The 47241-nt window shown below is 52.0% G+C and carries 38 protein-coding genes and 1 pseudogene (1 of these 39 running past the window's edge); 14 read left to right on the forward strand and 25 right to left on the reverse strand.

Annotated features, from left to right (window positions below; all coding sequences use genetic code 11):
* The 8 genes from ilvD to Q3O12_RS07110 all read right to left on the reverse strand — a co-directional run.
* Window positions 1-248: the 5' portion of a dihydroxy-acid dehydratase gene (gene ilvD / locus Q3O12_RS07075; protein WP_301669850.1), read on the reverse strand. It extends 1612 nt beyond the left edge of the window; 248 of the gene's 1860 nt are visible here — the first part of the coding sequence; its start codon is at window positions 246-248; the stop codon falls past the left edge of the window.
* A gap of 171 nt (window positions 249-419) precedes the next feature.
* Window positions 420-2189, reverse strand: coding sequence for an assimilatory sulfite reductase (NADPH) hemoprotein subunit (gene cysI / locus Q3O12_RS07080; protein WP_301669851.1), 1770 nt, complete (start codon window positions 2187-2189; stop codon window positions 420-422).
* Window positions 2190-2215: 26 nt separating this feature from the next.
* Window positions 2216-4030: an assimilatory sulfite reductase (NADPH) flavoprotein subunit gene (locus Q3O12_RS07085; RefSeq protein WP_301669852.1), complete on the reverse strand. Its 1815-nt coding sequence runs from the start codon at window positions 4028-4030 to the stop codon at window positions 2216-2218.
* A complete protein-coding gene (locus tag Q3O12_RS07090) occupies window positions 4027-5313 on the reverse strand; it encodes a sulfate adenylyltransferase subunit 1 (protein WP_115118861.1) in 1287 nt (428 codons plus the stop codon). Before Q3O12_RS07090 ends, Q3O12_RS07085 begins: the two co-directional genes overlap by 4 nt.
* Before the next feature lie 38 nt (window positions 5314-5351).
* On the reverse strand, window positions 5352-6275 hold the full coding sequence (gene cysD, locus Q3O12_RS07095) for a sulfate adenylyltransferase subunit CysD (protein WP_002219272.1): 924 nt from the start codon (window positions 6273-6275) through the stop codon (window positions 5352-5354).
* A gap of 37 nt (window positions 6276-6312) precedes the next feature.
* Window positions 6313-7047: a phosphoadenylyl-sulfate reductase gene (locus Q3O12_RS07100; RefSeq protein ID WP_301669853.1), complete on the reverse strand. Its 735-nt coding sequence runs from the start codon at window positions 7045-7047 to the stop codon at window positions 6313-6315.
* Between the two features lie 15 nt (window positions 7048-7062).
* Window positions 7063-8514 (reverse strand): siroheme synthase CysG, encoded by a 1452-nt coding sequence (gene cysG, locus Q3O12_RS07105; protein WP_301669854.1) that lies wholly within the window; start codon window positions 8512-8514, stop codon window positions 7063-7065.
* A gap of 297 nt (window positions 8515-8811) precedes the next feature.
* Entirely contained in the window at window positions 8812-9468 is a 657-nt protein-coding gene (locus tag Q3O12_RS07110) for a cytochrome b/b6 domain-containing protein (protein WP_301669855.1), read from the reverse strand.
* A gap of 64 nt (window positions 9469-9532) precedes the next feature.
* On the opposite strand from Q3O12_RS07110, the gene Q3O12_RS07115 reads away from it, so the two are divergent.
* The 4 genes and pseudogenes from Q3O12_RS07115 to Q3O12_RS07130 all read left to right on the forward strand — a co-directional run bounded on the left by Q3O12_RS07115 (window position 9533) and on the right by Q3O12_RS07130 (window position 17578).
* Window positions 9533-10426: an NAD(P)H-hydrate dehydratase gene (locus Q3O12_RS07115; RefSeq protein ID WP_301669856.1), complete on the forward strand. Its 894-nt coding sequence runs from the start codon at window positions 9533-9535 to the stop codon at window positions 10424-10426.
* A gap of 280 nt (window positions 10427-10706) precedes the next feature.
* Window positions 10707-12518: a translational GTPase TypA gene (gene typA, locus Q3O12_RS07120; RefSeq protein ID WP_301669857.1), complete on the forward strand. Its 1812-nt coding sequence runs from the start codon at window positions 10707-10709 to the stop codon at window positions 12516-12518.
* Window positions 12519-12977: 459 nt separating this feature from the next.
* The gene (gene purM, locus Q3O12_RS07125; RefSeq protein WP_301669881.1) at window positions 12978-14012 is read left to right on the forward strand and encodes a phosphoribosylformylglycinamidine cyclo-ligase; all 1035 of its coding nucleotides are present in this window, start codon (window positions 12978-12980) and stop codon (window positions 14010-14012) included.
* A 220-nt stretch (window positions 14013-14232) separates the two neighbouring features.
* Window positions 14233-17578 (forward strand): annotated as a pseudogene (locus Q3O12_RS07130) (autotransporter family protein).
* A gap of 138 nt (window positions 17579-17716) precedes the next feature.
* Here the strand turns inward: Q3O12_RS07130 and Q3O12_RS07135 are convergent.
* A complete protein-coding gene (locus tag Q3O12_RS07135; RefSeq protein ID WP_196427975.1) occupies window positions 17717-18373 on the reverse strand; it encodes a response regulator in 657 nt (218 codons plus the stop codon).
* Window positions 18370-20142: a histidine kinase gene (locus Q3O12_RS07140; RefSeq protein WP_301669858.1), complete on the reverse strand. Its 1773-nt coding sequence runs from the start codon at window positions 20140-20142 to the stop codon at window positions 18370-18372. Before Q3O12_RS07140 ends, Q3O12_RS07135 begins: the two co-directional genes overlap by 4 nt.
* A 205-nt stretch (window positions 20143-20347) precedes the next feature.
* Here Q3O12_RS07140 and Q3O12_RS07145 point away from each other — a divergent pair, with 205 nt between their 5' ends.
* The 3 genes from Q3O12_RS07145 (at window position 20348) to Q3O12_RS07155 (ending at window position 22612) form a co-directional block, all read left to right on the forward strand.
* Complete coding sequence (locus Q3O12_RS07145) at window positions 20348-20962, forward strand: molybdenum cofactor guanylyltransferase (protein ID WP_301669859.1); 615 nt, start codon at window positions 20348-20350, stop codon at window positions 20960-20962.
* A gap of 161 nt (window positions 20963-21123) precedes the next feature.
* Complete coding sequence (locus Q3O12_RS07150) at window positions 21124-21741, forward strand: riboflavin synthase subunit alpha (RefSeq protein WP_301669860.1); 618 nt, start codon at window positions 21124-21126, stop codon at window positions 21739-21741.
* A gap of 7 nt (window positions 21742-21748) precedes the next feature.
* Window positions 21749-22612, forward strand: coding sequence for an ATP-binding protein (locus Q3O12_RS07155; RefSeq protein ID WP_301669883.1), 864 nt, complete (start codon window positions 21749-21751; stop codon window positions 22610-22612).
* Between the two features lie 12 nt (window positions 22613-22624).
* Here the strand turns inward: Q3O12_RS07155 and Q3O12_RS07160 are convergent, their stop codons facing one another.
* Complete coding sequence (locus Q3O12_RS07160) at window positions 22625-23059, reverse strand: Spy/CpxP family protein refolding chaperone (protein ID WP_301669861.1); 435 nt, start codon at window positions 23057-23059, stop codon at window positions 22625-22627.
* A 259-nt stretch (window positions 23060-23318) separates the two neighbouring features.
* Between Q3O12_RS07160 and rpe the strand changes: the two genes are divergently transcribed.
* The gene (gene rpe / locus Q3O12_RS07165) at window positions 23319-24002 is read left to right on the forward strand and encodes a ribulose-phosphate 3-epimerase (protein ID WP_301669862.1); all 684 of its coding nucleotides are present in this window, start codon (window positions 23319-23321) and stop codon (window positions 24000-24002) included.
* Window positions 24003-24084: 82 nt separating this feature from the next.
* Here the strand turns inward: rpe and Q3O12_RS07170 are convergent, their stop codons facing one another.
* The 9 genes from Q3O12_RS07170 to leuC form a co-directional block, all read right to left on the reverse strand.
* A complete protein-coding gene (locus Q3O12_RS07170; RefSeq protein WP_301669863.1) occupies window positions 24085-24558 on the reverse strand; it encodes a TonB-dependent receptor domain-containing protein in 474 nt (157 codons plus the stop codon).
* A gap of 41 nt (window positions 24559-24599) precedes the next feature.
* The gene (locus tag Q3O12_RS07175; protein WP_301669864.1) at window positions 24600-25163 is read right to left on the reverse strand and encodes a YceI family protein; all 564 of its coding nucleotides are present in this window, start codon (window positions 25161-25163) and stop codon (window positions 24600-24602) included.
* A 161-nt stretch (window positions 25164-25324) separates the two neighbouring features.
* Window positions 25325-26395 (reverse strand): 3-isopropylmalate dehydrogenase, encoded by a 1071-nt coding sequence (gene leuB / locus Q3O12_RS07180; RefSeq protein ID WP_301669865.1) that lies wholly within the window; start codon window positions 26393-26395, stop codon window positions 25325-25327.
* 66 nt (window positions 26396-26461) lie between these two features.
* A complete protein-coding gene (locus Q3O12_RS07185; protein WP_301669866.1) occupies window positions 26462-27325 on the reverse strand; it encodes a DUF1444 family protein in 864 nt (287 codons plus the stop codon).
* 38 nt (window positions 27326-27363) lie between these two features.
* Entirely contained in the window at window positions 27364-27825 is a 462-nt protein-coding gene (locus tag Q3O12_RS07190) for a NanQ anomerase/TabA/YiaL family protein (protein ID WP_301669867.1), read from the reverse strand.
* A gap of 91 nt (window positions 27826-27916) precedes the next feature.
* Complete coding sequence (locus tag Q3O12_RS07195; RefSeq protein ID WP_301669868.1) at window positions 27917-28585, reverse strand: DUF2625 domain-containing protein; 669 nt, start codon at window positions 28583-28585, stop codon at window positions 27917-27919.
* Window positions 28586-28653: 68 nt separating this feature from the next.
* The gene (gene leuD / locus Q3O12_RS07200; RefSeq protein WP_301669884.1) at window positions 28654-29295 is read right to left on the reverse strand and encodes a 3-isopropylmalate dehydratase small subunit; all 642 of its coding nucleotides are present in this window, start codon (window positions 29293-29295) and stop codon (window positions 28654-28656) included.
* Between the two features lie 61 nt (window positions 29296-29356).
* Window positions 29357-29611: a hypothetical protein gene (locus Q3O12_RS07205; RefSeq protein ID WP_301667694.1), complete on the reverse strand. Its 255-nt coding sequence runs from the start codon at window positions 29609-29611 to the stop codon at window positions 29357-29359.
* A gap of 96 nt (window positions 29612-29707) precedes the next feature.
* Window positions 29708-31117: a 3-isopropylmalate dehydratase large subunit gene (gene leuC, locus Q3O12_RS07210; RefSeq protein WP_301669869.1), complete on the reverse strand. Its 1410-nt coding sequence runs from the start codon at window positions 31115-31117 to the stop codon at window positions 29708-29710.
* 260 nt (window positions 31118-31377) lie between these two features.
* Here leuC and gshA point away from each other — a divergent pair, with 260 nt between their 5' ends.
* The 6 genes from gshA to Q3O12_RS07240 all read left to right on the forward strand — a co-directional run bounded on the left by gshA (window position 31378) and on the right by Q3O12_RS07240 (window position 39358).
* Entirely contained in the window at window positions 31378-32727 is a 1350-nt protein-coding gene (gene gshA / locus Q3O12_RS07215) for a glutamate--cysteine ligase (RefSeq protein WP_301669870.1), read from the forward strand.
* Window positions 32728-32813: 86 nt separating this feature from the next.
* Window positions 32814-33491, forward strand: a complete 678-nt coding sequence (gene radC, locus Q3O12_RS07220; protein WP_301669871.1) for a RadC family protein — start codon at window positions 32814-32816, stop codon at window positions 33489-33491.
* A gap of 72 nt (window positions 33492-33563) precedes the next feature.
* Window positions 33564-34289, forward strand: coding sequence for an epoxyqueuosine reductase QueH (locus tag Q3O12_RS07225; RefSeq protein WP_301669872.1), 726 nt, complete (start codon window positions 33564-33566; stop codon window positions 34287-34289).
* Window positions 34290-34441: 152 nt separating this feature from the next.
* Window positions 34442-35722, forward strand: coding sequence for a CAP domain-containing protein (locus tag Q3O12_RS07230; protein ID WP_025458415.1), 1281 nt, complete (start codon window positions 34442-34444; stop codon window positions 35720-35722).
* A gap of 4 nt (window positions 35723-35726) precedes the next feature.
* Window positions 35727-36905 (forward strand): GTPase HflX, encoded by a 1179-nt coding sequence (gene hflX / locus Q3O12_RS07235; RefSeq protein ID WP_025458416.1) that lies wholly within the window; start codon window positions 35727-35729, stop codon window positions 36903-36905.
* The gene (locus Q3O12_RS07240; RefSeq protein WP_301669873.1) at window positions 36902-39358 is read left to right on the forward strand and encodes a heavy metal translocating P-type ATPase; all 2457 of its coding nucleotides are present in this window, start codon (window positions 36902-36904) and stop codon (window positions 39356-39358) included. The genes hflX and Q3O12_RS07240 overlap by 4 nt, the downstream gene beginning before the upstream one ends.
* A 666-nt stretch (window positions 39359-40024) precedes the next feature.
* Here Q3O12_RS07240 and Q3O12_RS07245 read toward each other — a convergent pair.
* The 5 genes from Q3O12_RS07245 to Q3O12_RS07265 form a co-directional block, all read right to left on the reverse strand.
* Window positions 40025-40801 carry a ferredoxin--NADP reductase gene (locus Q3O12_RS07245; RefSeq protein ID WP_002213456.1) on the reverse strand — a complete coding sequence of 259 codons (777 nt, stop codon included), beginning with the start codon at window positions 40799-40801 and terminating at the stop codon, window positions 40025-40027.
* A gap of 187 nt (window positions 40802-40988) precedes the next feature.
* Window positions 40989-41783, reverse strand: coding sequence for a BUD32 family EKC/KEOPS complex subunit (locus tag Q3O12_RS07250; RefSeq protein ID WP_301669874.1), 795 nt, complete (start codon window positions 41781-41783; stop codon window positions 40989-40991).
* Window positions 41784-41828: 45 nt separating this feature from the next.
* Window positions 41829-43238, reverse strand: a complete 1410-nt coding sequence (gene thrC, locus Q3O12_RS07255; RefSeq protein ID WP_301669885.1) for a threonine synthase — start codon at window positions 43236-43238, stop codon at window positions 41829-41831.
* 72 nt (window positions 43239-43310) lie between these two features.
* The gene (locus Q3O12_RS07260) at window positions 43311-43682 is read right to left on the reverse strand and encodes a hypothetical protein (RefSeq protein ID WP_002217120.1); all 372 of its coding nucleotides are present in this window, start codon (window positions 43680-43682) and stop codon (window positions 43311-43313) included.
* A 303-nt stretch (window positions 43683-43985) separates the two neighbouring features.
* On the reverse strand, window positions 43986-47241 hold a 3256-nt coding region (locus tag Q3O12_RS07265; RefSeq protein WP_373323068.1), incomplete at its 5' end, for an autotransporter outer membrane beta-barrel domain-containing protein.

Raw genomic sequence — 47241 nt, forward strand, 5'->3', positions numbered from 1 at the left:
ATGCCGTCGTCGATGGCGATGGTGTTGAATTCTTTGGCGATGGCGCCGGCTTTTTCGATTTCGCGGGCAACCAGCTGACCCATATTGTGCAGGTGGACATGACCTGGCACGAATTGGGTGAACGAGTTGGCAACGGCGATAATCGGTTTGCCGAAGTCGGTTTCCATCACGCCGGTGGCGCGCCACAATGCGCGTGCGCCCGCCATATTGCGGCCGTGGGTGGAGGTTTTGGAGCGGTAGTCCGGCATAGTGTGTTTCCTTGTCTGCTATGCCGTCTGAACGGCAAAAGGCGTTCAGACGGCATTTTTGTTGTGTTTTGAAATGAAAAAAAAGATATTTTATACCAAGTATCGGAATTTTGCGGGATTGAAACGGCGTGCGGCAAAAAAGAAAATCCCCGCAGGAATGCGGGGACGGGTTCAGGCGCGGGCAATCGCGACGGCTTTGGATGCGTCCCAAAAATCGACGGGCGCATCCAACACGGGTTTGACGATGCCCGTCCGTATGGCGAAATCGCCGAAACCTTCGCCGATATTGCGTTCTGCCACCCATTTGCCGATCAGGTCGTCTAATTCGGAAAGGATTTCCGGCAGGGTAATGTTTTCTTTGTAGAGGCGGGGGATGCGTACGCCTTCGCGGTCGCCGCCGATGTGGAGGTTGTAGCGTCCGACGGCTTTGCCGACCAGTCCGATTTCCGCCAACATCGCCCGTCCGCAGCCGTTCGGGCAGCCGGTAATGCGGGTAACGATGTAGTCGTCCGACGTGCCGTGTTTCGCCATAATCTTATCCAGCTCGCCGATGAAGTCCGGCAGCACGCGTTCGGCTTCCGCCATTGCCAGCGGGCAGGTCGGAAAGGAAACGCAGGACATCGCATTTTCACGCAGTTTACTGACATCATTGCGGATTAATCCGTATGTTCGGGCAAGTTCTTCGATTTTTGCTTTGTCTGCTTCGGCGACATTTGCCACGATGAGGTTTTGGTTGGCGGTGATGCGGAAATCGCCTTTGTGGATTTTGGCGATTTCCAACACGCCGGTCAGAAGCTGTTTCCCGCCTTCGTCAACCAAACGTCCGCTTTCGATGAAAAGGGTCAAATGCCAGTTGCCGTCTATGCCTTTCACCCAGCCGATACGGTCGCCGCGCCCGGTAAATTTGAACGGTCGTATGGGTTCGAACGGCATACCCATACGGCGTTCGACTTCGGCGCGGAAGTTGTCCAAGCCCATATTTTGAATGGTGTAGCGGGTGCGGGCGTTTTTGCGGTCGCTGCGGTTGCCGAAGTCGCGTTGCGTGGTTACCACTGCTTCGGCGGCCTTCAGCGCGTGTTCCGGAGGCACGAAACCCAGTTCCAGTGAAATGTTCGGATAGGTTTTGGTGTTGCCGTGTTCCATCGAAAGCCCGCCGCCCGCCAAAACATTGAAGCCGGCAAGCCGTCCGTTGCCGTCTGAAACGGCGACAAAATCCAAATCGTTGCCGTAGCAGTCCACATCGTTCAAGGGCGGGATGACGACTGCGGTTTTGAATTTGCGCGGCAGATAGGTTTTGCCCAAAATCGGCTCGTCTTCTTGAAGGAAGTCGTCGGAATTTTGGACTTTTTTGCCGTCCACCCACACATCCAGATAACCGCGCGTGCGCGGCAGCAGGTGTTCGGAAATCTTTTTCGCGTATTCGTAAGCCTGCCGGTGCAGTTCGGACTCGATCGGGTTGGACGTGCAAAGCACGTTGCGGTTCATATCCGCCGCCGTGGCGATGGAATCCAAACCCAGTTTGTGCAAGAGGCGGTGCATCGTCTGCAACTTGGCTTTCGGCACGCCGTGAAATTGGAAGGTTTGCCGGTTGGTCAGCCGGATGGATCGGTAATAACTGTTTTCGCGGGCGAATTTGTCCAATTCTATCCATTGGGACGGTTTGATGATCCCGCCCGGCAGCCGGCAGCGCAAAAGCATAAATTTCAAAGGCTCGAGTTTTGCCTCGGCACGTTCGGCGCGGATGTCGCGGTCGTCCTGCTCATACATACCGTGGAAGCGGATGAGTTGGAAATTGTCGCCCTTGAAGCCGCCCGTGAGCGGGTCTTTCAAATCGTCCAAAATCGTGCCGCGTAAAAAATTGCTTTCGGTTTTCAGACGTTCATTGTCGGATAGCGGTTTTTCTTGCCACGCCAAACCTTTTGTCTTGGCCTGTACGGTCATTTTGTGTTCCTCCCGATTATATTTAATCAATAAACATCACGCTGATAGCGTTTTTCTTCGCGCAGCATATCTAAATATTCTTCTGCGCCCTCTTCGTCCAAATGTCCTGCCCCGATAATCACATCCAGCAAGGCGGCTTCCACGTCTTTTGCCATTTTTGCCGCATCGCCGCACACATAGATATGCGCGCCTTCCTGCAGCCATTGCCAAAGCCCTTCCGCCTGTTCGCGGATTTTGTCCTGCACATAGATTTTTTCTTCCTGATCGCGTGACCAGGCGAAATCGTACCTGTGCAGGAAGCCGTCTTTGGCAAACTGCTGCCATTCGGTCTGATAGAGGAAGTCGGCGGCAAAATGCGGATTGCCGAAAAACAGCCAGTTTTTGCCTGCTGCATTTTCTGCGGCACGTTGTTGGACGAAAGCGCGGAACGGTGCGACGCCGGTGCCCGAGCCGATCATCACAATCGGCTTGCGGCTGTCTTCGGGCAGCCTGAAGCCGTCGTTGCGTTCCACAAACACGCGCACCGTGCCGTCCTCTTCCAGCCGGTCGGCAAGGAAACCCGATGCGCCGCCCGCCCTGGCGCGCCCTTCGTGTTCAAAACGCACCGCGCCGACGGTCAGGTGCACTTCGTCCCCCACTTCCGCCTGCGACGAGGAAATCGAATACAGGCGCGGCGCAAGCGGGCGAAGCAGGCCGGCGAATTGTTCCGCCGTCAGTTTTGCAGGGAAGCGGTGCAGCACATCGGCAATCGGCGTGCTTTGCACAAAGCCTTGCAAAACGGCGTTGTCGGCAGCAATACGGTCGAGTTCGTCATCATCGGCGAACGGGGCATAGCCTTTGACAAAGGCGGGGGTGTTTTGCGTGAGTTCAAAATGGGATAACAGTGCGGAGGCAACCGGCAGGGTTTTTCCGCCCGCCTGTATTTCCGTTGCCGGATCGATGCCGAGCAGGTCTAGGATTTCCCTGACTAGTGCCGGATCGTTGTCAAACCAAACGCCGAGCGCGTCGCCCGGGAGGTAGTGCAAATCCGAACCGCTCAAATCGATTTCGATGTGGCGCACGTCTTTATCGGATTGGCGGGCGGTGATTTTCTGATTGGCCAGCAGGGCGGCGGGAAAGGGGTCTGCCTTGCAGTACCTGCTCTCCGGTACCGTCTGAAGGTCGGCGGGGGGCATTGCCTGTGGCGCGGGTGTTGCCCGGTTTTTTGCGGCTTCTTCTTTTAAGAGTGCGGCGATATTATCTGTCCAGGCGTTTGCGGAGGCGGTAAAGTCCAAATCCGCATCAACGCGTTCGAGCAGCCGTTTTGCGCCCAATTCTTCAAAACGCCGGTCGAAATCTTTACCTGCCTGACAGAAATTCGGATAGGAGCTGTCGCCCAAGCCCAGTACGGCAAATTGGAGTTTGTCCAATTTCGGGGCTTTTTTGCCGTTCAGCAGTTTGTGCAGCACGACGGCTTCTTCCGGCGGTTCGCCTTCGCCCTGGGTGGACGTAACCAGCAGCAGGCGGCGTTCGCCGGCGATGTTTTTCGCCTTGTAGTCTTTCAGTTCGGCGCGCCTGACTTGTATGCCGGCGGCTTTCAGGCTGTCCACCGCTTTGTCGGCAACGGATTTCGCATTGCCGGTTTGCGAGGCGGAAAGGACGGTAACGGAAAAGGGTTCTGCCGCCGGCAATGCCGTCTGAAGCGCGGGCAGCCCTGCGGATGCCCCGTTTCCTGCTTTTGCCCAAGCATAGCCGGACAGCCACGCCCATTGTGCCGCGTCCAGCCCCGACAGGAGCTGCGTGATTTCGGGCGGCATAGGCGGTAATGGCGGATTTGTGTTCTGCATATCGTGTTCACTCATAAAATCATACCTGCCGCAACAGTGCCGTATGTCGCTTCGTCTATCAGGATAAACGAACCGGCGGCGGTGTTTTCCGCATAAGGCGTTGCCGTAACGGGTTTTTGAAGGTTGATGCGGACTTTGGCGATGTCGTTCATCTTCAAGGATTCCGCGCCGGCCTCTTGTTCCAGCGTGCGGACATCCAAAACGCTTTCAATTTCCCCGACTTTTGCCGGCACGGTTTGCGTGCCGTGCTTGAGCAGGTATTTGCGCGCGGTGTTGAGCGGACGTTCGTCAAACCAGCAAAGCGTGGCTTCCAGATGTTTTTGCGGGGCGAGCGGGGAATTTTTATCGACAAAAAGGTCGCCGCGCGAAACATCGATGTCGCGATCCAGCCGGAGGGTTGCCGCCTCTCCGGCAAAAGCCTGCGCCACTTCGCCTTTGGGTGTGATGATTTCAGACACTTCGGCGGTCAGCCCATTCGGTTCGATGCGGACGGTTTGTCCGACGGCGACCGAACCGCGTTCGATGCGCCCCTGATAGCCTCGGAAATCATCGGCCTTGTCGGCATCTTGGCGGACGACCAGTTGCACGGGGAAATAAAAATCGTCGGCGGTGCGGCTGACTTCGTCCGCCCCCGGCAGGTTTTCCAAGATGGCCAGCAGCGGTTCGCCCCGATACCACGGCATATTGCCGCCGGGGTAAACGAGGTTGTCGCCCAAGAGTGCGGACACCGGTACGAAATGCACGTCTTTCAAACCGAGCCGTCCGGCGAGCCGGCGGTATGCCTCCACAATGGCGTTGAATTTGTCTTCGCTGTAATCCAGCAGGTCCATTTTGTTGACCGCCACCACAATATGCGGGCAGTTGAGTTGGCGGAGGATGGCGGAATGGCGTTTGGTCTGCGGCAGAAGCTGCAAGGGCTGCGCGCCGAAATCCAGTTGGGATGCGTCAACCAGTACGACTGCCGCCGAAGCGGTGCTTGCGCCCGTAACCATATTGCGCGTGTATTGTTCGTGCCCCGGCGTGTCGGCGATGATGAATTTCCGTTTCGCCGTGGAAAAATAGCGGTATGCCACATCGATCGTAATGCCCTGTTCGCGTTCGGCTTCCAGTCCGTCGGTCAGGATGGAGAAGTCTATGGCTTCTTTCAAACCTTTGCTTTTGCCGGATTCCAAGGTTTTGATTTGGTCGGACAGCAGGGCTTTGCTGTCGTAGAGTAGTCGTCCGATTAAGGTGCTTTTGCCGTCATCGACGCTGCCGGCGGTAATGAAGCGGAGCGGGGTCTGGTGTTGTGCCGTCATATTTTCTTCCTCATATCTGCTTAAAGGGTTTTTGAAATTTAGAAATAGCCTTCTTTTTTGCGTTTTTCCATTGCCGCCTCGCTTGCCTGATCGTCCAGCCGGGTCGCGCTGCGTTCGGAAATGTCGGCAACCGCTGTTTCTCTGATAATCTCCGTCGGCGTGGACGCGGTGCTTTCTACCGGGCAGGTGCAGCTGATGTCGCCGACGGTGCGGAAGCGGACATCAAGGATTTCGGAGGTTTCAGACGGCATTTTCGGGGTGAGCGGCGTTACGGGGACCAGCAGCCCCCTGCGTCTGACCACTTCGCGCCTGTGGCTGTAATAAATCGGCGGCAGTTCGAGGTTTTCGCGGGCGATGTATTGCCAGATGTCGAGTTCCGTCCAGTTGGAAATCGGGAAGACGCGCATATTTTCGCCTTTGTGCAGCCTGGTGTTGTACAGCGACCACAGCTCGGGGCGTTGCGCCTTCGGATTCCATTGTCCGAACTCGTCGCGGAACGAGAAAATCCGTTCTTTGGCGCGGGCTTTTTCTTCGTCGCGCCGCGCGCCGCCCATCAGCGCGTCAAAGCCGTTTGCCTCGATGGTTTCCAACAGCGTAACCGCCTGCGCCGCATTGCGCGAATCGGTTTCTTTGCGTAAGACCACCGTGCCTTTGGCAATGGAGTCTTCCACGCGCCCCACTATCAGGCGGGCATTGAGTTTTGCCGCCTGCGCGTCGCGGAAGGCAATCACTTCGGGATAATTGTGTCCCGTGTCGATATGCACCAGCGGGAAGGGCAGTTTCACCGGCCGGCTGCCCAGCCGGAAGGCTTTGCAGGCGAGGGCGAGCAGGACCACGGAATCTTTGCCGCCGGAAAAGAGCAGGGCGGGGTTTTCGCATTCCGCCGCTACTTCGCGGATGATGTGGATGGATTCGGATTCCAACCAGTCGAGTTGGGCGTTGTTCGGTTCGGTTTTCGTCATACGATATTCCTTATTTCCTCTGTTTGATCCTTATGAATTATTTGTGCAGCCCGCATTCTTTGCTGTTTTTATCTTCCCACCACCACCGCCCGGCGCGGATGTCTTCGCCGGCCTTGACGGGACGGGTGCAGGGGTCGCAGCCTATGCTGGGAAATCCTTGCCGGTACAAATCGTTGTAAGGCACATTGTTGGCGAGGATGTATGCCCACACGTCGTGTTCCGACCAGTCGAAAATCGGGTTGTATTTGCCGATGCCCCGTCCGGCATCGTATTCGGCAAACGGCAGTTCCGTGCGTGTGGCGGACTGTTCGCGGCGTTGCCCGGTAAGCCAGGCGTCCGCGCCTGCAATGGCGCGGTCGAGCGGTTCGATTTTTCGGATGCGGCAGCATTCGCGGCGCGCTTCAACGCTGTCGTAAAAGGCAAACCTGCCTTTGCTTTCCACATAATGCAGGGCATCTTCCCGTATCGGTTGGAAACGCTTGATTTGCATATGCGGATAAACACGTTCAATCCTATCCAACAGGTTTAAAGTTTCCGCGTGCAGCAGCCCCGTATCCAAGGTAAAAATGCCGATATTGAGGTTTTCGCCGGCGATAAGGTCGGTAATCACCATATCTTCTGCCGCAAGGCTGCTGGCAAACCGTGCATCCCGGTGGCTGCCGGCAATCCGGTGCAGGCGTTGTTTGAGGGTTTCCGTTTTTTCCGCCAAAGCTGTTTCACTGCCATTTTCAATCGGCGGAATTTTCCATAAAGCAGGTTTGAAAATTTTCATTTTGTCCGCCTTGCTTTATGCGGCTTGTTGTTCTTGTCCGGTGCCCAGTCCGTCCAATGCAAAATACGCGTGTTCGGCCGGATTGCTTGCTTTTTTGGCGTTTTCGCCGAACCAAGCCAGTCTTTCGTGCAGTTCCACCACTTCGCCCACAACAATTAAAGCCGGCTTCGGCGCGTTTTCGGCGAGGCGGGCGAGGTTGGCGAGCGTGCCGATTGCTGTTGATTGCGTTGATTGCGTGCCGTGGCTGATGACGGCGGCAGGCGTGTCGGGCGGGCGACCGTATTGTTGCAGCCGTTCGGCAATCAGCGCGGCTTTGAGCGTGCCCATATAAATCACCAGGGTTTGGCGGCTGCGGGCAAGCGTCTGCCATTCGATATCGGGCGCATCCGCCTTGCGGTGGCCGGTTACGAAAACCGCACTTTGGGCATAATCGCGGTGCGTGAGCGGGATGCCGGCGTAAGCCGTCGCACCGATGGCGGCGGTAATGCCGGGCACAACCGAAAACGGAATGTGGTGGTGCGCCAGCACTTCCAATTCTTCGCCGCCGCGTCCGAACACAAAAGAATCTCCGCCTTTCAAACGCACCACGCGTTTGCCCTCGCGGGCTAGTTTGATCAAAAGCGCATTGGTTTCTTCTTGTGCAATGCAGCCGCCTTGCGCGCGCTTGCCGACAAAAATCCGTTCCGCATCGCGGCGGACGAGGGACAGTATGCCGTCTGAAACCAGCGCGTCGTAAAGCACCACGTCTGCCTGTTGGATTTCCTGCAGCCCTTTGAGCGTCAGCAACCCCGCATCGCCGGGGCCCGCACCGACCAAAGACACAAAACCGCCTTGATAATTTTGTTCCAACTGCTTTGCCAACTCCTGTTCGGCTTGGGCGGTTTGTTGATTTTTAACGAGGGCGGCAAAACGGCCGTTGAACTGTTTTTCCCAAAAACGGCGGCGTTCGGTAACGGATTTCAGTTTGGCTTTGACCGCATCGCGCCATCTTCCGGAGATTTCCGCCATATCGCCCAAAGAATGAGGCAGCAGGGCTTCCAGTTTTTCACGCAGCAAACGGGCGAGGACGGGCGCGCTGCCCGAACTGGAAACGGCAATTTGAATCGGATTGCGATTAATAATCGAAGGAAAAATAAAACTGCAATAATCGCGATCGTCCACCACGTTGACCGGTTTTTGGCAGCTTTCGGCAAGATGGAAAACGCGCCGGTTGAGGGCTTGGTCGCTGCTTGCCGCAATGATGAGGAAAACTGTGCGGATGTGTTCGGCACGAAATTCTTCGGCAAGCCACAGGATTTTGTTTTCTGCCGCCAGCGCACTTAATTCAGCATTCAACTGATTTGCAACAACCCTGACTTGCGCGCCGGCATCCAGCAACAGGCTGATTTTGCGCGCGGCGACCGAACCGCCGCCTACGACCAATATGGGGCGGCCGGCGAGGTTGGCGAAAATGGGGAAATAATTCACTGGCGAACTCCTTTGCTGTTTGCACGCACCTTGTTTCCGATATGATGCGTCGCGGTATTTTTGTCGGAACGCGAGTCATTTTAGACAAAAGGATTTCCCCGGTTAAATAATAAAAAGGTATTTGTTAGAAGCTGAAAGCTATATGGGGGCGGCTGCGGATACGGCGGTTTTCCGTTTTATAACGGTTTCGGAAGAAAAACGGCCTGAAGCCGTTTCGGGCATTCAGACCGTTTGCGTGGTGAGGGGAATGCCGTCTGAAAGGCAGAAAAGGGCTTCAGACGGCATAATGTCCAAATTTCAGGAAAGGAATAAAATGGCGGCTGCGGCAAGTGCGGCAACCGATAATGCGGCGGCAAGCGCGGCTTTGCCTGCAAAGCGGATTGAGGTTTTGCCTTCGATGTATTTGAAGCCGGTTATCATCGGGAGGACGAGGTTTTTCTTTTTGAACACGCGGTATGCGGCGACGGCGGCGATATGAATGGCGGAAAAAACGGCGAGCAGCTTGAAAAAGTTGAGGTGGATTTTCCGCATAAGGCTGCCCGTATGTTCGGAAACCAAATGGTTGAGGTAGCCGTTGGTGCTGAAGGTGTTTTCATCGGCGGCAAAAAGCCCGGTGCCGACTTGAAATGAGACAGCTGCCAAAAGCGCAACGACCATCAGTGCGCCCAAGGGGTTGTGTCCGGGCTGGATATTTTCGGGAATGCCGTTTTTCAGATAGCCGCGTATGCCTGCCCAACCTCGGACAAAACGGGAAAAACGGGCGGTATCGCTGCCCCAAATACCCCAGCAGAGGCGGAATACGAGCAGGAAAAGGACGAGCAGCCCGACGCGCGTGTGCCATTGCAGCATATCGCCGCCGGCTTTCGCGCTATACCACATAAAGGGCAGGGATGCGGCAAGCAGCCAGTGGAAAAGGCGGGTGGGGAGGTCCCAGACTTTGGTTTTGTTTTTCATAATCGGTTTCCGGCGGTAGAATCGGTTTGTTTTCGAGCCTTAATTTTAACCGATTGGAGGGGCAATGTTTCCCGTTTTTCATCTTTCAGGCGAAAGCCGCCGCCGGATGCTTCAGACGGCATTGCGTTTTCCCCATGTTTTCAAAGCCCGTGCGGAAGATTCGCACAAAGGGACTTTCGGAACACTGGCGGTTGTCGGCGGGGCTGCGGGTATGAGCGGCGCGCCCATATTGGCGGCATCCGTGGCGATGTATCTTGGCTGCGGTAAGGTGTGGGCGGGTTTCAATCAGGAAACGCTGCCTTTCGCCGTCATTGCCGGTTTTCCCGAAATTATGTTGGACACGGCAGACGGTTTGACCAAGCGTCAAGGCATAAACGCTTGGACGGCGGGTTGCGGCCTGGGTACGGATAAGGCGGCGGTCGGAACGCTTGCCGGAATTTTGGCGGAACACACGGACAAGCCCGTCCTTTTGGATGCGGACGCGCTGAACATATTATCAACCGATGCCGAAACCCGAAATCTGGCGCGTGGGTGTAAAAACCTGATTTTAACGCCGCACCCCGCCGAAGCCGCGCGCCTGCTTGGAACGACGGTTGCACAGGTTCAGGCGGATCGGACGGCGGCAGTGAGAAAGATAGGGGCAATTTTCGGCGCAACCGTGGTTTTAAAGGGGCACAAAACATTGGTTGCCGCGTCCGATACGGAAATCTATGCCAACCATAGCGGCAACGCGGGGCTGGCAACGGCGGGAAGCGGAGATGTGTTGGGCGGCATCATCGGCAGTCTGCTTGCACAGGGCGTGCCGGTTTTTGAAGCCGCCTGCGCGGGCGTTTGGCTGCACGGTGCGGCGGCAGATGTCATAAAAGAATCGGCAGGCATTACGACAGGGCTGTTGGCGAGCGAAATCGCCCCGGCGGCAAGGTGGTTGCGCAACTGGATAACTGAACTGGATAACTGAAAGTATAGTGGATTAAATTTAAATCAGGACAAGGCGACGAAGCCGCAGACAGTACAAATAGTACGGAAGCGATTCACTTGGTGCTTCAGCACCTTAGAGAATCGTTCTCTTTGAGCTAAGGCGAGGCAACGCCGTACTGGTTTTTGTTAATCCACTATATGTAAGAAGATGCCGTCTGAAAGGCAAGGGCTTCAGACGGCATCTTCATTTCCCAAATACTGTCCGGTAAAGCGTGGTATAATGCGCAGTTATCTCTTACAGTTTTTGAAAAACATTAATTATGAAACAAATCCGCAACATCGCCATTATCGCCCACGTCGACCACGGCAAAACCACATTAGTCGACCAACTGCTGCGCCAATCCGGCACATTCCGCGCCAACCAGCAGGTTGATGAGCGCGTGATGGACAGCAACGACCTTGAAAAAGAACGCGGCATCACCATCCTCGCCAAAAACACCGCCATCGATTACGCGGGCTACCACATCAATATCGTCGACACGCCGGGACACGCCGACTTCGGCGGCGAAGTGGAGCGCGTTTTGGGGATGGTGGACTGCGTCGTCTTGTTGGTGGACGCACAGGAAGGTCCGATGCCGCAAACCCGTTTCGTGACCAAAAAAGCCTTGGCTTTGGGGCTGAAACCGATTGTCGTCATCAATAAAATCGACAAGCCGTCCGCCCGCCCGAGCTGGGTTATCGACCAAACTTTCGAACTCTTCGACAACTTGGGCGCGACCGACGAGCAGTTGGATTTCCCGATTGTTTACGCTTCAGGTTTGAGCGGCTTTGCCAAGCTGGAAGAAACCGACGAGAGCAACGACATGCGTCCGCTGTTCGACACCATCCTAAAATACACGCCCGCACCGAGCGGCAGTGCGGACGAGCCGCTGCAACTGCAAATTTCCCAACTCGACTACGACAACTACACCGGCCGCCTCGGCATCGGCCGCATCCTGAACGGGCGCATCAAACCCGGTCAAACCGTTGCCGTCATGAACCACGAGCAGCAAATCGCCCAAGGCCGCATCAACCAGCTTTTGGGTTTCAAAGGTTTGGAACGCGTGCCGCTTGAAGAAGCCGAAGCCGGCGACATCGTGATTATTTCCGGTATCGAAGACATCGGCATCGGCGTAACCATCACCGACAAAGACAACCCCAAAGGCCTGCCGATGTTGAGCGTGGACGAACCGACGCTGACGATGGACTTTATGGTCAACACCAGCCCGTTGGCGGGTACCGAAGGCAAATTCGTAACCAGCCGCCAAATCCGCGACCGCCTGCAAAAAGAATTGCTGACCAACGTCGCCCTGCGCGTGGAAGATACCGCCGATGCCGACGTGTTCCGCGTATCTGGACGCGGCGAGCTGCACCTGACCATTTTGCTGGAAAATATGCGCCGCGAAGGCTACGAACTCGCCGTCGGCAAACCGCGCGTCGTGTACCGCGACATCGACGGTCAAAAATGCGAACCGTATGAAAACCTGACCGTGGACGTACCCGACGACAACCAAGGCGCGGTAATGGAAGAACTCGGCCGCCGCCGTGGCGAACTGACCAATATGGAAAGCGACGGTAACGGACGCACCCGCCTCGAATACCATATTCCAGCGCGCGGCTTGATCGGTTTCCAAGGCGAATTTATGACCTTGACGCGCGGTGTCGGGCTGATGAGCCACGTGTTCGACGACTACGCGCCCGTCAAACCCGATATGCCCGGCCGCCACAACGGCGTGCTGGTGTCCCAAGAGCAGGGCGAGGCGGTTGCTTATGCCTTGTGGAATCTGGAAGACCGCGGCCGTATGTTCGTATCGCCCAACGACAAAATCTACGAAGGTATGATTATCGGCATCCACAGTCGCGACAACGATTTGGTGGTCAACCCGCTCAAAGGCAAAAAACTTACCAATATCCGTGCCAGCGGCACTGACGAAGCCGTGCGCCTGACTACGCCGATCAAGCTGACGCTGGAAGGCGCGGTCGAGTTTATCGACGATGATGAGCTGGTAGAAATCACACCGCAATCCATCCGTCTGCGCAAGCGTTACTTGAGCGAATTGGAACGCCGCCGCCACTTTAAAAAGCTGGATTGATGTTTACTGGATTAATGTTTAAATGATACGCGATGCCGTCTGAAAAATTTCAGACGGCATTTTATTGGCCGGTATCGGGAAACGGGTTGTCCGATAGCTCATATATTTTCTTAAATAAAATCATTGTATGAACAATAAAAAAGTTTGTACCGGATTATCTGCGGACAGGTGATGCCAGTACTTCCGGTCTCGGAACGGTTGCTGTTTCGGGAAACCCGCATTTTTAATTTTATGGGGCAATCCGTCAAAATCCGGCGGGCTTGTTTTTCCGGACAATTTTCAAATACCGAACCTGACCTTGCTTGGGTCATCAATATCCTTGCACGGTTTGTCAAAAAATCTGCCATACAAAGAATATTGTTTACAATATTGTCTAAAAATCCAAACCTGCAAACGCGAAATAAGGTAGAATACGCCCCGTTATTTTACCGTCCAATCCCCATTTACCAAGGAAAAATGATGAGTACTTCATTGAGTTACCGCGATGCAGGTGTCGATATCGACGCAGGCGACCAACTGGTCGAAAACATCAAACCTTTTGCCAAACGCACGATGCGCCCGGAAGTATTGGGGGATTTGGGCGGCTTCGGCGCGTTGGTCGAAATCGGCAAGAAATATCAAAACCCCGTATTGGTCAGCGGTACGGACGGCGTAGGTACCAAGCTCAAACTTGCCTTCGATTGGGATAAACACGATACGGTGGGCATCGACCTTGTTGCAATGAGTGTCAACGATATTTTGGTTCAAGGTGCTGAGCCATTGTTTTTCTTGGATTATTTTGCCTGCGGCAAATTGGATGTTCCGCGCGCGACCGATGTGATCAAAGGCATTGCACAAGGTTGCGAAGAATCCGGCTGCGCCCTGATTGGCGGGGAAACTGCCGAAATGCCGGGTATGTATCCCGTTGGTGAATACGATTTGGCGGGTTTTGCCGTCGGCGTGGTGGAAAAAGAGAATGTCATTACCGGCCGCAGCATCGGCGCGGGCGATGTGGTATTGGGTTTGGCTTCCAACGGCGCACATTCAAACGGCTATTCCCTCATCCGTAAAATCATCGAACGCGACAATCCCGATCTGGATGCCGAGTTTGATAATGGCAAAACCTTGCGTGAGGCCGTTATTGCGCCGACCCGTCTGTATGTGAAACCGATTCTTGCCGCTTTAGAAAAATTTACCATTAAAGGTATGGCGCACATTACCGGCGGCGGCATTACCGAAAACGTGCCGCGCGTGTTGCCTGAAAACACGGTTGCACAAATCGATGCCGAATCGTGGGAATTGCCCAAGCTCTTCCAATGGCTTCAAAAGGCGGGCAATGTGGAAACCCAAGAAATGTACCGAACCTTTAACTGCGGCATCGGTATGGTCGTCATCGTCGCTGCCGAAGATGCCGATGCGGTTCAGTCATTCCTGAGCGGGCAGGGCGAGACAGTTTACCGTTTGGGTTGCATCCGCGAGCGTCGGGGTGACGAACATCAAACCCAAGTTGCCTGATTATTCATACATTGAAATGCCGTCTGAAAGCCCTTTCAGACGGCATTTTGCATCTTCCGAACGCGTATCCGCAACACAGTTCTGCAAACCGATATTTTTCCCGGTATAGAGACTTAAAACTTCTTAACTATATTTTAATAATGTTGTAGAATGAGAAAAGCATATAATATAGTTTATTCTTACATCGTATTTATCCCTGTTCCCGAAATGCGGAGGTTTTATGAAGCAATCCGTCCATAATAAAACAATTTTAAGTGTTTTGATTTCATCTATGTCTGTAACGGCTTTTTCCGCCCCCCCCCGTGATGGATGCTATTTCAGTCAACCTTGCCGGTTCTACTGACGAACCTATCGGTTTTGAGTTTAATCACGCAAACAACACCGTAACCGGCAATGCGGATATTACGGTCAAACCTGCCGACCCTTCGCAGCATTCGCGCCCGAAAGGGCTGATTATCCGTGGCGACCGTTCGGCAGAAATTCAGGGCAAAACCTCCATCGACATTACCCTTTCCAGTGAGCAAAATTATAATATGTCGCCGGACTCTAACGCGGCTTACGGCATTGCCGTTGGCTACGACTGGGCGGGTGACGGCAAAAATAAAACCGCGTTGACTTTGAAAGGTGATGCGTCTGTCAAGGTAGATAATACGGCAGGTACGGTTTTGGGCTCAAAGAGTTTTGACAAAGCAACCGCACCGTTCGGGCAACAGCTTTCCGGTATCCGTATCGACAGGCACAATACATCCAAGCCCAAAGCGGTATTTACCGCCGAAAAAAACCTAACAATTAATGTTGAAGACAAATCAACGGCTAAAATCGGCGATTATCTGACTGGCATCTATATCAACGGCGACGGCGCGGAAGCCAATTTAAAAGACAGCAATATCACTGTAAAAGCAAATGGTAAACATTCCGCAGCACTGAAAATTGGTAAACCAGAATTACCTAACACAGATAAACCTAATGATTACAAAGGTGCGGCAATCAACTCGACAGGCAATATGGTGCTTGATACTTCAGAAACAAAAGATTCAGCTACGGTGCGCTTATTCGGCACAAAATCCCGTTTAATCGCAGATAGTGAAACCAGTACAGGAACAATCAAGTCGGGTAATTCCGCTATTGTATTTGATACGCAAGACTATACCACTAAAGTACGGTATGGCTTTTTTAGTGATAATGTTTCCCGTAACGAACCAAACAAAGATCAAGAAGTGCGGTTGAACAATACCAAAATTTCAACCACTTCTGAAAATGCCTCATTGATTGTCGCGGATGCCAAGAATGTGAACAGCTTGGCGGTACAGTTTGCAGGAGGCAAAGTCGCCAGCTGGTTTAACAATGGGGAATTTGTTGCTGAAAATGCAAAATTCTTATTAAAAGGTGAGCAATCTGAAGCAAGGGCGGCAAACAAAGGTTGGTTGGCTGAAACAAAATTAGCAAAAACCAAAGCCTCAGATCTTACTTTTACGCTGGATAATCAGGCAAAAGCGGTCGGCCTGACGCATCAGCATTCAAGGGCGGGCTTAAGCTCTAAACTTGATGTTGTCGTTGATCATAACGCAACTTGGGAATTAGCACCGAAAGCCGATGAAGCTGTCCAACGTGCGACCGCTTATGATGTGAATCTTGCCAATGGTGGTGTACTGGATGCTTCAAAAAATGCGGCAGGGGCAGGCACCGACTATAAAATTCAATTAGTACATAATCACAGCAATGCAAGCATCAGTAAAACAATTACCGATGGAACCATTACCGTTCCCGAAGGATTGTTATTTGGCGCATCCGGCACGCTTATTAAGCCTGATGGGACAGAAAAACCATTTAAGTTGACACTCCCTATTACAGACGGCGTGATAAAAATTGCGAACGGGACAATAGAATACACATCGGATATTGGAACGATAAAACTGACAAAGGCAACATTTAACCTTGAAAAAGGTACATCATTAGAAACACCCGAAGGAACTACATTGCTATCAGGCGGTAGGCTAACCCTATCTAATACAGGCATTTCTTTATCGGGTACAACTTCTGTATTTGAAAAGGGAACATTCACCAACGGCGGTATCATCACCCTCGCGAATCAATCCTATGCCGACAAACTCACCATTGAAGGGAATTATGTTGGTAATAATGGCGTGTTAGAAGTAAACACCAAATGGGATACCCCGGGCGATTATTCCGGCTCACATTCAGAATCAGATTTATTAACGATTACAGGTGATGCCTCTGGTAATACGACTGTTAAAGCCGTTAAAACAGATGGTACTGAAAATGTTATTGATGGCTCAATCGGCGAACTTGCCGATCGCTACAAACGTAGTGTCCCTGTTATTAAAGTTTTAGGCGATGACAAAGGAACAGCAAATGGTGAAATAAATTCTACGGATGCAACCAAACCTTACGCTTACAATACGCGTTCAACCTTTACCGGTACAGCAAAAACCACAGGGGCGGGGGAATTGCAATTGGTTTCACGCAAAGATGAGGCGGGCGCGACAGAATACTTCTGGACTTTAACCACGCCGAATCAAGATAAAACCATCATCACGTCAAGCGCGCCGGCTTATACACTCGTTCCCCGTCAAAACTTGGAATCAGGCTATGCGATGCTGGATACACTTCACCAACGCCGTGGCGAAAACCAAACCCTTTCTTGGGACAAGCAAGGCAGTTATTGGCAAGATGTGGAAAAACAATCTTGGGGGCGCGTAATCGGCAAACACCTCAAACTCGATGGAAAAGAACGTTTTGGTTTCAAAACCAATATGTACGGCTTCCAAGTGGGACACGATTTTGATGTTAAAACCAAACAAGATGATGAGGGCAAACTCACTCGTCGTTTTACCGGCTTGTATTTCGGTGCGTTACGTTCCCATAGCAAATTCTATGATGAATACCGCGCGAAAAACGGCATCGTGATTGCAGATAAATTAACTTCCCATGTAAAAACTACCGCACTTAATCTTGGTGTAACCGATACGCGTTACCATGAAAACGGCACTTACATTGATTTGGTGGGGCAGCTTTCTTGGTTAAATAACCGTTATTCGGCGGTTGACGGTACAGGTGCGAAAAATCACGGCTGGGGAGCTGCCCTTTCAGTGGAAACCGGCCGCCCTTACGCCTTAGGTAAAGACAAAACCAACAACGGGGATAGTTGGATTTTAGAGCCGCAAGCACAACTGATTGCTCAATACTTGCGCTTGGGAGATTTTAACGACGGCACTCGTGCCGTTTCGCAAAAAGGTTACGGTTTGCGCGGCCGTGTCGGTTTCCGTTTGGCGCATAACCAACCGAACGATAAGCAACGCACGCGCACCTATTATTTCACCGGCAATATTTGGCACGATTTTAAAGCAAGGGGCAACGCATTAATCGGGTCGGACAAATTAGCCGGGAAGTTTGCCCGCACTTGGTGGGAATTAGGCTTAGGTTCTCAATTCTCCTTAAGTGAAAACACTTACCTTTATGCAGATGCTCGCTATGAAAAATCCTTCGATAGCAACAGACATAAAGGCTACCAAGGCACCGTGGGTGTGAAATATTCTTGGAAATAAACCGCCTAAGCCATTCCGTCCGGATTACGGCGGTAATGGCGTACTTAAAGGGACGGCACACCGGATGCCGTCCCTTATATATTGCACCCCGTCAAAGGGGCGCATTGCTTTTTTCCTAACCCGATGCCGTCTGAACGCCTATTCCAGCACAGGTTGGGGGACGTTGTGCCGGATGGCGTAAACGGCGGCCTGCACACGGCTGCTGAGGTTGAGTTTGCGGAGCAGGTTTTGAACGTGGACTTTGACGGTGGATTCGGCAAGATCGAGGTGGCGGGCGATGATTTTGTTGCTGTGTCCTGCGGCGAGATAGCCCAAGATTTCCAGTTCGCGAGGGGTAAGTGAGGAGAGTGCCTGCGTCCCTTGGGCGGGTTGCGGGGAAATCAGGCTTTTGACGAGTTTGGCGGTCATCTCGGGAGAGAATACATTATCGCCATCGGCGGCTTTGCGTATGCTTTCGAGCAGAAAGTCGGCGTTGATGTTTTTCAGCAGGTAGCCGCGCGCGCCGATGCGCATACATTCGGTCAAATCGTCGCTGTCTTCGGAAACGGTCAGCATAATCACTGCCTGTTGCGGATTGATGCTGATGATTTGGGAGAGTGCCTCGCGTCCGTTCATACCGGGCATATCCAAGTCGAGCAGGACGACATCGGGTTGCAGCCGGCTGATCATTTTGATGCCCGAGAGTCCGTCTGCGGCTTCGCCGATGACTTCAAAACCGTGTTGGCGCGACAAAAGGGCTTTAATGCCGCTGCGGAAAAGGGTATGGTCGTCTATCAGAATAATTTTAATGGTCATTTCAAGCTTTCTTCAGATGCACCCGTCAATGAGACGGTGGTTCCTTGTTGGGGTTGGGAACGGATTTCTAAAACGGCACGGATGCGTTTGGCACGCTCCTGCATGATGTGCAGTCCGACATGGCTGCCGGTAGGTTCTCCTATTTTCTCCGTGTCGAAACCTTGTCCGTTGTCTTGGATGGTCATGGTAAAGCGTCCGCCGTGTTCGGAAAGGGTGAATTTTACATGGGTGGCGCGGGCGTGTTTGCGAATGTTGGACAGGCTTTCTTGCAGGATGAAAATCATTTGGAGCTGCTCGTCCTGTGTAGGCAGGTGCGTGCCGTTTTCCCAAGCGGTTTCGACAGTCGTGCCGGTCTGTTGCGTGAAGCGCGAGAATAGGTCGGCAACGGCTTCGGGAAATTCTTTATTGCTGATTTTGGTACGGAAGTTGAGCAACAGTTCGCGGACGTCTTCATAACATTCCTGCACGCCTGTTTTGATAAAGCTGATGTTTTCTGCGGCTTCCTCCCGTTTGTTTTCGGCAAAGGCGGTTTCCAGCATCTGTACCTGTAGGTTTAGGAACGTTAATGCTTGTGCGATGCTGTCATGTAATCCTTGCGCAATCAGGTTGCGTTCCTGCAATACCGCAAGCAGACGTTTTTCTTCTTCCTGTTTCGCGCCAGCGAGCGATACGCCTAATTGCCGAATCAGGGTTTGAAGCAGCGTGCGGTCGTCTCCGGTGAGGGAAATGCCGTCTGAAAAGCTGAGCGAAAGCATACCCAGTTTCTCGTTTTGATATTCGATGGGGAAGGTTTCGTCATGGTATTTTTCCAAATGATGGGGCTTTTTGCCGTGTTCGGCCGTATGGACGGAAATGTCTGTGTCGGAACCGTTTTCCAGGCAGATGCTGCCGGATTGCGCGCCCACGGCGGGCAGGATGTGGTTCAAAAATTCTTCCGCCGCCTGTCGCGGCGTATAGGATTGATGCAGGTCGCGCGTGGTCCGGTACAGCAAGGTCAGGTTGCGGTTTTGCTTTTCAAGGTTATGGGTCTGTTCGGCAACCTGCCCTTCTAAATTGTCGTACAGGGCTTTGAGTTTGCCGCCCATTTGGTTGAAACAGCGGCCTACCTGTTTGAATTCCGGCGTACCGTCTTCGGGAACAGGGATGTCGAAATGCCGCTGACCGATGCGTTCCGCACCTTCTCCCAATGCCTGAAGCGGGCGGATAACCCAGATTTGGTGCCAAAACAGCATCAGTACCGACGACACCAGCGTCATCAGCATAATCGCCCATTGAAAACGCCTGAGCCACCATGTGTTTTTTTCGTTGGCATTTTCCAATGCCTGCAAAAACAGTTCGATGTTTCCGGCAAAGCGGTAGAGATCGACCTGAGTCGGTCGCCGGTAGGACTGGAGCGGGGGGAGGATGTGTGCCTGCCAGTCGATAATCAGCATGGACTGTATCAAATCGTAGGCAAGGGGATTGTCGGAGGGAATCAGCGGATGGATGGCATCGCTTTGGGCAATGCGTTTTAAACTTTTTTCAAATTCGGCAATCTGATTGTCGATTTGTGCGCGGGGCGAGCCTTCACCCGCCATGTATGCCAGACGGTATGCCTGCATTCTCAAGTTGCCCGCCTCTTCGATGATGGAGGCCGCGTTTTCCAAGCGCAAAGAGAGCAGCAGTGTCAAAACGACAGACAGTGCCGCCAACCCGACCCACAGTCCGGTCAGGAGTTTCAGGCGAAGGGAAAGGCTGATGCCGTCTGAAAAACGGGCTGGCAGTATCATGCTCGGCGAAAAATTGTTCCAAATAATGCAAACAATATCATTCTTTGGGATTAGATACAACTGCTCAGAAAGAATTGGTTAAGGAAAACTCAATCCGTACCGCTTCAGTGTTAAATCATGTTATGATAAAATTCAAATAATATGAATTTATTTGCCGTCTGCTTCAGACGGCATTTTGAACTATTGGAAACGACAGACTGCAATCATGAAAACCTCGAACTTTTCCAAGAGAACATCCGCAATGAAAACTTTTGCTCTGATACTGGCCGGCGGGCAGGCGAGCCGTATGGGAGGCGAGGACAAGGGGCTTGCTCTTTTGGGCGGTAAGGCACTGATAGACCATGTCATCGACAGGGTCAGGCCGCAGGTCAGCCATATCGCCATCAGTACCAACCGGAATTTGGAAGAATATGCCCGCCGCAGCCCGCACGTTTTTCCCGATGCGCGGCAGTGGCAGCATTTCGGCCCGCTTTCGGCATTGTGTACCGCAGCCAACGATTTGCAGTTGGCGACTGCCGACTGGCTTTTGGTTGTGCCGTGCGATATGCCGTACCTGCCGGACGATTTGGTCGCGCGCTTTGAAAGCGTCTCCAAACGCACACCGTTGTGCAATGCGTTTTATGTGGAAACGCCGGTAACGATGTACTACAACATTATATATATCCGTCCGCAAATTCTGCAAAGCGCGATTCCTTATCTGTTTTCGGGTATGAAAACATTGAGGAGCTGGTTGCAGCAGCAAAGGGCGCGGCCGGTCAGATTCGAGTTTGACGGGCATTTTGCCGACTTGAACACGCAAACCGATTTGCAGGAGGGATAAGGGCAACACTGCCGACCGGCGCGGAAAGGAAAGGTCAGGCCGTACCGGGCGGTTTTTGCCCGAACCGGAGGCACAATGCCGTCTGAAGGCGTTTCAGACGGCATTTTTCGCGGGGAAATGCTACAATTTGCACTATTTTACCGACATAGGGAAACAGGATTATGTTTACAGGCATTGTTCAAGGATTGGGAAAACTGACTGCAATCCACCGCCCGTCGGAGGCGTTTCAGACTTATGTCGTCGAGCTTCCGCAAGAGGCGGCGGACAATCTGCAACGCGGCGCATCGGTCGCCAACAACGGCTGCTGCCTGACGATTACCGAAATCGAAGGAAACCGCGTCAGCTTCGATTTAATGGCGGAAACTTTGGCAAAAACCAATTTGGGGCTGTTAAAGGAAGGCGATTGCGTCAACATCGAACGGGCGGCGCGTTTCGGCGACGAAATCGGCGGACACGTTATGAGCGGACACATTATGGCAACCGTGCCCATTGTCGAAATAGAACGGGACGGGTTCAACCGCACGGTTTGGTTTTCACTCCCGCACGAACTCAAACCCTATATCCTGACCAAAGGGTTCGTCGGCTTGGACGGTTGCAGCCTGACCATAGGCAAAGTCGAAGACAGCCGTTTCAATGTCCATCTGATTCCTGAAACTTTGGAACGGACGCTGTTCGGCAGCAGAAAGGTCGGAGACAGGATCAACATCGAAATCGATCCGAATACGCAGGCAATTGTCGATACCGTCGAACGGCTGATGGCGCAAAGATATGCAAAGTGAGGTAGAGATGGAATTGAACGAATTTCTCGATAAAGCCTATGCTGTTTTGCGGCGTTTGGATGCCGTGCTTCCGCCCGAACCCGGGCATACGGACTGGAACGCGCTTGCCTTCCGCTGGCAGAGTGCGGGCAAAAAAGGTTTTTTGGAACACTTGCCCGATCCGCACGTTTTCCCTTTGTCGCGGCTTGCCGGAGTCGGCAGGCAAACCGAATTGCTGGTGCGTAATACCGAACAATTCATTGCCGGCCGACCGGCGAACAATGTATTGATGAGCGGCGCGCGCGGAACAGGCAAATCCTCGCTGGTCAAAGCCCTGCTGCACGAATATGCGGATAAGGGATTGCGCCTGATCGAAGTCGATAAAAGCGATTTGATCGGCCTGCCGTATCTGTTGACGCTTTTGAAGGAACGCCCGGAAAAATTCATTGTGTTTTGCGACGATTTGTCATTTGAAAGTGGCGACGAAACCTATAAGGCATTGAAAACGGCATTGGACGGCGGTCTGTCCCAACGTTGCGCCAACGTGCTGGTGTACGCGACTTCCAACAGACGGCACCTGATGCCTGAATATTTGGATGAAAATGCAGGTACGACAGGCGTGCGCGGAGAAATCCATCAGAAAGAAGCGGTAGAAGAAAAAGTATCCCTATCGGACCGTTTCGGATTGTGGCTCAGCTTTTATCCGTTCGATCAAAACGATTATCTGTCGGCAGTGCAAAGCTGGTTGGAAGATTTTGATGTGCTATATGACGAAACTGCCCGGACGGCGGCGTTGCAGTGGGCGCAGATGCGGGGCAACCGCTCGGGACGTTCCGCTTGGCAGTTTGCCTGCGACTGGGCGGGCAGGCTGCCGGAACAACGGATGCTGTAAGTTTTTTAGGAGTTATTTGAGACAGGAAGAAAGCCACATTTGCTGCTGTTGCGGTGTGAGGATATGGAAGAAGCGGTGTTGGATTTCCAATTCGTCCACCGCAAAATCCATGCTGGAGTGGTAGCGGCTTTCGACATAATCGCGCGCCTCGTTCCGATTAAAAACATCCGAAGAAATGATTTCAACGACAGACCGGCGGCGGCTGTGTTCGGAATGCATAACCTTCAAACGCGCCCTGTCGCCCGCCATTTTGAAGGCGGCGCGGATTTTACGCAGCTCATTGTGCTGACCCTGTGTCAGCCCGAGCCGGCGTATGTCGCAGTTCGGTTGAAAATCGTTCAGGGGGATATAAGCCGTGGCGGCGTGGGAAAGCTGGCAGGAAAGCAAAGCCATACTTAAAAAAGAGGCGGCAGGTTTGGCAAAATGGCAGGGAGCGAGCAGTGGCACGGCTTTTCCTCTTGTTGGAAATTTTAGGAAATATACTAGATTGACGTGTGAAAGATGGTATTATCGCGGTTAACTTTTGTTAATAATGCGTACGTATGTCCGGCAGGCAGACATAACGGCGGAATCGGAACGTATAGTGGATTAACAAAAACCAGTACGGCGTTGCCTCGCCTTGCCGTACTATCTGTACTGTCTGCGGCTTCGTCGCCTTGTCCTGATTTTTGTTAATCCACTATAAAAGGATATTGAAGGAAAAAACATGACTACTTACCGTATCGCACCCAGCATTTTATCGGCAGATTTTGCACGGCTTGGCGAAGAGGTGGAAAGCGTCATTGCGGCTGGTGCAGATCTGATCCATTTTGACGTGATGGACAACCATTATGTGCCGAACCTGACTTTCGGCCCTATGGTTTGCGCGGCATTGAAGCCTTATGCGGGCGTGCCGATCGATGTGCATCTGATGGTCGAACCCGTTGACGACCTGATTCAGTCGTTTGCCAAAGCGGGGGCATCAATCATCACGTTCCATCCCGAAGCGAGCCGCCATATTGACCGCAGCTTGAGCCTGATTCGGGACATGGGCTGTCAGGCGGGGCTGGTGTTGAATCCGGCAACGCCCGTATATCTGTTGGAAAACGTATTGGACAGGCTGGATATGGTTTTGCTGATGTCGGTCAACCCCGGGTTCGGCGGTCAGAGCTTCATTCCGCACACTTTGGAAAAAATCAGACAGGTTCGTGCCATACTTGACCGCTATGAAGAGAAAAGCGGCAGACGTATTGCCATTGAAGTGGACGGCGGCATCAAAACCGACAATATCGCCGCTGCCGCCCAAGCCGGCGCAGATACTTTTGTGGCAGGTTCGGCGATTTTCGGCAAACCGGATTACAAGGCAGTCATCGGTGCTATGCGTGCAGAATTGAAAAAAGTGGCAGATTGAACGCTGTATCGGTATTTGAAATAAATCAATGCCGTCTGAAGAATGTTCAGACGGCATTTCGTTTACAGGCGGTATTTGATGTTTACAGCGAAATTCTCACACCGGCGCGGATAGAACGTCCGGGCAGCGGCGCAATGTATTTGAGGATGGAGTTTTGCGCGCGTGCGGTACGGTTGGTCAGGTTTCGGCCGTCCAAGAACCATTCTGTGCTGTATCTGCCGTGTTTTTGCGTATGGCTGACATAGGCATCGAGCAGGGCGTAGGAGCCGAGTGAGGGTTCTTTGTATGCCGCAGCCATGTTTCCGGTGTGTTTGGCAGCGGCGTAGCGGGTCAGGCTGCTGCCGATTTGCCATGCCCCTTTGTTCCAGCTTGCACCCAGCCCGTAGCGGGAAATAGGCAGGTTGGGCATATAGTAGCCGTCATTGCGCAGGCGGTCTGAGTCCGCATTCCTACTGTCTTTGTCGTCGGCATGATTGCGGACCCTGTCGGCAAACAGGCGCAGTTCGAGTTGTCCGTATTGTTTCAGGTCGAAAAGTTGGGTCAGCTCGATTTCCAAACCTTTTCAGACGGCATCTTTATTGATTCCTATCAAAGATTTTATTGTTTGGCTGCCTCGATTTGGATGTCGATGCGGACGCTTTTGGTCATACCGGCGTTAACGAGGTAGTCCACGCCCCATTTGGTGCGGTCGATGGTGGTGCTGAAGTCACCGCCGCAAACTTCGGTTTTCGCCATCGGGCTTTGGTAGCAGTTGAATTTTTCGGCTTTGAGTTTGACGGGGGCAGTTTTACCGTGCATGGTCAGGTTGCCGTCAACGGAAACAAGTTTTTTGCCGTTGAAATTGAATTTGGTGGAAACGAAGCGGATGTTCGGATATTGGGCGGCATCGAAGATGTCGGCTGATTTCAGGTGGTTGGTAAAGTGTTGCGAACCGCTTTGCAAGTTGGCAACGGGGATGGTGATGTCGATTTTACCGTCGCGTTTTGCTTGGTCGAACTCGACGGAACCGGTCAGACCGTAAAAACCGCCGACGTTGGTGCTGGTGTTGAAATGGTCGATGGAGAAACGGGCGTTGGCGTGATATTCGTCTACTTTGTAGGTGGCGGCGGAGGCAGTGCCGATGGTTGCTGCTGCGAGTGCGGCGATGATGATTTTTTTCATGATGATAATCCTTTGTGTGGGCCGATAAAGGCGTTTATCCTAACATAGGCGGGGATTTATGGCATTTCCTGCTGGTAAACGGTGGGTTTGCAGGCAGTTGACGAACGGGGCGGGCGGAAAAGGGCAGATGAAAAAGCGCGGTGTGATCCGCGCTTTGTTTTTTACAAGGCGGCGAGTACCGCGTCGCCCATTTCGGAGCAGGAAACGAGTTTCGTGCCTTCTTCGTAAATGTCGCCGGTACGCAAGCCTTGTTGCAGTACTTTTTGTACGGCGTTTTCGACTTGTTGCGCGCGGGCTTCGTCGTTCAGGCTGTAACGCAGCAGCATGGCAAGCGAGAGGATAGTGGCCAGCGGGTTGGCTTTGTTTTGTCCGGCGATGTCGGGGGCGGAGCCGTGGGACGGTTCGTACAGGCCTTTGCCGTTTTCGTCCAAAGAAGCAGAAGGCAGCATACCGATGGAGCCGGTCAGCATGGAGGCTTCGTCAGAGAGGATGTCGCCGAAGATGTTGCCGGTGGCAATCACATCAAATTGTTTGGGCGCGCGTACCAACTGCATGGCGGCGTTGTCCACGTACATATGGGAAAGCTCGACATCAGGGTATTGTTTGCCAATTTCTTCAAAGATTTCGCGCCACAGTTCGGTGGTTTCCAAAACGTTGGCTTTGCCTACGGAGCAGACTTTTTTGTTGCGTTTTTGGGCGGATTGGAAGGCAACATGGGCAATACGGCGGATTTCGCTTTCGCTGTATTTCATGGTGTTGTAGCCTTCGCGTTCGCCGTTTTCCAAAACACGGATGCCGCGCGGTTCGCCAAAGTAAATATCGCCGGTCAGTTCGCGTACGATAAGGATGTCGAGGCCGGCTACGATTTCCGGTTTCAGAGTGGAAGCGTTGGCCAGCTCTTTATACAAAATAGCAGGGCGTAAATTGGCAAACAGATTCAAGTCTTTACGGATGGCCAACAAGCCGCGTTCAGGACGCAGCGGACGGTCGAGATTGTCGTATTGAGGAGAACCGACTGCACCAAGCAGGACCGCATCGGCTTTACGGCAAAGGTTTTGCGTGAATTCTGGATAAGGATGGCCGTATTCGTCATAGGCTTCGCCGCCCAAAGGCGCATATTCGTAGCTGACATCCAAACCTTGTTCGATAAGTTTGTCGAGTACACGGACGGTTTCTGCAACGATTTCAGGGCCGATGCCGTCGCCGCGCAAGATAGCGATATGTTTGGTCATTTCGGGTTTCCTTATGGGAAGGTTTTAGGTAAAGGGCAGGTCGCCTGTTTTTCAGACGGCCTTAAATCAATTTGCTCTGAAAACGCTGATTGTACCATTATGGTACTGGTAAAGCTGGGTAGAAATTGCGTAGGCAGAGTCTTCAAATGCCTGCAGGGCAATATTCGCCATCGCCTGCAAAGCTTCTTCATCGGACGGGCTGCAAACGAGCAGGGCATTGCGCGCCGGGACTGCAAAAACAGGGTTGGCCGGCAGCATAGGATCGTCTTTAAGTACTTCGTCCAAAAGCAAAATCAGGGAAGCATCATAGTCGTTGTCCAAATGGATTTGGGTCAATGACCAACCTTCGGCATGATGAATTTGGACACGTCCATTCATCCGTTGGCGCAAATTATCCATGGCGGTACGATACAGGGCGTCTTCATCTTCAATACCGGCCTCTTTCATATGCTCACGATTGAGCGTATGCATGGATTCTTCCGTATCCACCATATAAAGCAACATGATATCGCCCGCAATCGGTTTGTATACCAAGTAATCGGTAGGTTCGTCTTCGTCCGTATTTGTAATCAGTCTGGCGTTTTCCAGATAAATCGTATTTTTAATTGTCGGAAGAATTTGTTGTGCTGAAACACTGGCATCAGCGTCTTGAATCTTATCGATAACCGCTAAATTGGCAGCAACAATAGCTTCCAAGGCCTCGGGATTTTGCAGATAACTTGTGTAATGGTTGCTCAAATATGTGCTGAACGATGCTTCATCGTCTTCGGAAAACTGGACGATGATAGGCGAAGAAGCAATGTTTTCGCCCCAGTCGATTTTTGCCTCAAGATCCAATTCTTCTTGGATGCGACGGGCAAAATATTCGACAAATTCCTGCCAAGTCATTAATTTAGGTTTGGAGCGGAACAACCTGCTGAAAAAAGACATATTGTGTCCTGAATAAGGGGATAAGGCCGTCTGAAATATTATAGACGTTCGGTTTCAACACGGATTTTAAAAACAACTTTGCGTATGTTTGCTCTGTCGCCGACCAACGGGGCATGCGCATCATTCGGGAAAAATAGCGCAAATTCGCCGGGCTCCAAGGTCAGCCAAGTTTCCGGCTCGCAGTTGAAAAACTCGATATCGCGCTTTTCATTGTAGCCTAAACCGTTTTTCAGACGGCCTCTGTCTATCCAGCCATATGTTTCGCTGCCATCAATCGGCGTTTGAATATCAATGTGTTTTAAGTGTGCTTCGGGCCGGGCTTCGCCTTGAGTCCTCATCGGCTCGCTGCCGATAAAAATACGGATATTGGGATTTTCGCACGGCAATTGGCCGTCCGGCAGATTGGCAAAATCTAGGGTCTGCAACAGATGGAAGGCCTCGGCAAAGTCGGGATGCAGGGCAGCGTAGCGGGGGGCATTACTTATGGTGTCGGTAATCATGGTGTGGTTAGGTAGAATTAAACTTCAGACCAATACGTTTTTAAGGATGCTTTATTTGAATTGTAACAACAAGGCCGTCTGAAAATGCTTTTTATGGAGTTGTGTTTTGCAAATCCAAAGTGGAAGCATAATGTTCCACTATGGGAACACGCTTGCGGCTGACTTGGTTTATATCGCTGCCTTCTTCAGTCCATAAAAACGGAAAGAACGTATAAACGCTGTCGCCATTCAAATCACGGATTTCTTCGCGCCAATTTTCCCAACGCAGGTTTTCGTAAAACAACTGCAAATCGCCGGTCAATGCCCAATTTAAGAAGTCGCCATAACCTTTACCGCAATCTTCCCATTCCAGTGTATCCGGTGGTAGGTAGAAAACATTACCTACTTTGTCATTCAATCCTCCGCCATTAATCGCAAAATAGCCTCCAGCAACATCATCGGCAAACAGATAATAGGGAGCAGGGCCTGTTGGCTCGGATTGTGTACGGCTTAGATTCCAACTTCCCAAACCACGAGGTAGCTTCGCGCTGCCAGAACCAAGTATCCGTAACCAACCGTCATCGATAAGGATACCGCCGGTTTCATAAACGACAGCACCCATAAACGAACGTATCGTTACTTGGGTTTTGACAAGTTCTTCCTTTGCCTTTTCAAGCGTACGTGGCAGAACTTCAACGCTGTTTACCGTTTCTGTAAGCCACTCTTGAATCAATGGCCACGCAGGGTCTTGGGTTTGGATTAATTCGTCGAATGATCTCATGGTCTATCCCAATACATTCAGTAAAGACCGTCTGAAACACTTACATTTTTCAGACGGCCTTTTGTATATCAACCGTTAAACAGCCAAGGCTGGCTTTGGCGGCGTTTTTCTTCAAAGGCGTGAATTTCGTCAGCGTGTTGCAGGGTTAGGCCGATTTCGTCCAAGCCGTTGAGGAGGCAGTGTTTGCGGTGTTCGGTAATGTCGAATGTGAATGTTTCGCCGCTAGGGGTGGTCAGGGTTTGCTCGGCAAGGTCGATGGAGAGTTGATAACCTTCGTTGGCTTCGACCTCTTTGAAAAGCCGATCGACTTGTTTTTCTGTCAAAACGATGGGCAAAAGTCCGTTTTTGTAGCAGTTGTTGAAGAAGATGTCGGCAAAGCTAGGGGCGATGACGGCGCGGAAGCCGTAGTCGTCCAATGCCCAAGGGGCGTGTTCGCGTGAAGAGCCGCAGCCGAAGTTTTTGCGCGTCAACAGGATTTGTGCGCCTTGGTAACGCGGCTGGTTCAGCGAGAAATCGAGGTTCAGCGGGCGTTTGCTGTTGTCCATACCCGGTTCGCCGTGGTCGAGGTAACGCCATTCGTCAAAGGCATTAGGGCCGAAGCCGCTGCGTTTGATGGATTTTAAAAATTGTTTGGGAATGATGGCATCGGTATCGACGTTGCTGCGGTCGAGGGGGGCGACGATGGCGGTGATTTTGGTAAAGGCTTTCATGGGTTTGCGTCTTGTGCTGACGATGCCGTCTGAAACGGTTTCAGACGGCATCGCGAATCGGTTATTCGGTGGCGTTTTCGATTTTTTCGCCGAGATGGGAAATGCCGCGTCCGACGGCATTGCCGCCTTTTTTGACGGCTTCTTTGGTTTTGTCCCAGCCTTTTTCGACGGCGTTGCCTGTTTGTTCGGCGGCGCGTTCGGCGGCGGCCTGGGTTTTGTCAAGGTTACGGGCGGTGTCTTGTTTCGCGCCCTGCCAAGTGCCGGCGCAGGCGGACAAGGCGAGGGCGGACAGGGCGGTAACGAAAAGTTTGTTCATGGTTAAACTCCTTGGTTTGAATATTAAGGTGTTTCTGCCTTACGGGACATATTTCAGACGGCCGCATCAAATTCTTAAAGACCGCCTGAAAAATATTTACGCCATCGTGCGGATGTCGGTAAAGTGCCCGGTAACGGCGGCGGCGGCGGCCATAGCGGGGCTGACGAGGTGGGTGCGCCCGCCGTTGCCTTGGCGGCCTTCAAAGTTACGGTTGGAAGTAGAGGCGCAACGTTGTCCCGGGGTCAGGCGGTCGGCATTCATCGCAAGGCACATAGAGCAGCCCGGCTCGCGCCATTCAAAACCGGCTTCGATAAATACTTTGTGCAAGCCTTCTTTTTCAGCCTGTTCTTTAACCAAACCGGAGCCGGGAACAATCAATACGCGTTGTACATTGTCCGCTTTTTTGCGGCCTTTGGCGATGGCGGCGGCTTCGCGCAAGTCTTCGATGCGGCTGTTGGTGCAAGAGCCGATGAATACGATGTCGACAGGGATTTCGTTCAGCGGCGTGCCGGCCTTCAAACCCATATATTCGAGGGCGCGTTCCATACCGCTGCGTTTGACCGGATCGGTTTCTTCGGCGGGATTAGGTACTTTTCCGCTGATATCCAAAACCATTTCAGGCGACGTACCCCAAGTAACTTGAGGCTCGATGTCTTCGGCTTTGAAGTGGTATTCTTTATCGAATACGGCGCCTTCGTCAGACACCAGCGTGCGCCAGTACTCGACAGCTTTGTCCCATGCTTCGCCTTTAGGTGCGAAAGGTTTGCCTTTGACATAGTCGATGGTGGTTTGATCGACGGCGACCATACCGGAACGCGCGCCTGCCTCAATCGCCATATTGCACAGGGTCATCCTGCCTTCCATCGAAAGGCTGCGGATGGCTTCGCCGCCGAACTCGACGGCATAGCCCGTGCCGCCTGCCGTGCCGATTTGTCCGATGATGTAGAGGGCGACGTCTTTGGCGGTAACGCCCGCTTTTAATTTACCGTCAACGGCAATCAGCATGGATTTGGATTTTTTCGCGGTAATGCACTGGGTCGCCATCGTGTGTTCGACTTCGGAAGTGCCGATGCCGTGCGCCAGTGCGCCGAATGCGCCGTGGGTGGAAGTGTGCGAATCGCCGCAGACGACGGTCATACCGGGCAGGGTCGCGCCTTGTTCAGGCCCCATAACGTGGACGATGCCCTGACCTTTGTCCATAAACGGAAAATAGGCGAGTGCGCCGAATGTTTTGATGTTTTGATCCAACGTATCGACTTGCAGCTTGGAAATCGGGTCTTGGATGCCTTTGTCCCAATCGCCGGTCGGGGTGTTGTGGTCGGCGGTGGAAACGACGCTGTCGATGCGCCACAGCTTGCGCCCCGCCATTTTCAGACCTTCAAACGCCTGCGGGCTGGTTACTTCGTGAACCAGATGGCGGTCGATGTAAAGCAGGACGGTGCCGTCTTCTTCTTCGCGGACGACGTGGCTGTTCCAGAGTTTGTCGTAAAGGGTTTGTGCTGTCATGATGTTGTTCTTTTGGATAAATGGTGATGCGGATTGGGCGGATTTTAGACGTATTCTTTACGCCGCGCAACAGATTTTGTCTAATTTTTGAGTCGGTGTTATTTTGTAAACAATTTTAACGAAAAAATTAGACATATTGTCCATTTTCAGTAAACAGTTATATCTAAAGAATGATTCGATATGAAAGAATACTTGTCGTCATTCTTTCAAAGGCATTATTATCTGTACCTTGTCAAAAAACACACAGAGGCAGACGAAAGATGAAATTACCGGTTATGTCGCCCGAACATTCGGCGCAACTTCAGGCGTTTGAGGCAAAAATCCTGTCCAATCACGCCAAAATCGAGGCGTGGTTCCGCACGCAGTGGAACGCGCACCGCCCGCCGTTTTACGGTTCGGTCGATATCCGCAACGCCGGTTACAAAATTTCGTCTATCGATATGAATTTGTTTCCGGGCGGCTTCAATAATCTGAATCCCAACTTTATCTCGCTGGCGGCGGTTGCCGCGCAAGATGCGGTGCAACGTGCCTGCGAAACGGCGAAATCCGTGTTGATTATTCCCGAAAACCACACGCGCAACACGTTCTACCTGCAAAACGTTTACGCCCTCGGCGAGATTTTGCGTTCGGCAGGGTATGAAGTGCGCTTGGGCAGCCTGAATCCTGAAGTGACTGAGCCAACCGAGTTTGAAACCGCATTGGGCGACAAAATCCTGCTTGAGCCTTTGTTGCGAACCCGCGAGCGCGTGCATCTTGCCGACGGCTTTTCGCCTTGCGTGGTTTTGTTGAACAACGACTTGTCCGCCGGCATTCCCGACATTCTCAAAGACATCAGCCAAACCGTTTTGCCTCCGTTGCACGGCGGTTGGACGACGCGCCGCAAAACCGATCATTTCGGCGCGTATAACCAAGTCGCCGCCGAATTTGCCAAGCTGATCGGCATCGACGAGTGGCAGATCAACCCGTATTTTGAAAAAATCGGCGGTTTGGACTTCCAAGTGCGGGAAGGCGAAGATGCGTTGGCAGAAGCGGTAGAACGCGTGCTGGCGAAAATCCAAGCCAAATACGACGAATTGGGTATTACCGACCAGCCTTTCGTGATTGTGAAAGCCGACGCAGGTACTTACGGTATGGGCGTGATGAGCGTCAAGTCCGCCGACGAAGTGCGCGGCTTGAATCGTAAAAACCGCAACAAAATGTCGAAGGTGAAAGAAGGTTTGGAAGTCAGCGAAGTGATTGTCCAAGAAGGTATTTATACTTATGAAACCTTAAACGGCGCGGTGTGCGAACCCGTCGTGTATATGATGGACCGCTTCGTCATCGGCGGCTTTTTCCGCGTACACGAAGGGCGCGGTGCGGACGAAAACCTCAACGCCGGCGGTATGGTGTTTGTTCCGCTGTCCAACAGCATTCCCACCGGCAACGGCGACAATTCGCAAGAAGCGCCCGAAGCCTGCAAGCGCGTATTCGAACAATGGGATTCACTCGGTATGCCGCGCTCCGAAAAAGACTGCGATGTGGACAACGAACACAACCGCCTCTATGTGTACGGCGTAATGGCGCGCCTGTCGCTTTTGGCGGCTTCAATCGAGTTGGAAGAAACGGCGTAAGACTGTTTTGAAATACAGATGCCGTCTGAAGCGGAAATCCGGTTCAGACGGCATTTCAAATACAAACGCAAACGAAAAGGGATGAGATGAGCATCAAGCAATGGCCGGAGGGGGAAAGGCCGAGGGAAAAGCTGTTGGAACGCGGGGCGGAGGCGTTGAGCGATGCCGAACTTTTGGCAATCCTTTTACGCGTCGGCACACGCGGAATGAGCGCGGTCGATTTGGCGCGCTACCTGTTGCAGGAGTTCGGCAGCTTGGGGAGGCTGATGAGCGCGGAGGTCGGCAAACTGTCGGCATATAAAGGAATGGGGACGGCGAGTTTCACACAGTTCGCCGTAGTCAGGGAAATCGGGCGGCGGATATTGGCGGAAGAATTGCAAGAAGAAATCACCTTATCCGATCCCGATACCGTTGCCGATTACCTGCGCTTTCATTTGGGACAGGAAAAAGTCGAAGTCAGCGTCGCGCTGCTCTTGAACCGCCAAAACCGGCTAATCGGTGTGCGTGAATTGTCCCGGGGGACGGTTGCGGAAAACACGATTTACATCCGCGAAATCGTCAAACTGGCTTTGGACGAGTATGCCGACAGCCTGATTATCGCGCACAACCACCCGGGCGGCTCGCCCGAACCTTCGCAGGAAGACATCATGTTCACAAGGCGGCTGGCACAGGCCATGTCGCTGGTCGATGTGTCGCTGCTCGACCATTTTATCGTTACCTCGCAAAGCGTCCGTTCGTTCAGACAGCTCGGGCTGATGCCCTGACACCCTGTTTTACATTCGGCGGCTCTGATAAAATAGCCGCTTCGACCGTATTCGACAGATATTGTTAAGTTAATGGAAACACAAAACAAACCTACCGTTACCGACATCGACCGCCCGGTTCTCGTTCCGCCCGGCGGCAACAAAAAAGTCCTGCTGCATTCCTGCTGCGCCCCGTGCAGCGGCGAAGTGATGGAGGCGATGCTCGCCAGCGGCATCGACTACACCATTTATTTCTACAATCCCAATATCCATCCGCACAAAGAATATATGCTCCGAAAAGAGGAAAACGTGCGCTTTGCGGAAAAGTTCGGCATCCCCTTCATCGACAAAGACGACGATTACGAAAACGACCGCAAAGAATGGTTTGCCAAAGCCAAAGGCATGGAGTTTGAGCCGGAGCGCGGCATCCGCTGTACGATGTGTTTCGATATGCGTTTTGAAAAAGCGGCGCAATACGCGCACGAACACGGCTTCCCCGTCTTTACCAGTTCGCTGGGCATTTCACGCTGGAAAAATATGGCGCAAATCAACGACTGCGGACACCGCGCCGCCGCGCCCTATGATGATGTGGTCTATTGGGATTTCAACTGGCGCAAAGGCGGAGGCAGTGCGCGTATGATTGAAATCAGCAAACGTGAAAACTTCTACCAGCAGGAATATTGCGGTTGCGCCTATTCCCTGAGGGATTCCAACGCCCACCGCAAATCACAGGGACGCATCCCCATCAAGCTCGGCGTGCTGTATTACGGGGACGAGTCTACGCAATACGAACCCGTACCGGTTCGGGTGGACAAATAAACACCCGATGCCGTCTGAAGGTTCAGACGGCATCGGGTTCGGCATCGGCACGGGGAAAGGTTTACCGGTTTCGCAATCGGCAAGCAGAAACGTGATTTTCAAGTTTGCCGTTTTCATGAAATATCCCGTTGCCGGGGCGAGAGGGCGACATCATGAAATCCCTTGTTATCTGGCTGCTTCTGTTGGGCTCGGCAGCAGGCGTTTTCTACCATACCCAAAACCAATCCCTGCCCGTGGGGGAACTTGTCTATCCGTCTGCACCGCAAATCAGGGGAGAGGGCGATGCGTTGCACTACCTCAACCTCATCCGCACACAAATCGGTTTGTACGAGCTGGCACACGCGCCGGTTTTGGAAAATTCCGCCCGCAGGCACGCACGCTATCTCACGCTCAATCCCGAAGATGGACACGGCGAACACCATCCCGATAATCCGCACTACACCGCACAAAAGCTGACCGAACGCACACGCCTTGCTGGGTATCTCTACAACGGCGTGCATGAAAACATCAGCACGGAAGAAGAAGCCGCCGAATCGTCCGACAGCGACATCCGCACGCAGCAACGCCAAGTGGACGGATTAATGAGCGCAATCTACCACCGCCTTTCGCTGCTTGACCGGCATACGGATGAGGCAGGAGCGGCATTTGTGCGCGAAAACGGCAAAACCGTCGTCGTATTCAATCAGGGCAACGGCAGGTTTGAGCGGCATTGCGCCCAAGGCAGAAATCAGCCTGAAGCGGGACGGCACTATTACCGCAACGCCTGCCACAACGGTGCGGTCGTGTACACCGACGAAGCCATGCCCGCACAGGAGCTGCTCTATACAGCCTATCCCGTCGGCAGCGGCGCACTGCCTTATTTTTACGGGGAGCGTCCCGACCCCATGCCGGGATATGAAATGACGGGCAATCCTGTCAGCATTGATTTTTCTGAGGCGGCAGGCAAAATTACGATGAAAAGTTTCAAGCTGTATCAGGGTAAAAACGAAATCCGCCCCGTCAGGGTTTTAACCGCCGGCAACGATCCCAACGGCAGGCTGACCGCGCACCAATTCGCGCTTTTCCCGCTCAAGCCTTTGGAATACGGCACGCTCTATACGGCGGTATTCGACTATGTCCGCAACGGACGGCGTGGGCAGGCGAAATGGCAGTTTAAAACCCGAAAACCCGATTACCCTTATTTTGAGGTAAACGGCGGCGAGACGCTTGCGGTTAGAAAAGGCGAAAAATATTTCATCCACTGGCGCGGACGCTGGTGTTTGGAAGCGTGTACCCGTTATACCTACCGGCAGCGGCCCGGCAGCCGCCTGTCCATAGGAAGGCACGAGGCGGGCGGCATCGTCTTCAGCGTTGGCGGAATGACGGGCAGCCGCATCACGCTTGCACCGGAAGACAGCCCGGAACGAGGCGTTACCCTTTATTTACAGGATTGAATACATGACAGGCAGAACAGGCCGCAACGGCAGTACCCAAGCGCAACCGGAACGCGTCATGCTGGTGGGCGTGATGTTGGATAAGGAAGGAACGGGCAGTAGTGCCGCCCGTCTGAACGGTTTTCAGACGGCATTGGCAGAAGCCGTCGAGCTGGTCAAAGCGGCGGGCGGCAATCCCGTCCTTGTGGAAACCGCCAAACGCGACCGTCCGCACACCGCGCTGTTTGTCGGCACGGGCAAGGCGGCGGAGCTGTCGGAAGCAGTTGCCGCAGACGGCATCGATTTGGTCGTATTCAACCACGAACTCACGCCCACGCAGGAACGCAACCTTGAAAAAGAACTGGAATGCCGCGTATTGGACAGGGTAGGGCTGATTCTGGCGATTTTCGCCCGCCGCGCCCGCACGCAGGAAGGCAGGCTGCAAGTCGAGTTGGCGCAATTGAGCCATTTGGCGGGACGCTTGATACGCGGTTACGGACATTTGCAAAGCCAGCGAGGCGGTATCGGCATGAAAGGCCCGGGCGAAACCAAATTGGAAACCGACCGCCGATTGATCGCCCATCGAATCAACGCCTTGAAAAAACAGCTTGCCAACCTCAAAAAACAGCGCGCGCTGCGCCGCAAGTCCCGCGAATCGGGCAGAATCAAAACGTTTGCGCTGGTCGGCTATACTAATGTCGGCAAATCCAGCCTGTTCAACCGGCTGACCAAGTCGGGCATATATGCGAAAGACCAGCTTTTCGCCACACTCGACACGACGGCGCGACGGCTGTACATCAGTCCCGAATGCAGCATTATCCTGACCGATACCGTCGGATTCGTCAGCGATTTGCCGCACAAGCTGATTTCGGCATTTTCCGCCACGCTGGAAGAAACCGCGCAAGCCGATGTGCTGCTGCACGTCGTCGATGCCGCCGCCCCGAACAGCGGACAGCAGATTGAAGACGTGGAAAACGTACTGCAAGAAATCCATGCCGGCGATATTCCGTGCATCAAGGTGTACAACAAAACCGACCTGCTGCCGTCTGAAGAACAAAACACGGGCATATGGCGCGACGCTGCGGGAAAAATTGCCGCCGTCCGCATTTCCGTTGCTGAAAATACCGGTATAGACGCACTGCGCGAAGCCATTGCCGAGTATTGTGCCGCCGCACCAAACACAGACGAAACCGAAATGCCATGAAAAAAACCTGTTTCCACTGCGGGCTGGATGTTCCCGAACACCTCCACCTGACTGTCCGTTACGAAAACGAAGACCGCGAAACCTGCTGCGCCGGTTGTCAGGCGGTCGCACAAAGCATTATTGACGCGGGCTTGGGCAGTTATTACAAACAACGCACCGCCGACGCGCAAAAAACCGAGCTGCCGCCCCAAGAAATCCTCGACCAAATCCGCCTGTACGACCTGCCCGAAGTCCAGTCCGACTTTGTGGAAACCCACGGCGGCACGCGCGAGGCGGTTTTAATGCTCGGCGGCATCACCTGCGCCGCCTGCGTCTGGCTGATCGAACAGCAGCTTTTGCGTACAGACGGCATTGTCCGCATCGACCTCAATTACAGCACGCACCGCTGCCGCGTCGTCTGGGACGACGGCAAAATCCGCCTTTCCGACATTTTGTTGAAAATCAGGCAGACGGGTTATACCGCCGAACCCTATGACGCGCAAAAAATCGAAGCCGCCAACCAAAAAGAACGCAAACAATACATCGTCCGCCTCGCCGTTGCCGGACTGGGGATGATGCAGACGATGATGTTCGCGCTGCCGACCTACCTTTACGGCGGCGACATCGAACCCGATTTTTTAAAAATCCTCCATTGGGGCGGTTTTTTAATGGTGTTGCCCGTCGTATTCTATTGCGCCGTCCCGTTTTATCAAGGCGCGTTGCGCGACCTGAAAAACCGCCGCGTCGGCATGGACACGCCGATTACCGTCGCTATCATCATGACCTTTATCGCCGGCGTTTACAGCCTTGCGACCAATGCGGGACAGGGGATGTATTTCGAATCCATCGCCATGCTGCTGTTTTTCCTGCTGGGCGGACGTTTTATGGAACAAATCGCCCGACGTAAGGCAGGCGATGCCGCCGAGAGGCTGGTTAAGCTGATTCCTGCGTTTTGCCATCATATGCCCGATTACCCCGATACGCAGGAAACCTGCGAGGCAGCCGTCGTCAAATTGAAGGCGGGCGATATCGTGATGGTCAAACCGGGGGAGACCGTACCTGTCGACGGTACGGTTGTCGAAGGCAGCAGCGCGGTCAACGAAGCTATGCTGACCGGCGAGAGCCTGCCCGTCGCCAAAATGCCGTCTGAAAAAGTAACCGCCGGCACACTCAACACGCAAAGCCCCCTGATTATACGCACCGACCGCACCGGCGGCGGCACGCGACTGTCGCACATCGTCCGCCTGCTCGACCGCGCCTTAGCGCAAAAACCGCGCACTGCCGAGTTGGCGGAACAATACGCCTCGTCTTTCATATTCGGCGAACTCCTGCTTGCCGTCCCCGTCTTCATCGGCTGGACGCTGTACGCCGACGCGCACACCGCATTGTGGATTACCGTCGCCCTGCTGGTCATTACCTGCCCCTGCGCCTTATCGCTTGCCACGCCGACCGCGCTGGCAGCTTCTACCGGTACGCTGGCGCGCGAAGGTATTTTAATCGGCGGAAAGCAGGCAATCGAAACCCTCGCCCAAACCACCGACATCATCTTCGACAAAACCGGCACGCTGACCCAAGGCAAACCCGCCGTCCGCCGTATCTCATTGTTGAGAGGCACAGACGAAGCCTTTGTTCTCGCGGTGGCGCAGGCTTTAGAACAACAGTCCGAACATCCCCTTGCCCGCGCCATCCTCAACTGCCGCATTTCAGACGGCAGCGTCCCCGACATCGCTATTAAACAACGCCTCAACCGCATCGGCGAAGGCGTGGGCGCGCAACTGACCGTCAACGGCGAAACACAGGTTTGGGCATTGGGCAGGGCATCCTATGTCGCCGAAATTTCAGGCAAAGAACCGCAAACAGAAGGCGGCGGCAGCGCGGTTTACCTCGGCAGTCAAAGCGGTTTCCAAGCCGTGTTCTACCTGACCGACCCCTTGAAAGACAGCGCGGCGGAGGCGGTGCGGCAGTTGGCAGGCAAAAACCTGACCCTGCACATCCTCAGCGGCGACCGCGAAACCGCCGTTGCCGAAACCGCACGCGCCCTGGGTGTCGCGCACTACCGCGCCCAAGCCATGCCCGAGGACAAACTGGAATACGTCAAAGCCTTGCAAAAAGAAGGGAAAAAAGTGCTGATGATAGGCGACGGCATCAACGACGCGCCCGTTTTGGCGCAGGCAGACGTATCCGCCGCCGCAGCCGGTGGGACGGATATTGCGAGGGACGGCGCGGACATTGTGTTATTGAACGAAGATTTGCGTACCGTCGCCCACCTGCTCGATCAGGCGCGGCGCACCCGCCATATTATCCGGCAAAACCTGATATGGGCGGGCGCGTACAATATCATTGCCGTACCGCTTGCCGTTTTGGGCTATGTCCAACCGTGGATAGCCGCACTGGGTATGAGCTTCAGTTCGCTGGCGGTTTTGGGCAACACCCTGCGCCTTCACAAACGGGAGGAAATGCCGTCCGAACAATGACGGACGGCGCTGCTTCAGATGTATAGTTGATGAAAACAAAAATAAGACGATGAAGGATTGCAAACTTAAAGTATGTATTGTTACCGCTCAAACACGTTGGCGTTCAAAATTTGAGATCGAATTGTTAGGCATTTGATTTTTATTTTGATTTTATTAAATAAGAGATTATATTAATGTGGAAAAAATTAAAAAGTGGATTTATGCGACAAATGGAATAATGATGTCAATATGGATCATTTTTTTCCAAATACTGGCTCTGTGTATGACGGTGGCAGAACAACCATTTTCAATGAAAACCATCCTTTTCATTTTATTTTCTGCATAACATTTCTTATTGGGACAGTTTTTCTTATATATCAATCATATAATGATAATTAATTTTTAACATCCTATTGTCATATCATGATGAAATGACAATAGGGATGTTTTTCTGCTTTGGCTACGGCAAAACACCGTCGTCATTCCCGCGCAAGCGGGAATCTATATGTTTGGTTTCTCTTTTATTTTCAAACGATAATGAAACAGGTAAGTCCGGATTCCCACCTGTGTTGGAATGACGGAAATGTGCATTTCTAATTTTTACCCACTATAAAAACCCCGAATCCTGATTGGCAGGATTCGGGTTTTTTTATCGCTGATGCCGTTCAGACGGGATTTTCAAACAGCTTATTGATCTACAAACGCACGCTCAATCAGGTAGTCGCCGCGCACGCCTGTTTTCGGGGAGACGGTCAGACCGAAATCGTCCAAAACTTTGCAGGTGTCTTTCAGCATCGCGGGGCTGCCGCACAGCATGGCGCGGTCGTCTTGCGGGTTGATTTTGGGCAGGCCGATGTCTTCAAACAGTTTGCCGCTCACCATCAGGTCGGTTAGGCGACCGTGGTGTTCGAATTCTTCGCGCGAAACAATCGGGTAGTAAATCAGTTTTTCTTTAACCAAGTCACCGAGGTATTCGTGTTCGGGCAATTCTTTGGTAAAGCGGTCGTAGTACGCCAAATCTTTTTTGTAGCGCACGCCGTGTACGAGGATGATTTTTTCAAATTGCTCGTAAATTTCGGGGTCTTTGGTGATGCTCAAGAAAGGAGCGATGCCGGTACCGGTGCTCAACAAGTAAAGGTGTTTGCCCGGATTCAGGTCGCCGGCAACCAGGGTTCCGGTCGGTTTTTTGCTGATTAACACGTCGTCGCCGACTTTGAGGTGTTGCAGGCGGCTGGTCAGCGGACCGTCTTGGACTTTAATGCTGAAAAATTCGAGGTGTTCTTCCCAGTTGGCGGAGGCGACGCTGTATGCGCGCATCAGCGGCTTGCCGTCCACCATCAATCCGACCATAACGAACTGTCCGTTTTCAAAGCGCAACGATTCGTCGCGGGTGCAGGTAAAGGTAAAATATGCGTCTGTCCAGTGGTGTACGGACAATACTTTTTGGGTATTGAATGCTGCCATTTGGGTTTCCTGTCAGTAAAAGAAATGGATAGTGCTTGTTCGGGATGTGCGGCAGAGTGAAAATGTCTGCCCGATTCGGGGTAAAGCCAAAATTCTAAACGAAACGGATGGTTGCGACAATGCTTGATGCGCGTTGGTTATATGCCGTCTGAAGGGCTTCAGACGGCATCGCGGGGCGGGCGGCGGCTTACGGCGGCATATCGGCAAGGGAAATCAGGGAAATCGAGGCTGCCAGCCTGAGCGCGTCCCGTCCCCAGCGGGGGTGTTCCAGCCTGCGTATCGGGAGGATCGGTTTGACGGTGGTGGCAATCAGCTTTTGTATTTCGGCAGGCTGATCCGACAATACGCCGCCCCATTTTTTCGCAGCCGCTTCCAGCAGTCCGCCGTTTTTCAATATCAGCGCGGTCGAATGGATGTAGCAGAGCCAATCGCGGGCTTGGCATTGCGCTATGGTCAGGACCTCGGAAGGGTCGTCTTCAAAATCCAAAAAGCTGATGTTTTTTCCGTCCGACATCATATTCCGTGCAAACGCCTGACTGAGGAACTGCTGTTTTTTATGCACGCGTGCAATGGCTTCCAAACCGGCAAGCCAAGCGTCCGCCTTTCCGGCTTCGGCTTCTTGGCGGATTTGCGCATCGAGCGGGATGCCTTCCAAATTGCTGAACATAAGGGCATTTTTCCGGACGGCGAGCAATTCGGGAACGGCTATCCCCGCCGCGCGCAATTCGTACAGGCGTTTTGATTCGGTTGCAATGGCAGGCTCGCCGCCGAGGCTGGGAACCGGCTTCAACACCCCCAGTTTCAAATATCGGGCAACCATACCGAGCAGCGCGTAACGCCATCGCGCATTGTGCCTGCCTGCTTTGCGTATCCATACCTTGGTTCCGTCGGCAAGCAGGTGGGGGGCGATGGCTGCCTCCTGTTTTGCCGCCAGTTCGTCCAGCAGTATGGAAAAATGGGTTTCCTGCATAGGTACGGTCATTTTCTTTCAATCTTAAGTTCGGACGGAATGCCCCTGTACGGAATATCAGGCAAGGGTTTGTTCGATGATGCCTTTTACCGCATCCGCACTGTTCGGCACGGTTTGCACGCGTTGCGGCAGGTTTTCCAAACCTTCCAGCGCGGCAGGGCGCGGAATGGCGACATCGCCGACGGCTTCGCGTATGGTCGCATCGAATTTCGCCGCCAACGCGGTTTCCAAACAAACCACCGTTTCACCTTCTTCGCGCACTTCGCGGGCGACTTTTACGCCGTCGGCAGTGTGCGGGTCGATGAGTTCTTGGTCTTGCCCGTAAACCTGCTTGATAGTGGCGAGGCGGTCGGCGTGGGTGGACTTGCCGGAAGTAAAGCCGTATTTGCCGCCGACTTTGTCCAAGGCAAATCGCAGGTCAAAGCCCTTGCCCGCCGCTACTTCCGCCCACAGCGTATTGATTTCCTGAGGATTGCGATCCATCAGGTCGAACACGAAACGCTCGAAGTTGGACGCTTTGGAAATGTCCATCGACGGGCTGGAGGTAACATAAGTATGCGCGCTGTTGCGCGGGCGGTACGCGCCGGTTTTGAAAAACTCGTCCAATACATCGTTTTCATTGGTCGCGACAATCAGGCGGCGGACAGGCAGGCCCATTTGTTTGGCGATGTGTCCCGCGCAAACGTTGCCGAAGTTGCCGCTCGGCACGCAAAAGCTGACTTGCTCGTCATTGCTTTGCGTCGCTTTGAAATAGCCGGCAAAGTAATAAACCACTTGCGCGACGATGCGTCCCCAGTTAATCGAATTGACCGTACCGATATGGTATTTTTCCTTGAACGCGGCATCGTTTTGCACCGCCTTCACAATATCCTGACAGTCGTCAAACATACCCTTCACGGCGATATTGTGGATATTCCCGTCTTGCAGGCTGTACATCTGCGCACGTTGGAACGCGCTCATCTTACCGTCGGGCGACAGCATAAATACGTTCACGCCTTTTTTGCCGCGCAAGGCATATTCCGCAGCCGAACCCGTATCACCGCTGGTTGCACCCAAGATATTGAGTTTTTTGCCTTCTTTGTTTAAAACATATTCAAACGCATTGCCCAAAAACTGCATTGCCATATCTTTGAACGCCAGCGTCGGGCCGTTGGACAAGGCTTGGATTTTGATGCCGTCTGAAAGCGTGCGGACGGGGGTGATTTCCTTAGTACCGAACGCCGCTTCCGTGTAAGTGCGGTTCAGAATGTCGCGCAAATCGTCCTCCGGAATATCCGTAACAAACAGGCGCATAATTTCAAACGCCAATTCGGGATAAGCTAAACCGCGCCATTTGTCCAAGGTTTCGCGCCCGATTTGCGGATAATGTTCCGGCAGCATCAGGCCGCCGTCGGGGGCAAGCCCCATCAATAAAACTTCGCTGAACGGTTTGTGTGCGGTTTCGCCGCGCGTGCTGATGTATTTCATGATTTTTCTCGTCTGTCGAAATTGCAGGAAAACGGCTTCAGACGGCATCTGCCTCATGACGTCTGAAGAAGGTTAGCGGTACAGGTGTTTGAAGCAGGCGGAAACCGTTTTGGCGGTCAGGGCGGCAAGTGCCTGATTGCGCGTGGACGGAGCCAGCATCTGCATCACATCGTTGCCGGTCATCCGTTCGGGTGCTTCTTGGGCGACGCAAGCGCAAATCTTGTTTTCCCACTCCGCCTGTTTTTCGGCACTCATCGCCAGCGCGGTCAAACGCCATTCGCTGCGTTTGTCCAATTCCGCACGGCATTGGCTCCCGACCGCCATTTTGACGATGCTGCCGCCCATGCCTGTGCCGCCGTCTAAGCTGCCGAATGTGTTACCGCCCCCGGCGGCGCAGCCGCCGAGTAAGATTGCCACCGGCAAAATAGACAAGGTTTTATTCATCTCAATTCCTTTTCAGTTGAAACCCCGCCTTTTATGGCGATAGAATCTGATTAGCCGCCCCGTTCGGGATAACGCGAAAGGCGGCGTTTTATGCGCCGTTCCGAGTGTTGGAGTAAACCGTTTGAATATCCGGTTGAAGCCCGGCAACATTATACTTCAATCGGGAAAATAAAAAATCCCGCCGCCGTCATTTTGCCTGTTTGCAAAAATGCCGTCTGAAAGCGGTTCAGACGGCATTTCATTGTGGTTTATCCTAGAGACTTGAATGGATTTAACCTATTGTTGCGATAAGGTTTCAATCATTCAGTCAAACTGATGGGAAACGGATAAGCGGATGTTGTACGATCCTTTTTTCCCGCCGGAAAACTCTTTTTCCGCATCGGCAAAGACATTCGTTTTTTTGCCTGTCCGCGCATTGTAGCCCAATCCGACGGAATACCAAGTCCCCCTCGTATTCCATTTTTGAGCATAATTGCTGTTGCCTTCAAATGCCTTAAAGGAACGGCTGCCCAAAAATTCATGAAGGATATTGCCTTTGATATAGAAAAGTTTTTTGCCTTCGTCAAATTTTCTCACGACATCCAAACCCAAACGGCCTATCAGGCTGTTTACGTGGCTTAAATTGACGTTTATGCCGTTATCGAGCCGATAGTCGGCACCTCTCAAATAGGAATATTGCAACTGTACTTGCGGTGTAATCCGCCACAATTTATCGTCATCTAAAAATTTACGGCGGCCGTATTCGGTGCTGATAGAGAATAGGGTGTTGCTATATTTTCCCTTGCCCCATAATTGACCCATATGATTTCGTGCAATCACACGGTTACGCAGTTTTCCTATTTTTAATACATTGTCGATATACCCTGTTGCGTCTCCTTCTTTATCTATGTATTGGGTAGTATTGTACAGAGCCAATTCATATTTCCTGATTTTGCCCTTGCCAAACGTATTCCATAATGATGTCCTGCCGTGGCCGTAGTCGAAACTTATGCCCCATTTGCGTTTTTTCTCCTGCTCGTTGAGGCTGAAGCGGTCATATCCGATTTCAAAATCGTTGTTATGAAACCTAAACGCATTGGATTGAATCAAACGGGTATGCGTCAGCCTTATCCAATCACCTTCTTTTTTATCCAACGTTGAAAAAGCCCGCTCCCCTTCGCGTTTGGTATAAGTATCCAAAGTGAACGCATAATGTGCGGTTGAGTCGAACATATCATTGATATTTTTGCCATTTCGGCTCGGATTGCCAGTAGCCTGTTTGACTAAATAGACATTTTTTCTATGCTCGCTACCATACATCGCATCCACATCTGTGTTACCTGCTTTTTCAGCAGTCATTGTTTCACCATTAAATCTGCGATTGTAATCATCGTTATTGCTTGGATCAGTTTTATGGTCAGAATATTCAACCGTTAAAGCCTGCTCCATAAGATGTGTATCATCAATATATTTCTTACCGTTCACAAATTCATTGCCTGAATTTTCTCGAACAGTCGCAAAACGCAGGCGGTCGCCGTAATTCATACTGTCGAGCACTTCGGACAGATTTTTGACGACGACTTCTTGCGGAGTGGACGTTCCTTTTTTCACATAGAGCATATCGCTGTGAATGCCGTCTTTATTCAGATGCATCAAGAATTTATTGGCACCCGCCAATTCGCCGATATGTAAGGCGCGTCCGCTCGTTTTGCTGTTACTGTCAAAATCAACCGTACCTTCGCCGCTCAATTTATCCATCCAGCTTTGACCTGTCATCGTCCATAATGCGTCTTTGGCTAAATTAAGGTTAATTTCGCCCGCACTTTTGCCTTCTAGGTTATTGACATATCGGTTGAATAAATCTTTATGGGTAGGATTATTTAACCCAGCAAAGTTATCTAAACGACCTACTAAATGACTGTTTGGTGTGAAGTCTAACTCTACTTTGCCATTATTTGCGGATAACACATCACCTGTTAATGTCATAGTGTTAGTAGAGAAATTTAATGGTTTAATAGCAATATTACCGCCATTTGCGATGGTTGCGCCCGTAATTTCACTCTTATCAGCATAATTTAAGTTGATGCGCCCCTCTGTTGATGCGTGATTAGCGATTTTTGAACTTAATTTAATTTGACCATTTACATCTATCTTAGCACTGTTTAATGAATAAATACCTGTTTCAGAGGCATTAATAGTATTGTTTCTAGCAGCTAAAGTAACACTTGCCTTAGTGTCGGATTTAATCCCTTCGTGTTTGGCATTAATCGTATTGTCTTCTTTTGCAGTTAATAAGATTGATCCATTATTTGAGGCAAATATATTAACAGTTTTATCTGCTTTAGAATTAACATTAAGATTAACAATATTGCTTTTTTGAGAATCTAAATTAATGGTTGAATCATCACTGTAAATAGCAACATTACTGCCATTAATTTCGTTTTTATCTTCTGCTTTTAAAGTTTGCTGACTTTTTTCAGAAGCATACAGTCCCAATTTACTAGATACTTGGTTTTCCTTTCCATTCAGAGCAATATGACTACCCTCATGTCTAGTCCAAACACCTGTTCCACCACCAATAATCTCATTTTTTTCGCTGGCAGTTACCGTTTGTTGACCTTTACCAAATGCTTTCATTCCATTTTGAAAGGCTAAAATAGTATTGTTTTTACCATCAATAGTGACAGTGGCTTGAGTGTGAGCATTAGACCCATCATTTGCTCCTGCAATAGCATTATCTTCTTTGGCGGTAATCCCAACTTTAGCACCGTCTTGCGATACCACGCCATTATGTTCAAAAGCTCGCGCTTTATCGCTTAATTCAGTGAGAATATAATTATTTTTACCCGTCAATTTAACTAAAGACTTATCTCCTGCACTAAGTATGCCATTTGAGCCTTTTTTACCTTTATAATGATCGGTTTCCTTTAACACAGCAGAATTTTCAAGATAATCCATATCTGCATCGGTGGCTTTCATGGTAATGATATTATCTTTACCTGCCTCTAAGATAATTTTATTGCCATCATTGGTTAATGAAGGGCGGTCATTAGCTTGGGGGATTAAAGTAGCCAATCCATCGCTGTTATAAGCTGCGTTTTCAACCGTAATTTCATTATTTTCTTTTGCTGTTGCTGTAACAGAAGAGTTGGCAGAAACTTGTAAACCCTCTTCATACATAGGATTACCGCCCACTTCCACAATATTATTTTTGGCAGTCAAGGTGACTTGACTGTCGGTTGATGATTGAATACCTGTTCTGTAGTGTTCGCCTTCAGCTCTTTCAATAGGTGTGTTTAAATCCGGATTTTTTACCTTAATGATATTATTACCTTCTTCTGCTTCAAGAGTTGCTTTTGAATTATGAGTGGCAATAATTCCTTTTACAGAAGAGTGGTTTCTTACGTTTATATCTACTTCATTATTGCCTTTGGTCGCTTTTAAACTTACAGAGCTAAACTTATCAATAGTTGGATCGGTTAAATTACTCGGTTGATTATTAACAAAAATACCTGTAGTGTGATCTGAGTAAGGGCTAGCATCAGTTGGATTACGCTTACCTAAGCCTAGCCCCCCCCCC

It is taken from the genome of Neisseria benedictiae (assembly GCF_958267435.1).
Taxonomy (GTDB): Bacteria; Pseudomonadota; Gammaproteobacteria; order Burkholderiales; family Neisseriaceae; genus Neisseria; species Neisseria bergeri.

Bases quoted from the DNA above. Each gene is read 5' to 3' on its own strand.
- Q3O12_RS07135 (WP_196427975.1), bottom strand. From the start codon at position 18,373: ATGACCATTAAAATTATTCTGATAGACGACCATACCCTTTTCCGCAGC.
- Q3O12_RS07230 (WP_025458415.1), top strand. From the start codon at position 34,442: ATGAAATCCCTTGTTATCTGGCTGCTTCTGTTGGGCTCGGCAGCAGGC.
- Q3O12_RS07190 (WP_301669867.1), bottom strand. From the start codon at position 27,825: ATGATTACCGACACCATAAGTAATGCCCCCCGCTACGCTGCCCTGCAT.
- rpe (WP_301669862.1), top strand. From the start codon at position 23,319: ATGACTACTTACCGTATCGCACCCAGCATTTTATCGGCAGATTTTGCA.
- Q3O12_RS07245 (WP_002213456.1), bottom strand. From the start codon at position 40,801: ATGGCAGCATTCAATACCCAAAAAGTATTGTCCGTACACCACTGGACA.
- Q3O12_RS07240 (WP_301669873.1), top strand. From the start codon at position 36,902: ATGAAAAAAACCTGTTTCCACTGCGGGCTGGATGTTCCCGAACACCTC.
- purM (WP_301669881.1), top strand. From the start codon at position 12,978: ATGAGTACTTCATTGAGTTACCGCGATGCAGGTGTCGATATCGACGCA.
- Q3O12_RS07145 (WP_301669859.1), top strand. From the start codon at position 20,348: ATGAAAACCTCGAACTTTTCCAAGAGAACATCCGCAATGAAAACTTTT.
- gshA (WP_301669870.1), top strand. From the start codon at position 31,378: ATGAAATTACCGGTTATGTCGCCCGAACATTCGGCGCAACTTCAGGCG.
- Q3O12_RS07195 (WP_301669868.1), bottom strand. From the start codon at position 28,585: ATGAGATCATTCGACGAATTAATCCAAACCCAAGACCCTGCGTGGCCA.
- Q3O12_RS07205 (WP_301667694.1), bottom strand. From the start codon at position 29,611: ATGAACAAACTTTTCGTTACCGCCCTGTCCGCCCTCGCCTTGTCCGCC.
- Q3O12_RS07100 (WP_301669853.1), bottom strand. From the start codon at position 7,047: ATGAAAATTTTCAAACCTGCTTTATGGAAAATTCCGCCGATTGAAAAT.
- cysD (WP_002219272.1), bottom strand. From the start codon at position 6,275: ATGACGAAAACCGAACCGAACAACGCCCAACTCGACTGGTTGGAATCC.
- Q3O12_RS07140 (WP_301669858.1), bottom strand. From the start codon at position 20,142: ATGATACTGCCAGCCCGTTTTTCAGACGGCATCAGCCTTTCCCTTCGC.
- cysI (WP_301669851.1), bottom strand. From the start codon at position 2,189: ATGACCGTACAGGCCAAGACAAAAGGTTTGGCGTGGCAAGAAAAACCG.
- hflX (WP_025458416.1), top strand. From the start codon at position 35,727: ATGACAGGCAGAACAGGCCGCAACGGCAGTACCCAAGCGCAACCGGAA.
- Q3O12_RS07155 (WP_301669883.1), top strand. From the start codon at position 21,749: ATGGAATTGAACGAATTTCTCGATAAAGCCTATGCTGTTTTGCGGCGT.
- Q3O12_RS07250 (WP_301669874.1), bottom strand. From the start codon at position 41,783: ATGACCGTACCTATGCAGGAAACCCATTTTTCCATACTGCTGGACGAA.
- leuD (WP_301669884.1), bottom strand. From the start codon at position 29,295: ATGAAAGCCTTTACCAAAATCACCGCCATCGTCGCCCCCCTCGACCGC.
- thrC (WP_301669885.1), bottom strand. From the start codon at position 43,238: ATGAAATACATCAGCACGCGCGGCGAAACCGCACACAAACCGTTCAGC.
- Q3O12_RS07175 (WP_301669864.1), bottom strand. From the start codon at position 25,163: ATGAAAAAAATCATCATCGCCGCACTCGCAGCAGCAACCATCGGCACT.
- leuB (WP_301669865.1), bottom strand. From the start codon at position 26,395: ATGACCAAACATATCGCTATCTTGCGCGGCGACGGCATCGGCCCTGAA.
- typA (WP_301669857.1), top strand. From the start codon at position 10,707: ATGAAACAAATCCGCAACATCGCCATTATCGCCCACGTCGACCACGGC.
- Q3O12_RS07110 (WP_301669855.1), bottom strand. From the start codon at position 9,468: ATGAAAAACAAAACCAAAGTCTGGGACCTCCCCACCCGCCTTTTCCAC.
- Q3O12_RS07260 (WP_002217120.1), bottom strand. From the start codon at position 43,682: ATGAATAAAACCTTGTCTATTTTGCCGGTGGCAATCTTACTCGGCGGC.
- Q3O12_RS07150 (WP_301669860.1), top strand. From the start codon at position 21,124: ATGTTTACAGGCATTGTTCAAGGATTGGGAAAACTGACTGCAATCCAC.
- Q3O12_RS07115 (WP_301669856.1), top strand. From the start codon at position 9,533: ATGTTTCCCGTTTTTCATCTTTCAGGCGAAAGCCGCCGCCGGATGCTT.
- Q3O12_RS07185 (WP_301669866.1), bottom strand. From the start codon at position 27,325: ATGTCTTTTTTCAGCAGGTTGTTCCGCTCCAAACCTAAATTAATGACT.
- radC (WP_301669871.1), top strand. From the start codon at position 32,814: ATGAGCATCAAGCAATGGCCGGAGGGGGAAAGGCCGAGGGAAAAGCTG.
- Q3O12_RS07225 (WP_301669872.1), top strand. From the start codon at position 33,564: ATGGAAACACAAAACAAACCTACCGTTACCGACATCGACCGCCCGGTT.
- leuC (WP_301669869.1), bottom strand. From the start codon at position 31,117: ATGACAGCACAAACCCTTTACGACAAACTCTGGAACAGCCACGTCGTC.
- Q3O12_RS07085 (WP_301669852.1), bottom strand. From the start codon at position 4,030: ATGAGTGAACACGATATGCAGAACACAAATCCGCCATTACCGCCTATG.
- Q3O12_RS07090 (WP_115118861.1), bottom strand. From the start codon at position 5,313: ATGACGGCACAACACCAGACCCCGCTCCGCTTCATTACCGCCGGCAGC.